The organism is Zarconia sp. (assembly GCF_057467645.1).
Genome location: NZ_JBRJXU010000059.1, coordinates 1 through 49,503, shown reverse-complemented (window position 1 = coordinate 49,503; position 49,503 = coordinate 1). Strand labels below are relative to the sequence as shown.

Genomic DNA, 49,503 nt, shown 5'->3' with positions numbered 1-49,503 from the left:
TCGGGCGGTTGGCAAGCCTCTTGATGAGCGAAGCGATCGCACTGGCTACATCTGGTTGCTGGGGAGCAAAGTACTTCATCCCTATTCCCCATTCCCCATTCCCCGCCCTCACCGGAAACAGTCTTATCCAAAACTGACGTTTCTTTAAATCTCTCCCGATGCGGACGTTGCTCTCGATGCCCTCCAACTTCACAACACTACGCCCAACCGCGCAGTTGATAGATGAAAATGCCAAGATACTCTTTTAACGCGCGGGTCGTTAGAGAGAGGCGATCGGCATCGGGCAGGATATTAAGGAGAATTTCTTGCCAACTTTCCCCTTTCGCCTGCAGGGCGCCATCGCCGATGAGAAAGTCCGTGGGGGCGGGAATAACGTCGATTCCCAATCGTCGAAACACCTTTAAAGAGCGGGGCATATGCAAGGCAGAGGTGACGAGCAAAACCCGATCGAGTTGTTTGTCTTCGAGAATCCGTTTGACGTTAACAGCGTTTTGACGGGTATTGAGGGACGCAGGATCTTGGAGAATGACCCTTGGGGGAGTGCCCATCACTTGCATCATCTCGGCCATATCTTCCGCTTCCGAACCGCTCGCGCCATTCCAACTCACCCGTCCTCCCGCCAGAACCACCCAAGGTGCTTTCCCTTCCCGGTAGAGTTTCGCGCCATAGAGTACGCGATCGCCCGCTTCATTGACTTCCACCCAAGGACGGGGCGTTTCCGGGGGACGGGTCGCACCACCCAGAACCACGATCGCCGACGCTTCGGGTAACTCGGTGGGCCGGTTCTGCTGTTCGAGCGATCGCACCAAACCGGCAGAAACCCATCCATTACCTGCAATTAGCAAAACTGCAAGTCCCAGAGAAATTGCCCCAGCCGCCCAGCGAGGGCGCTTCCACAGCAAAATCAACGCCGCGATCGCCAGCAAACAACTCAACCCCACAGGATACACGAATAGGGGAAGCAATTTGGATAGAAAGAAAAACATGGAAAACTATTCGAGCCGCGTGTCTTCGATTCCAGCTACACCCACGTCAGTTGAGTTTCCAGAGGAGACTGGGGAGTTTGAGAATTTTAGATTCTAGATTTTAGATTTTGGATTTTAGCCCTAGCTAGTGCAACGCGGTAGGAATAACGACTCAGCTCACTCGGTTCGCTAAAATTTATGGCACTTCAGATTTGGCTCGATATTTGACTGTCTAACTACTCCTGCCATCCTGCACTAGGATGAACGCGGACAGTCTAATACTCTAGCTATCTATCTTGCCCAGTTTCCCCAGCTCACGAACACTGTCCAGAACTCCGATGGCAATTGCTCTAAAATCTCCCATTCCGAACTTCGAACTCCGAACTCCAAATTCCGAATTCCGAACTCCGAATTCTACCTAACGACCGCCACCGGTTTCGAAAAACCAGCTAAAGATCGATCGATTTCGACGATTGCGATAGCGATTGCGAGAGGAGAGGTAGCGTTGCTGTTTGAGCTTGCGCATACTCGCTCTGGAAGCGTATGCCGTTCCGCCTAATTCATCATCGAGCAAGTTGGTTTCTTCTTCGAGTTGCTCGTCGGTATACCACCAGGCGGCAATCCAACCGCTTGCCGTTCCGCCGATCGTGCCCATGAGCGCACTTAAGATGACGGGATATCCAACCAGCGCAAAGCATAAAAAGAAGAACGCCGCAAATTGGAGTCCGGTCATCAACTGTTTGGAGTCGGATTTTGAATTGTTGGCGGCGCTATTACCTCCGTCTTGATTTTCAGTATTTTCCCCTTGGGTTTTTTCTTCAGCTTGCGTCATGATAACCCTCCAGATGTGTCGTGTCGATCGCGCAGCAGCTCGGTGACGATCGATTCTAATTGTGGCGCTAATTCAGTCGTTGTGTCTAGAGTTGTCACATATTTTTGCGCCGCGCTCGAGAAGGGTTCGGCGGCAGCTTGCTGGCTGGCGAGCAGGTCTGCCGTCGCATCGGTAATATCGCCGGTGCGACGGTTCATGCGATCGCACAGCACGTCGGAGGGAGCCGTGCACGATAGAATCTTCAGGGGGAGTTGATGCGATCGAGTCATGGCAATTGCCGCTTCCCGCCATCGGCACCGATCGAATTTGGCATCCAGAATGACGCGCCACCCCCGAGTTGCGAGCATTTCCCCAAGTTCGAGCAAGCGCTGGTACGTACGCTCGCTCATGGCTTCCGTGTAGACTGTCGCTCCCCCCCGTTGATGGAGGTCGATACCTGCAAGATGTTTGCGGGCGGCATCGGAGCGAATCTGAATTGCCCCCAGACGACGGGCTAACTGACGGGCAACAGTACTTTTTCCAGAACCGGACAAACCCGACATGAGAATTAACATTCCCTGACTCGGTTGGGTATATTTCCAAGCCAATTGGTAATATCGGGCCGCCATTGTTTCGGCTTGGGTTTTTTCTGCCTTGGAAATACTGCGATCGTCGAGCAGAAAGGAATTGACTTTAGCGCGAACGTATGCTTGCCTCACTCGATAGAGGGAAAGGACTTGTACCCCTTCCCAATCTCCGGTTTCTTCGAGGTAGGTATTGAGAAAAGCCGTGGCTAAATCTCGACGCTGCCTAACTTCTAAATCCATCACTGCAAACGCCACATCGTACATCACATCGACGAAGCGGAAGGGTTCGTTAAATTCAATGCAGTCGAACAGCAGAATTTTTTCTTGCCATCGAGCGATATTATTGAGGTGTAAATCGCCGTGACATTCGCGAATTTTGTGAGTTTCGATGCGCTTCTCAAATATCGATGGGAACTCTTGAAAAAAGCGATCGGTATACTGCTTCGTTTCCTCAAATTGCTGCTGCGTTTGCACCGAACCGAGATACTTTTGAGTTGCTCGGTAATTATTTTCAAGTGCGATGCGAATGCGATCGACTTTTCCAAAAGAACGAATATAATCGCTGGTTGCAGCATTCCTGTGAAATCGCGCCACCGTTCGACCGAGTTCTTCAAGATCTGCAACCGTTAAATTCCCCTGTTTCAATCGATTTAACCACAAAGCCTCTTGGGGAAACTGGCGCATTTTCAGGGCATATTCAATAATGTTCTCCCCAATGTCTTCCCCCATACTTTCTGGCGAGCTCACTTTGGAACCCAATACAAATCGATCGCCGTTTCGAAGAATGGGAACGACCGCTAAATAAAGCTCCGGTGCTCCCCGCTGATTCATCCGCAGTTCTTGCTCGCAAAAGTGCTTTCGTTTGGCAAGGGTGGAGTAATCTAAAAAGCCGAAGTCAACGGGTTTCTTGATTTTATAAACGTACTCTCCCGTCAGCAGAACAAAAGAGATATGAGTTTGTAGGAATTCGATCGGCTCGGTGACGGAGTGGGGATAAAACTCCGGTTTCAGCATCTGCTCGATAAATGTGGGGAGTGGAGCATTCGCCATTTTTCACCCTACCCTCTTTCGATCTAGCTACTTTAATGGTATCTCGATCGAGCTGAAGGGAGCTTGGGAGGCTTGGGAAGGCAACGAGCGCATGGGGAGAGGGGGAAGACAAGAGAGAGAAAGGAGACAGGGGAGAGAAGATGTGGGCGAACCACTCAAAATCTTCTGTTTTCTACACCCCATTCCCCATTCCCCATTCCCCTTGCGACTTCAACTCAAAAGCGCTTGGGTTTCTTCCGTCGTCAAACGCGGGCCGTATTGAGTCACGATGCGCGCGGAGGCGCGAGAAGCCAGACTTCCTGCTTCAGCAAAACTCATGCCGTGGCTGATGCCGTACAGAAAAGCTCCCGCGTACATATCTCCCGCACCCACAGTATCGATCGCCTTGACGGAAACCGGGTCGATATCAATGAGCTGTTCCCCATCAAAAATCACCGAACCTTCGGCACCGCGAGTAATGGAAAATCCTTTAGCAATCGTTTTGCAATACTCGATCGCCGTGGCTAAATCTTCAGTCTGGGCCATCTTCAAGGCTTCGCTTTCATTGGCAAACAGGAAATCGACCCCCGAACCGAGCATTTCGAGCAAACCTGCTTTAAAAAACTCCACCATATTGGGATCGGAAAGAGTGAGGGTGGTTTTCACACCGGCGGCTTCGGCAATTTCCCGCGCGCGGATAGCTGCTGCTTTTCCTGTAGGAGAAGAGACCAAATATCCTTCCATGTAGAGATATTCCGAATCGGCGATCGCATCGGGAACCAATTCGTCCGGGGAAAAGCTACCGGAAATCCCCAAGTAAGTATTCATACTTCGATCGGCATCGGGGGTAACAAACACCAAACATTTCCCGGTGACCCCTTCCGGTCGATTCTCTAACGTAAGATTGGTATCGACACCGCAGCCGATTAAATCTTCGAGATATCGCGCGCCGGTATCGTCGTTAGCGACTTTACACGAATAGAAGCATTGTCCCCCAAACTGACCGATGGCGATCGCCGTATTTGCCGCAGACCCCCCGCAACTTAGCTTCGAGGAGATATCCCCTAACTGCTGCAACAATTCGTGCTGACGATCGTCATCGATGAGAGTCATCACACCTTTATCGATATTCAGCGCTTGCAGGCGATCGGGGGTAATCTCAAATTCGATATCGGCCAGCGCGTTTCCCAGTCCGTATACGTTATATTTGTACATAATTTTCAGCTCAAAAACAGGCAATAAAAAACTAGAAAGAATCAAAGGAATCCCCCCTGATTCTTCCCCAAGTTGCCATCCGGTGCGGCAACCCATCATAATTCCCGATCGATTTAACCGGCTTCGACTTCTTCAGCTTCCTCTTCTGCCACGGCTTTACTACCGCGCAGTCCTTGAATCGAAGCGATCGTTTGTTTGGCATCGGCAGCCGCCTCGACCCCTTCTGGCAAGACCAATTCTCCGACGTGCAGGGAGTGACCGACGCGCATTTTGGAAATATCCACTTCAATGCTTTCGGGAATGCTATCCGGCGAGCATTTGACCGCAACAGAGGTCATCAACGTTTCGAGAACGCCACCCTCGGTTTTCACGCCGAAGGGTTCGCCGAACAAATGCACGGGAAGTTCGACTTCCACGCTATCTTGAGAGGCGATTGCAAAAAAGCTCAAGTGATAGGTAAAGCCTTTCCACGGGTGCTTCTGAACTTCCCGCAGGAGGGTTTTGCCTTTCCAACCGGAGTCAGAAATCGTTAGGTCGATTAAAGAGTTGTTGACGGCCGGTTCTTTGAGTAATCTCTTGGCATCTTTTTCATCAACGGTCAATGAAATCGATTCGGTGCCTTGATGACCGTACATGACTGCCGGAATCCGACCCGAACGGCGTAACGCTCTGGGATTGGTTCCGTCAGGTCGGGTTTGACATTCAATTGCAAGTTCCATACTGGTTGTTTAAATAACGTTCGAGTTGCGCGTGCCCCAACTGGGTATTCTCTCACGTCCCTATCGGTTTGTGAAGTCACGCTTTGAATTCGGAATGGGGAATGGGGAATAGGGAATGGGGTGTGGGGTGTGGGAGAAGCTCGTCGCTACTGACCCATTATCAATTGTCAATTTTCCATTCACTCTCCCTGTGCGCTCGTTGCCCTCCCTCCCAACTTTCCCATCTCATCCGGATTTGTGCTGACATTTGAAGTATTAAGTAGATAACCAGCCGATTGACAGATAACGTCTGTGGACTAGAGACTATGGGTATTCCAACTGTTGCTTTTCTTACACTCGCGACTCTGACGGCCCAAGAGGGAACCCCAAACATTCCTCAATCGCCGATTCGTCCAGACCTTGCGCCATCTTCTCAAAATACCGTGCAAGATCGGGCGACTCTTGCTGGCATCGATTCCGTTAGTCCCCCGGAGACAAATTCTCTGCTGTTGGCGAGTGCTTCGGGCGCGTCTGGGGTTTCAAATGTGGTATCAAATCCTGCCTTGCCCGGACTGGAAGAACCGGGTTTCTTCGGACAGGTGTTAAGCAATATCGGCGGACTGTCATCTGAGCCTCTGACGTGGATGAACGCGCTGCTGCTGAATCTTTCTCTATCTCCAGTGGCGGCGATCGCATTATTTGGCATCGTCAAGCGGCGCGTCGTTCGGCGCTTGGTGGCAGATGTCCGACAGCGACTGAAACAGTTGGGAGATTTGGAAACGCAGCTTGCGCAATCGAGTCAGACGGCGGAACAGCTTTTGAAGGAACTCGAAGCCAAGATTCATTTTGCCAAACAAGATGCGAAAGATGAAGTCGAGCGGCTCACCCGAGAATTAGAAGTGCAGGTTGCCGAAATCAAAGAGGTCGATCGCATCCGAACTCAATGCGTGACTCAGCTTCAAGAGTCGGTTTTAGATGTCGATCGTGCGAAAAATAAAGTGGTCGGCGAAATTACGAAAGTGACTCCTTCCCTGATTTTGGAATACGTCAAGCCCGAACTTCAAGAGCACGTGAAGTCCATTTCCCACCGCTTAGAAATGCTCAAGGAGCAGCAGGAGCAGCAATATCTGAGTGCGGACGATTATTTCCGTCAAGGAGAAAAATCTTTTCAAGCCGGACGTTACGAAGAGGCAATGTCTAGCTATCAAAAAACAGTTAAAGTTCAGCCGAGTTTCTTAGAAGCATGGCTGAAACTCGCTAAGATCTTTAACTTGCTAAATTACGCCGATCGAGCCGTCGATGCCTATCAAAAGGCGATCGAAATTTCTCCGGAGAACTACCATGGGTGGTACGGCTGCGGCAATGCATTACTCAAATTACGAAAATATTCCGAAGCCCTGGAAAAATACGATCGGGCGATCGCCCTCAAATCTGACTGTACCGAGGCTTGGTTCGGTCGCGGAAATGTCCTCGGCCGCCTCCAAGACTATCAGAATGCCCTGGATGCCTATCAGAAAGTATTGAGTGTCAATCCTAAGAAGTACGAAGCTTGGTATAACTGCGCCAATATTTTCGGCAAACAGCAAAAGTATCAAGAGGCGTTATCCTGTTACGATAAAGCGTTAGAAATCAAGCCCGACAACCACGAAGTTTGGCATAATCGTGGGGCAATTTTGAGTCGAATTGAATCCTACGAAGCGGCGATCGAGTCTTATCAAAAAGCCGTCGAACTCAATCCCCAGAAATACGAAGCTTGGTATAACCTCGGCAACGTCCTCGCTCGGGTCGAACGGCATAAAGAAGCTATTTCTGCCTACGATGAAGCCCTCAAGATTCAACCGAATAAGTACGAAATTTGGTATAATAAAGGCACAACTCTCGGAAAACTACAATGGTATCAAGCAGCGGTTTATGCTTACGATAAAGTGCTGCAACTAAAGCCCAATAGTTATGAAGCCTGGTACGGAAGAGGTTTGCTCCTCGAAAAATCACACCGCTATGAAGACGCATTGCATTCTTACGATTCGGCGATCGAAATCAAACCCAACTATTACGAAGCTTGGTACAGTTCGGGTAGTGCTCTAGAGAATTTAAACCAATACGATCGCGCCATTGTCGCTTACGATCGCGCCATCAAACTCAAGCCAGAAAAATACGAAGCCTGGTACAGTCGAGGACGATTGCAAGCTTCTTTAAATCAACACCAAGAAGCGATCGATTCTTTAGGAAAAGCCTTCCAAATTCAGCATAGTTTACTCCAGCCCGAAGCCAGTTAGTTAATAGACAATGGACAATGAAAAATTGACAATGGGAAGCGTGGCGCGCAAGTAATAAGTCAAGAATTAGGAGTTGTATAGCTTAAGCCCGAATTAAGACGAATGCGCGCCTCTTGATTCATCAATCAAAAATTTGACCCAATTCATTTGTTGAATCTTTTTCTTTGAAGTAGAGGTCAAACTTATCACTTATTACTTATAGCAATTCTCGCCTCTTATGAGGTACACCCAAATTCTATTTGGGATTCCCCGTTCCCTAAAACCAGAAACTCTGTACCTCATGAGGCGCGAGAAGCGCTATATTACCTATTACTAGCAATGGGAATAAGTAACTGACTCACCACCCGACCATCTTCAACGGTGTAAAAATTAAACGATCCCCCCATTTGACGCATGATGCGATCGTAAACCAGCAGATGCAAACCCGGCGGGCGATCGAGCAGCGAAGGCGCCAGCAAATCTAGACTGCGTCCGGTTTCATAGGCTCGAAACAAACGCGGATCGACCTGACCCGAATCAGAAATCGACAATTCCAGTAGGGGATATCCCCCGACGGTTTGCTCCCCCTCGATCGGACGATACCAAATATCGATTTGTCCCCCTTGTGGAGAGCGCTGACAGGCCCACAGCAACAATTCGGAGAAAATCGGTTCGAGCTTCGGGCGATCGGCTTGAATGCTAAAATGCCCTTGGCGATTGACCTTCAGCCAGAGCTGCCGTTGCTTGCGAGCCGGTTCCACCCGTTCCATGGCGCGATTTAAAAAACCGGCGATCGAAAACGTTTCCGGTACCATCGTCATTTGCCAGCGCTCTTTTTTGAGAAACTGTCCCAGAGAACCCAAGGTCTGAGATAACTGGTGTAGCGTTTGATGGTAGCGCTCTGGTTGAAGAGACTGCCCAGGGTTAGCAGAGCCTGCCAAGATTTGCTCGAATTGGCTTAATTGCTTGATACCAGTCCCCACAGCCCAGTAAAACTCTTCCATACGGCGATTTTTGTGCCAATTGAGGGCTTCCAAGCTTTCTCGCTTCATATTGAGTTTTTCCGACAGCAGTGCCATCCGCCGAGAGCGGGCCAACTGGGAAACGATCGCGTCGAGCAAGTCAATTTCTCGATCGGACCACTGACGCGCCTGGCGATCGGCTAAAATCAGCACCGCTGTGGGTTGGTGTTCCGGCGCGGTATGCAGCGCCATCGCTCGCACTTCCTTCATTTGGCTGGCCCCCAACCATTGCCGAGTCGCCGGTGCGAGATCTTCCACATCGATCGGACCGATCGCCCCTTGAGTCGCAATCGCTTGCCCAATGAGGGGATCGCGATCGATGGCAATCTTCACATCCCGAGGAAGCTGCCACGCCGAGTTCGAGGTCACGGCCCGCACGACCCGACCCTGACACTGACCGGCCGGCCAAGCCACCAAAGCCACCAGAGGCACTTGCAAGACCCCGGCAATCTGTTCGAGGGCCAGGGGTTCGAGTTCTTCCACCTGCTCGATTTGCAGCAGGCTAGTCAACCCCCACTGAAAGGTTTGCAGCATCTGCTGTTGGTGGTCGAAGTGACTCTGGATTTGCCATTGGTGAACTAAAGACCCAATTTGCCCGCTCACCGATCGAAAGAGTTCCTTCTCTCGGGCACTCCAGGCTCGGGGAGTACTGCCGGTCACCACCAGCACTCCTTCGAGGGGACTGCCCGGATTGGTACTGCACAGCAGCAGCGATCGCGCTCCGGTGGCGGTAAAAACATCTTGCCACGCACTCAAGCGCACGTCTGCTCGATCGTAAGCAGAAAGATTGCCCGATTCTTCCCCATGGCCCCAATCCTCAATCGCAATGGTTTCGCGACTCGCTTCGAGCAACTGGTAATCGACGTACGACAACACCGGCAGTAAGGTATCCATCGGTTTAGCCGTCGGTGGATAGCTTTGGTAAATAATCTCAAATTGGCTCAACTCGCTGTTATAGTACAAAACCAACGTCCGATCGACATTCATCCGCCGACCCAGTAGCGCGGCACATTCTTCTAAGACCCTCGTCCAATCCTCCTCCGTCGCGATCGTCCGGGCCAATCCTGCCGTTAGATGCCGATCGAGTTCCACCCGCTCGAGCTTTTGTACGATCTGAGTCAGAGGAAAAGCCAACGCCAGTAACTGCACGACCCCCTGAAGAAATTGCTTTTCCTCCTCCTGCCAAATGCGCGGTAGCTTTCCTTCCACAGACACGAACCCCAACAGCTCCCCCTCATCGATAATGGGAGCCGCCAGCAGAGATCGAGCTTCGAGGTGCTGCGTGAGCCGATTGGTCGCATCAGCTTTGAGGGAGGATCGAGACTCTCCCACTGTCACGATGCCATCGTCGAGTAAGGTGCGCTCGAATCCACCGAGTTCGTGCATGGAGATTTCGATGGTAGAGGACTTCCCATGACTCGAATGGGACATGGCCGAAGCCGAACTCGCCCGAGACCAAAAAACGTAACGTTCTCGATCGCACCAGTAGATATGGGTGCGAGAGGGATTTAAAAAACGCTGGGTTTCCTCAACAGCGACACTCAAACATCGATCCAAATCCGAGGGAGACTGAAGTTGGGAGAGAATTTTCAGTAGGGGTTTGTGGGGACCGATCGTTTGCTGTTGCTGCCTCTCTCGCTGGCGTTCTCCTAGGGTTGCCGCCAACTGGCCGAGTACGATCGACAGTCTCGATTTCTCCTCAGAGGAGAGAGTCATCCCCCATTGTGCCGAACCGAGCCAAACCACCCCCAAACAGGTATCCCGATATCGCAGCGGAAAAATCACCGAGCCTTGAATATTGTGTGCCAGAGCTATCTGACTCCATTCGCCGCCGCAACTTTCCTCCTGCCAAGCCGCGATCGCCAGGGGTTTTTGCGCCACGATCGCTTGGTCCATCGGGTCTCCCGGGGTTAAGTCAAACTGCCCCGTACAAAAGCGATTGTCGCCTTTGGTACTATAGCCCCCCTGCCCCCGCAGGCGACGAGTAGAGCCATCGGACAAACCCACCCAAACTAAATCCAAGCAACATTCGCGGTCCAAGTAATCGAGGGTAGTTTCTACCAGCTCGCGAACGCTGTCTCCTTCGCGAAGAACTTGGAGAGTTCGTCCCAAAACACTCAATTTTTGTTCTCGATCGGTTTGCTGTTTGTGCTGAAGCATAAAATTAGGGATTGATGAAGCGGTGTTGGGTTGTCTCGTCTGTGGAAAGATCGTGGGTTTCAACCGAGTCTCCAGTCCCAGATTTTGCTTCCCTGCCACCTGTTAACCATTACCGAGGTTACGAACTGACTGATGAATCTCGATCTGATGCCTTCCCTTCTCTCATCCCGACTGCCGGTCGATCCTGAATGGCTGCACCGGCGTACCATCGACGTTTTAGCCCGGTTGAACCAAACCCGCCAAAATGCGATCGTCCGATCGCTCCAAACCCAGTGGCAAGCCTCTTTGTGCTTGGAAGACGAGCGGCTCGCCCAAACCATTTGGGGTTTAAAGTTTCCCAATCCCGTAGGATTAGCTGCTGGATTTGATAAAGACGGTGCTGCTGCTGGCATTTGGGGAACCCTGGGTTTTGGTTTTGCCGAACTCGGTACCGTAACGCGACACGCGCAACCGGGCAATCCCCGTCCTCGATTATTTCGCCTGTGGCGAGATCGAGCGGCTCTCAATCGCATGGGATTTAATAATTGCGGTGCAGCTCAAATGGCACTCAATCTTGAAAGCGTCCCGCCGCACCTGCGCCAACTCGTCCCCATGGGAATTAATCTGGGTAAGTCGAAAGTAACTCCCCTAGAAGAGTCGGCCCGAGATTACTTCGAGAGCTTTCGCTGCTTAAAAGCGTTGGGAGACTATTTTGTTGTTAATGTTTCCTCACCCAACACGCCGGGTTTGCGATCGCTACAGGCTCCAACTCAGCTAGAGCCAATACTGAGTACTCTGCAAACAGAAAATCACACTACACTGCCTATTTTAGTCAAAATTTCCCCCGACTTAGCTTGGGAAGATATGGCTGCCGTGGTAAAACTCGCTCGCGAGTACAATTTAGCCGGGATTATTGCTACGAATACGACGATTCGGCGAGATGGTTTGCAAACTCAAGTGCTTCCCAAGACGGGTAAACCAATAACAGAAGAAGCCGGGGGAATTAGCGGTGCGCCGTTACGATCGCGATCGACTCAAGCCATTCGGTTTATCTGGCAGCAAACCCAGGGGCAAATCCCCATCATTGGGGTGGGCGGGATTTTTACCGCCCAGGATGCCTGGGATAAGATTACTGCTGGGGCAAGTCTGATACAAGTTTATACGGGATGGGTTTACCAGGGACCTTGGATGGTGAAAAATATCCTCGCCGGATTGTTAGAGAAACTGGATGAAAATGGATTAACTCATATTTCTCAAGCGATCGGGATCGAAAATGGGATAGAAGAGGCAGGAGAATCCGGGGGAGAGTGAATGGATAATTGACAACAAAAGTCGGTGACTCGTTATTCTCCCTTTCCGAATTCCGAATTCGGAATTCTCCCCTTACCGTTTGAATCCCTTGAAAAAAGCGATCGCCCGCTGCCAGGTATCGGGTTCGGTTAAAATGCCTTGACTGGGGCTAAACAACAGTGCCAGCACAAAAAAGCCGAACACCACCATCACGATCGCCGGACCGGAAGGTAAGTCAAAATAATAGCTTAAATACATCCCACTGACCGTAGAAATAATCCCGAAAATTGTCCCTCCAATCATCATTTGATCGAGTTCTTTGACGAGTAAATAGGCGGTGGCTGCCGGACCGGTGAGGAGAGCGATAACCAATAGAACGCCGACGGTTTGCATGCTGGCAACAATCGTGAGGGTAATTGCCACGATTAAACCGAAATACATCACCGTGACCGGTAATCCACTGGCTTTTGCCCCGAGGGGATCGAAGGTATAAAACTGTAATTCTTTATAAAATAATTTGGTAAAAAGGAGGACGAGTGCCGCCCCGATCGAGGTTTGCCAAACATCCGATCCTCGCACCCCTAAAATATCACCAAATAAAAGATGAGTGAGATCGATGCGATTAGTTCCAAGTAACGTAATCAGGATAATTCCCAATCCCATAAAACTAGCCAGAGTTAATGCCATTGCCGTATCGACTTTGACCGGCGATCTCGTTTGAATTAGACCCACGACGAGGGCACTCAAAATTCCGGCTAAAAATGCCCCAATCGATAAATTAATCTCTAGAAAAAAAGCGATCGAAATTCCCGGTAAAACAGCATGAGAAATTACCCCAGCCATCATTCCCATTTGCTGAACGATGGCGTAACTTCCAACAATCGCACACAAAAGTCCCAAGCCGACGCCAATTAAAATCGCATGGCGCATAAATTCAAATTGTAAGGGATCGACCAGCCAATTCAACAACACCATCCCCCTCAAACAAACAGATTCGAAATCGTCCGACCGTAGGCTTTTTTCAAGTTTTCTGAGGTCAAGACTTCTTTTTTATCTCCAGCGGCGATTAACTCTCGATCGAGCAGTAAAATGCGATCGTAATGCTCCAAGGTTTCTCCTAAATCGTGACTGACGACTAAGAGGGTTTTCTCTTCCAATTTCAGTTCGTCAAACACATCAAATAGAATCGTTTCGGTCTTTTTGTCAATTCCAGAAAAGGGCTCGTCAAAAAAGAATAATTGAGCTTCTTGTGCCAAGGCTCTGGCTAGAAAAACTCGCTGCTGCTGTCCGCCGGACAACTGGCGAATTTGACGCTGGCGATACTCCCACATTTCCACTCGCGTCAGGGCTTCGCGAACGATTTCCCGAGAGCGGCGACCCGGCGATCGCAACCAACCCGTTGCCCGCACCCGCCCCATCATCACCACGTTCTGGACGGTAATCGGGTAGTCCCAATCGACGGCATTGCGCTGGGGAATGTAAGCGACTCGTTTTAATTGTACCGGTAAGGGTCGAGCGTTGAAGCGAATCGTCCCGTTTGCGGCGGGAATCAGTCCCAGAATCGCTTTGAGAACGGTACTTTTCCCCGCACCGTTGGGACCGAGCAATCCTGTAAGCTGTCCCGGTTGTAGCGAAAACGAGAGGTCGCGAACTGCCCAAGTCTGACGATAGCGTACCGCCAGATTGCAGACTTCAAGCATAGTTAATGAGAATGAAGGTCGTATCTCATCATAGACCCAAAATGATTATGATTCTCACTGGTGAGATGCGTTAAAAACTCCAAAGATGGGCTTTATGGTTCTGCTCAATTCACTCACCAAATCAAGTCCAAACGTGTCTGAGCTTTCTCTAGCGCCTGCTTCGGCGGGGTGCCCAGCAGCGTCGATTCGATCGCCCGTCCCAAACTATCGGAGAGGCGGGAGTAATTCGGCAGCGTCGGACGCGATCGGGCCCATTTCATCTGGTCGAGAAACACTTCCAGTACCGGCTGTTGCGCAACGAATTCCCGATACTCCTGACTTTCTCGCGCCTTCAAGTTAATCGGTAAATATCCCGTTCCCAGAGACCATCCAATTTGAAACGCCTCGCCGGCCACGTACTCCAAAAACTCCAATGCCGCTCGTTCCCGTGCTGGGGTCGTTTTCATCACGAATAAATTTTCCCCCCCGACAACAGCGGCCCGATCGAGATTCGCCGGCATGGGAATCACACCGTAATCGATCCCCGTCGCTTCGAGTTGCGCCAGCGTCCAGGGACCGGTAATTTGCATCGCCACCCGTCCGGCGAGGAAGTCATCGAGTTCGTATCCCCGTTCCGGTTGGGATAAAACCACCGTCCCATCCGCGACCAAATCCGACCAAAATTGCAAGGCGGCGATCGCTCCAGAATTGGTCAAATCCGGCTTTCCATCGCGCACCAACTCACCACCGGCACTGTAGAGAAATGGTAGCCAAGTAAATACCACCCATTCTCCTTTCCCCAAAGACAGTAACATCCCGTAGCGATCGCTCCTCCCATCGCCATCCTCATCTCGGGTTAACTGGTTGGCGGCTTGGCGCAGTTCCTCCCAGTTTTGGGGTAACTGGGTAATTCCAGCGGCTTCAAACAAACTGGGACGGTAGAAAATCCCTGCATTATTGGTCGCCATAGGAATCGACCAAATGCGCTCGTCCAACGTCATTCCCCCCAAAAGTGCCGGATCGATTTCAGATTTGACGGGGGAGGAATCGAGCCAGTCTTCGATCGAGCGAATCGCCCCCAGTTGCACCAGTTGACCCGTCAGCATCGGGGTAAACCAAAGTAAATCTGGCGGTGCGTTGCCCACCACCGCCGTTAAAATTTTGGGCAGTTGCCCGTCAGGTTGTCCGATATAGGCTGGGGTAACGTGGATATTGGGATGAGTTTGGTTGAAGCGATCGACCAATTGGGCGAAGACATCGCGATTTGGAGGTGGATTGATGCCGTGCCAAAGGGTTAACTCGATAGTATCGCGTTCTGGCTGCGGGCTAATGCCGCAACTCGTTAGCAGCAAGCTGCCACTCAACAGACAAGCCAGGACTGGGGAAACCCGAGACCAAAATCTTGCTCGATCGAGATAGCGTAATCGGTTGAGGACTTCGTTAAAGAATGTGTCGAGTAATTTTAATGCCCCCAGGAGGGCTAACGCGAGAAAATACAAGGTCGATCGTTGAGTGAGGTGCTACTGGCAGTGTAGTACAACAGGAAGGTTGACGAAAAATAATGGCTAACAACTCTCCATGACGTGGAGGCTTTCAATCCTGGATTTTTGGTAAATTTTTAATTTTTAATTTGCGTGGAGCGATATAGTTAAGATTATGTCCGTGCTAGTAGAACTTCTGTGGGCCTTTATCGGTCTGGTGCTGACCATTTGCGGCACCTTAGTGGAAGCTTCGGTCGCGCTTCCCCCTTGGAATGGAGCCGAATCTGGAATTCCCACCTATTCTCTTGGGGTCACGTATCAAATTGGAGCTGTATTGCTGGTTGGATGCCTCGGTGGCAAGAATGCCGGAGCCATCTCTCAAACGGCGTATATTATTTTAGGATTAACCCCCTGGTTTCCAATTTTCGATCGAGGGGGAGGTCTTGACTATATCGGACAACCGGCTTTTGGATATATTCTTGGCTTTCTGCCAGGAGCTTGGGTGTGTGGCGCTTTAGCATTTCAGACTCGTCGTTGTGTAGAATCGCTGGGTTTGAGCTGCTTGGGCGGTTTGTTGACAGTACATATTACAGGACTGGCGTATCTCGCCGTGCTGACTTCCTCGAAGCAAGATTGGCTGGCTTTGGCAACCACTTATTCCTGGAATATGCTTCCCGGACAGCTTGCCATTGCCTGTGCCGTGACGGTTTTGGCGTTAGTCACCCGGCAGGTTTTGTTTTATTAGGAGTCAGAATTGGGAGTAAGGATGTCGAGATTTCGACGAGCGATGCCGTCGCGTCTGTCGGGGAAATCGCTATTGAGCGTCACATCGCACATTCTGTGGAATTCCTGTTTCGATCGCGCTTCTAGTATGCCCTCAAGGGGAGATTTTTCTGTCGATGGAGTGCCCGCGATCCGAAAAACTCCCCCGATCGCCCGTTGCAGTCCCAGAAGTCCGGTGCCAAGACCGATCGCTGTCATTCCTGACTCGCTATTACCATTTGCAAGTTATTCGATTTCGAACTCTCTATGGCAGGACATAGTAAGTGGGCAAACATCAAACGCCAGAAGGCGAGAGTGGATGCCGCCAAAAGCAAAGTATTTACCCGTCTCTCCCGAGAAATTATCGTGGCGGCCCGCAGTGGGGTTCCCGATCCCGAGGGCAATTTTCAACTGCGCAACGCGATCGCCAAGGCTAAGGCCGCTGGTATTCCCAACGATAATATCGATCGGGCGATCGCCAAAGGGGCGGGAACCCTCGGGGGAGGCAGCGATAATTTTGAGGCGATTCGCTATGAAGGCTACGGTCCCGGTGGCGTAGCGATTCTGGTGGAAGCCTTCACCGACAACCGCAACCGCACCGCTGCCGATTTGCGGGCGGCTTTTAGCAAAAATGGCGGTAATTTGGGAGAAACCGGGTGCGTGAGTTGGATGTTCGATCGCAAAGGTGTCGTGGAAATCTCCGGAACGGTGGATGAGGAGAAGTTGCTCGAAGTTTCCCTCGATGGCGGGGCCGAGTCCTATGAGTTACTCGAAGGAGACGACAGCGAGGGTGCGGAGGTCTTCTGCGAGACCAGCGATTTAGAAACCCTCTCCCAGACCCTGCAAGCTGGGGACTTTTCGGTGGTGCAGGCGGAGTTGCGCTGGATTCCCACGACAACGATGGAGGTAATGGAAACCGAACAAGCGCGATCGCTGCTTAAATTAATGGATGCCTTGGAAGAGTCGGACGACGTACAGAACGTCACGGCGAACTTTGAGATGGGAGACGAGTTGATGTCGCAAATGCTCGACTGACGCTTCCTGTGGATATGGCGCTCGCCATCCCATAAATAAAAGCTCCCGGGTCTAGCGCTGGGAGCTTAGTGGGAATAGGATGTATTATTTTTCCAGATTAGCAATCTAACGTGAGGTTTTCGGAAAGACAGCGATCGGGCGCGGAAACAATCGGATACACTCCTTTACATGGATTGGTGTGAGCGCGGGATTCGTCTTCGAAACCCAGCTCAAGTCCCCCAACTTACGTACGCAATAGACAGCACGATCGTTCCACCCCACTTAACAATGTCCCAGCCTAAAACCAATATTTCCCAGAAGCGCTATCTGATTGCTTCGGTTCTCTCTCCTGCGGTTAAACTGTGGTTGCGATCGCAAGTCCAACGGGTCGAAAAATTAGAGGTGGCGATCTCCGGACGGAATCAAGACATTCTCAAAGGGTATATTCCCAGTATTTCGATCTCCGCTCAGAAAGCAGTGTATCGGGGATTGCACTTGAGCCAAATCCTCGTTCGAGGTCAGAATATTCGGATTAACCTGGGACAAGTTCTCAAAGGTGAACCCTTACGCTTGTTGGAACCCATTGAGATCGAAGCAGAACTTCAGTTGAATGAAGCGGATTTTAATGCTTCTCTCAAAGCCAAAATTCTCCAAGAGGCGATCGCCTCTTTTTTTGACGCTCGACTGCCTCAACCCATTGACTGGCAAAATACTCAAGCAACTCTAGAGCCAGATCGACTGATTCTCGAGGCCGCGACTCCCGCAGCATCGGGGACACAACCCGCCCAACCCATAACTGTGCAGATGGATGTTCGATTGATGGGTGAGGACAAACTGCAACTTGACAACCTCCAAATCCACGGATCGTCCACAGCAAAAACGATTGCCACCCTAGAAAGCGTGACCTGGGAGTTAGGTTCGGATGTTCGTCTCAAAGAACTGAGCTTAGATCCCCAAACACTTCAGTGTCGCGGAACCGCGATCGTTAGAAGTGAATAGCGATCGATCGGACTTTTGAAGAAAGCTTTATATATCGAGTAAAATCTATACAAAAAACACACATTATCTGCGATCGCGATCGCAGCACATTCCGTTTTCGATCGCCTAGGATTGAGTTATATCGTGTTAATCCCATAGCACTCTTTCAGACTTAATTGTTACTCAATTCCTTAGGATAAAAATGCAAGCACAGCCTTACGCGGAAAACCTGCAGAAAACGGTCGAAAAAATTTTTTCATCTAATCGCATTTCGCGAACCGAGCATCAGCTTTTTATGACCAGCATACTGTCTCAAGGTTCTTTAAATTCCGACGAGGAAAACTTAATCAACAAAGTCTTAGATAAACTGAGCCGTGGTTTGATTCAAACGGTTGATTAATTATTTTCCAGTTCGATCGACTCTTTTTGCTTTCATATTTAAGACTATATTAAATTTTATACAGCAACTTTTATCGCGAAGTCTGCTGACAATTACTCCTGCGCTAGATCGGGAAATTTGCGAATCTATTTTCCATGCCCTATTCCTCTCCCTTACCTGAAAAAAACTTATACTAATTCTATGTGAAGCTGGCTCAAAAAAATGCGCTCAAAAGCTTACCGATCAAGAATAAATTTAGCGCAGCTTCATGGAGAAATGGTATTATCCAAAACTTACATAAATTTAAAATATTTACGCTCAAAAAAGATGATAAAACATTGAGATAGAATAAGTTTTAGAATAATCTATAAAAATAGATAGTGCTTCTCAGACTCATGAGGGACCGAGTTTCTAGTTTTAGGGAACGGGAAACCGGGAAGAGGAAATAGAATTTGGGTGTACCTCATAAGAGGCGAGAATTGCGATATATAAAATAATGTTTTTCAGAGATGGTGAAATCCGATCGCTGAATCTACAGCCTAAAATCGAGCGTCATCTAGCAAGTGTTAGCCGACTTTCGATCGAAATCGGCAACTCGGAAAGCAATATCAAGTCATCTATTCTGAAGTCATATGTAAAGTGCGCGATCGCCTTGGACTGCCCTATCCTAAATTTAAGGATAAATCTTCGCTAAAATGCTTGACTCGGCTTCCGCAGTCATTCGCGTCGTCATTAGAAGGAGCCATCGATAACGATGACCTGGAATCCAGACACCCCGATTCAAAGTGGAAAGTATATTATCGAACGACAATTAGGCGTAGGTGGCTTCGGCATTACCTATCTCGCAAAGCAAAAAAATGGCGATCGGGTTGCCATCAAAACCCTCAACGATAAAGTGCGCCAGAGACGGGACTTTGAGAAATGCCAGCAAGACTTTCTCAACGAAGCTCTGCGTTTGGCTCAATGTCGCCATCCCCATATTGTGAGCATTCACCAACTCGTCCAGCACGATTCTTTGTGGTGCATCGTCATGGACTACATCGACGGGACGAATCTCGGTAAATTGGTGGAACGGGATGGAGTCCTCTCCCAAACCCAAGCCCTTCAATACATCAGGCAAATTGGAGATGCTCTGGGCATCGTTCACGAACAAGGTTTTTTGCACCGAGATATCAAACCCTTGAATATTCTCGTTCGCAGCGATCGCGCCGAAGCCGTTCTGGTCGATTTCGGCATGGTGCGCAAATTTACCCCCAACCTCACCCAAGACCATACCGAATACGTGTCTAAAGGATTCGCCCCCATCGAGCAATACGATCGCCGATCGCAACGAGGCGCGTATACCGATGTCTATGGCTTAGCGGCAACCCTGTACGCCTTGGTAACCGGGGAAGTACCCGAGTCGGCAACCCTCAGAGATCGCCGCGTCGCTAGAGGTCAAGGCGATCCCTTAATTCCCCCCAAAGAACTCAACGATCGCCTGAGCGATCGCATCTGTAACGCCATCTCGGTGGGGATGGCGATCGAACCGGAACATCGCCCCCAGTCCGTTGCGGCTTGGTTAAGTTTGCTCGGAGTCGAACCCTTCTCGATGGATACGACGGATACTAGCGATCTGTCCGCTGCCCCCGCAGCCATTTCCCTCTGGAGTTCGGCGGTGGGAATGGACTATTCGAAATTGCGCGATTTATTAGCCGCCGGGAAATGGCAAGAAGCCGATCGAGAAACTGAGAGCATTTTGTTACAAGTACGCGATCGCCAAACCGATGGCAAAATGACCGTGGAAGACGCGCGCAAATTTCCCTGTCGCGACTTGCGCACCCTCGATCGATTGTGGGTGGAATACAGCGGCGGACGCTTCGGCTTTAGCGTCCAAAATCGTCTCTGGCGAAGTCTTGAGAAAGATTACGAACGATTTTGCGATCGAGTGGGATGGCGCAGTGACGGCACATGGCGACCCTACGCCCAACTGAATTTCGAGGCTACCGCACCGGAAGGACACCTACCCAGTTGGGGACGACGCGGGCGCTTGTGGTCGTTTTTCGGATCGCGCATTCGTAAGTGCGGCCTGTAGGGGGCTTTGGGAGCATCGGAGGCAGGGGAAGCAGGGGAGGCAGGGGAAGAAAATGCACTTAGCTATAAAAACTAAAAATTCACATTCTCCATCCCCACCTCTCCGCATCCCCACCTCTCCGCATCACCGCGTCTCCGCGTCTCCGTGTCCCCGTGTCTCCGTGTCTTCCCCACACCCCACACCCTACACCCTACACCCCATCCCCGCGTCCCCGCGTCCTCCTCTACCCCTCCATCGTTTCTTCCACTGCGTAGTCGGTTCGAGGGAACTGGTTTGTTGTTCGATTTGGCGGCGTTGGAGAATGCGATCGCCCGTATCGGTGAGGGTTGGATCGCGATAGGGAACGGCGGCGCGGGTTTCTAGGTGTTCCCACTCCCGTGTCGATAAAGGCGGTAATTCCAAAGGCTGCAAGCTGGCAACGGTTCCGGGGGTGCGCCGTCCTACTGGAGAGGTCGAACCCAGATACCACCCGGCTTCGAGAAGGGCCGATCGGACGATCGCCGAACAGGAATAGGTGGCTAAATAGGCGGATTGGTCCGCGCAGGTGGCCACTTGCGCTAGAAATTCCACCGTCCAGAGTTGGGGGCAAGTGGGGGGAGAAAAGGGATCGAGAAAAATGGAATCGGCTTGGAAGTCGGCATCTCGCACCTGTTGGATGGTTTGTCGCGCATCGCCGATGAGGAGTTGAGCGTGAAGTCGATCGCTTCTGAGGCTGCCGGAACTCGCAAGTTGGGCGAGCAATTGCTCAACCTCTTCGGGCCACTGGGATAGCAATCCAGACTCGATCGCCGCTTGGGGAACGCTTCGATCGCACTCTAACCCGATTAACTCCACCTGGCAGTTGGGATTTGCCTGCCAAATGGCACTCAGGGCAGCCGCACTGTTATACCCGAGTCCGTAACAAATATCGAGCAATCGCAACCGGGGTTTCTTTGCCCGTTCTACCAGTTGGGTGGGTTGAACGAATTTAGATTGGGCTTCGAGTTTTGCACCGTGGTGGCTGTGGAAGAGTTGGCCGAAGGTTTCGGAGAAAAAGGTGCAAGAACCGTCTTCGGTGAGTTGAGGCTTTAACAATTAATAATTAACAATTAACAATGAATCGAAAAACTGAGTTCATCATAGATGACGATCGCCCATGGGCAGAGGTGGCATCGGACAGTTTCATTATCCGATCGAGCCGGGGTAAAAACTCGAATCGTCATGACGATCGCCAACTTCCAACTGGGAATCCTAAAGGTATCGTCTCCACGGTGACTGCCATGAACGAACCTCGATCGTCCCCAACGACCTCGCGTCAACTTCCCCCGAGCATTCCTATCCTCACTGCCATCGCCACCACTACCTCAGTGACGTTCTCGATCGCCTTTTGGGTGGCCGCTTTATTTCTCGTTCCCCCGATGAGGACGATTTACAACCAGCTCGGAGCTGAATTACCCCTAGCGACTCAATGGATGTTCGTTCGTGGTGGCTGGGGTTTGATGTGGCTCGGTGCGATTTGGAGCGGCATCTTCTGTTATGGAGCGGACCGACGCTGGCTGTCGCAACGGCTGGCTCGGATTCTCCTGGTGGGAACCCTCGTGGTGATGTTGGTTTATGGGGCGATCGCGTTCTTGGCGCTGTATCAGCCTTTCGTGGCGGTGATGGGGTAGATCGGATAAACGATGGCTGCCAGCCATGAGCTGAATGCAAAAATCCCCTCATCTTCGGACGAGGGAATTAATGAGTACAACGGTTTCCAACTAATCCGATTTAACCCAATCGGTAGGGTCTGGGAAGCCGATGGCTCCCGGACCGAGTATACCTGTTTCCAACTAATCCGATTTAACCCAATCGGTAGGGTTTTCTTTTTCTGGCCCCATGTTCGATAAAAGTGGTATGAAGTTTCCAACTAATCCGATTTAACCCAATCGGTAGGGTGATCATTGAACGTGAGTCGTTCCAATTACTTCCTGTTTCCAACTAATCCGATTTAACCCAATCGGTAGGGCTATTATCAGTGGCCTGTAAAAGCAGACCAACTACAGGAGTTTCCAACTAATCCGATTTAACCCAATCGGTAGGGCAAAATCCTCTCTGCCGGTTCCATCGCCCTCTGCTGTTTCCAACTAATCCGATTTAACCCAATCGGTAGGGTGTTCGTCTGAGAGACCAGACGGAGTCAGGGTTTCAAGCGTCAAATCGACACACCCCCTGGAACGAGTATAAATCGACTCTGCAAAACGCGCAACGACAGCCCTCAAACCCTTACCCCATAAAGCATCGACACACCTCAACGAGAGAATGGGGGTTTTGGCGATTCCCCCAGGTGTGTCGATGGGAGTGATGCTAAAGAGTAAATTCATCCAAACGCTCACCAAATATTGGTTACAGCGACTCAAGTTAATTAGTACATTAATCATAAAGCCATCGACACACCTCCGACCGATCGAATGCAAAAAATTAGGAAATTGGCAGCGTCCCCAGATGAGACGGAGCGATCGCCCGAGAACGACAAAACTCTCAAGACAAGATAGTGCAACCGTTACAGCTATATTTTTTGCGATAAATTCGAGCGATCGAGGCTCCAAAAACGGCATAGACAAGGAGGTTTCCGCTTTTGCCCGTAGAAAAGGGGTTGTCTAGAGAAAACGTCAGATCTTCTCAGCTTATCGTTGTACCCGATTGTTATCAGTTGGTCATTGTCAATTGTCAATTGTCAATTGTTCCCGAATCGCCTCGATAATCCGAGTATTGGCTTTAGGGAAGGGATAATCATCCAACTCATCAACACTCACCCAGCGAATTTCATCGCATTCGATCGGGCGGGGTTCGCCGCTGACGTACTGGCAGTGGTGCACGTGGAGGGTGACGCGAAAATGGGTGTAAGCGTGTTCGACGGTGATGAGTCGATCGCCCACACTCACCTCAATTCCCAATTCTTCTTGAATTTCTCGCCGAACGCACCCTTCAACAGTTTCCCCCGGTTCGATTTTGCCACCGGGAAACTCCCACATCCCCCCCAATAAGCCTTCCTGGCGGCGGCGATCGATTAAAATTTGCCCTTCGTCGTTCCAAATAACGGCAACGCCAATTTGCTTGTGAGGGATGGGAGAACGGGTTTCGCGCATGGGTATCTCTGATTGCTTTTCCAAATTGTACGCCGCGCAGGACGTTCTCCAAGGACAAAGCAAACAGGCGGGATTTTTGGGGGTACACAGCGTTGCTCCCAAATCCATTAAAGCTTGATTAAAATTTCGCGGTTGTTGGGTATCGAGGAGGGTTTCCGATAGCTGCCACAAATCGTTTAAAGCCTTCGCGGGGGGGATGGGGAGGGCGACGAGTCGGGCGAGAACTCGTTTGACGTTACCATCTAAAATGGGGACGGGTTGGTTAAATGCGGCGCTGAGAATCCCGCCGGCGGTACTGCGTCCGATACCGGGCAGGGCGAGAACCTCCTCAAATCGATCGGGAAAAATACCGTTGTGCTGGCTGACGACTTCTCCGGCGGCTTTGTGGAGATTGCGGGCGCGGGCGTAGTATCCCAGACCCTGCCACGCTTTGAGAACGTCTTGCAAATCGGCAGCGGCGAGAGCTTGAACATCGCCAAATCGATCGAGCCAGCGGTGGTAGTAAGGAATAACCGTTTTAACCTGGGTTTGCTGGAGCATGATTTCCGAAACCCAGATCGCGTAAGGGGTGGCATGTCGCCGCCAGGGCAAATCTCGACCCGATCGCCCGTACCATTGAAGGAGCGATCGTCGCAGTCGAGCCATCGGTAGAGAATCCAGAACGCCCGAAAGATGGCTCGGAGGCTGCGCGCGTTTAGCCACCCGATGACCGATCCTCGTCCGAAACCGGAGTGGGCGATTGTTCCCAGGCTTTCTCGAAGGTCAGTCGTTGTTCTGCATTGCGCATGAAATAACCGCTCATCATCGCCGAAGCCAGCAAGCGTCCTAAATTTTCTCGACTGGTGGTGATACTCACGCCAAAATTATCGGGAGGCAAATTGCCCAACAGTCCGGTAATATTGCGCTCGATGACCTGAAACACTTCTTGAGAAGCGGGTTTCGAGAGCGCGGAAACCGTTTCCGGACTCAGGGATTGCATGTAATCCCACAGTAAATTGACTTGTTCGGAATTATCGTCCACAAATTCTTGAGACTGTTGAAATGGATGGTTCAATTTAACCTCCTCCGAGCAAAAAATTTTGCTTCGGGTTATACAATACTTCAATTCAATAAACTTCAGTCGATCTCTCTTTTTAAAGCTATCTCGAGTTGAAGCTCTTTCAACTTCAATGTAACAGGAGGCATCCTAGGCAGACAGTGGTCGGAACCGAACTCTAGACTGCGGGTTTTCACACTTTTTTGCCGTTCCGCGCAATCTAGGCTCGATAAAAAAAATTGTTTTTGACGCTGACATACACGATTATAGCTCAGTCTTCCGAACTCAAAAGTACCCGTTGGGGAGACTGGCAAATTGTGAAGCGCGCAACAAACTTGAGTCACCCATGGTGCCGATCTCTACGATCTGACCTCGAAAAATTACATTAAAATGACCTAATATGCCCGGTGTTAAACTAAAGAGCACAAAATTTAGATTCCAATTCGAGTTTAGTTTTTTTTATTTCTTTCCATTTCATCGATCGTTCCTCCAAATATATGATGATTGCCCGAGATCGAACCCGAAACTGGCAGCCTATTATCGAACAATTTGAAGCCGTTGTCGGTCCCCGTGGGGTTGTTCGCCGCAAAGAAGAGTTGCTCACCTACGAATGTGATGGCCTCACCAGCTACCGGCAGCGTCCGGCGGTTGTCGTCTTGCCCCGCACCACCGAACAAGTCGCCGAGGTGGTGAAAATTTGCGATCGCGCCAATATTCCCTGGGTTGCCCGAGGAGCCGGTACGGGACTCTCTGGGGGGGCGCTGCCAGTGGAAAATTGCGTGGCGATCGTCACGGCTTTGATGAAACGAATCCTCAAGGTGGATCTCGAAAATCGGCAAGTGGTGGTGCAGCCGGGGGTCATCAATAACTGGGTCACGCAAACCGTCAGCGGAGCGGGATTCTACTACGCCCCCGATCCCTCGAGCCAAATTATCTGCTCCATTGGCGGTAACATTGCCGAAAATTCCGGCGGCGTACACTGCCTCAAATACGGCGTTACCACCAATCACGTTCTGGGTTTGAAGCTGGTTCTCCCCAACGGCGATATCGTCGAGACGGGCGGGGCGGTTCCAGAAATGCCGGGGTACGATCTGACGGGCATTTTTGTCGGTAGCGAAGGGACGTTGGGTATCGCCACGGAAATTACCCTGAAAATTCTCAAAGTCCCAGAAGCCGTTTGCGTCCTGCTGGCGGATTTTGCCAGTATCGAGGAAGCCGGGGCGGCCGTTGCCGATATTACCGGGGCGGGCATCATCCCAGCGGGAATGGAGATGATGGACAATCTGAGCATCAACGCCGTGGAAGATGTGGTGGCACTGGGGTGCTATCCTCGCGATGCCGTGGCGATTTTGCTGGTGGAACTCGATGGTTCGACGGTGGAAGTGAGTCAAAATAAAGAGAAAGTGGCCCGGCTGTGCCGGAAGAATGGCGCCCGCAGCATCACCACGGCGAACGACCCCGAGACCCGCATGAAACTTTGGAAAGGTCGCAAAGCAGCTTTTGCCGCCGCCGGTCATATGAGTCCCGACTATTACGTGCAAGATGGGGTCATTCCCCGCTCTCAACTGGCTTACGTTCTCAAAGAAATCGAAGCCCTTTCCGAACGCAGCGGATACCGGATTGCGAACGTCTTTCATGCGGGGGATGGAAACCTGCATCCTCTAGTCCTTTACGATCGCACCCAAGAAGGAGCCCTCGAGGCGGTTGAAGAAGTGGGGGGCGAAATTCTCAAGCTGTGCGTCGAAGTTGGGGGAACGATTTCCGGAGAACACGGCATTGGGGCTGATAAAAGATGTTACATGCCGAATCTCTTTGCCGAAGCCGACTTAGAGACAATGCAATGGGTTCGCGATTGTTTTAATCCGAAGGGACTGGCCAATCCGGGAAAAATTTTCCCGACACCGCGCACCTGCGGCGAAGCTGCTCGGGCAAAGGTCGAACTCCAGCAGCAGGTTGAAGGGGTCGAGCTGTTCTGAGACGCGCTCTGAGGGTGAATGATGTCCGCTCTTCCCCGTTGGATGGATAGATACCATTCCGAGACTGAAGAAGACTAAAGAACGTGGGTGAAATCGTATGTTGCAACAATATCGAGTCTGAGGATCTCGAAGCGGAATCGCGATCTCGAAAATGGAGCTACCCCAAGCTCGACGATCCGAACTCGCGGCATATAGCAGTAGCCACTGTCGTTAACGTCACTTCGGGATAAAACTGTTACCGGCGAGGGTGAGGTGTAGGGTGTAGGGTATGGGGTGTGGGGAATTCGCAAAGCGCTATCCTCGATTCTAACTCACCCACCTCCAGTTAGGGAACTTCAGTCCCTCTGGGCCTTACCGCCTTCGGCTTAACCCGAACTGACGTTAGTTAGGACACTCAAGATCGTGGGCTGGGGGCTTCGGGGCTTGTGGGGGCAGGGGGAGGAACGATCGCGGGTTAATTGCGGTTAATTGCACAATTGTCCGGCGTTATCCGAACCGCTTTAGTGGTTGCTATAAATCGTTGAATTGCAGCAAAAATGAATCCGAATACGATCGTGGGTTATTCAGCGCGCTGTTTCTGTTGGGCGACAAAATATTGCAGATTGCGAGATGGTAGAGCGCGATGGTAGCACAATGGCAGGGATGGATTCGGTTTTGGCAGCGTCGATCGCGTGCGGGATGGGAACCTCGTCAGCTCTTGGTGTGGATTGCGGCTGGTGGGGCGATTGCTTGTATCGCGATCGTGGCATTTTCGAGTTATCAATTAGCCCGAGCATTAACCATCGAGGAGTTTCAAAACAAGATGGTCCTCGACGTTCAGTTAGGGGTCGATCGCCTGGATGGGTGGCTGGCCGCTCACCAGGCAACCCTACAAGCCATCGCCCGCACCCCCACCGCCCAAACCTTGGATCGCGATCGAGTATCGTCTTATTTCAACCGCGAAGTTGCTTCTTCAGAAGAATTGCTCGATTTGGCTTTAGGTAGTTTCCAAGACATCATTTACTCGACCCATACCATCAACCGATACTCACCGAGTTACCAAACCGTTCGCGACGCACTCCAAGGAGAAGTGGCGGTTTCCGATCCGAGATTTTCCTTTGCCTCGGGCATTCCTCAAGTGACGATCGCGGTTCCAGTGGGGTGTACGAGCGCACTCTGTCTGAATTCGCAGCCGATCGGATTTGTCGCTGGAACGTTTGAAATCCAGCCATTGATGGCAATGGTGGAAGCTTTAAAATTCAAATATGCTACCGGGAGTTATGCCTTCGTTCTCAATCGCGTCGGACAACCGATTGTCGATCCCCAGGAACGCTGGAACAAAACCACCTTACTCAAATCTCCCGATTCAAACCTCCAACACATCGCACGACAAGCAATTAACAAGAAAAATAGTATCGAACGACTGGAACTGAATGGGGAATCGGTTTACGTCGCCTACCAACCGCTTCAACAGGTTAATTGGTCCCTCGCTTTAGTGGTTCCTCTGGGCTACCTCGAATCTCAACTCGTGCGACTGAATATATTGGCCGTCGCGTTGGGTATCTTGTTGGTCTTGGCAGTGGGGTTTGCCTTAAGGCAGGCAGTCTCAGCCCAAAAAAACCGCTCTCTTGCGGCGCAAGAAGGATTGCTCGATCGCCTCACCAGCAGGATTCACGCTTCGTTAGAACTCGATCGCATCGTTGATACCACCGTTGAAGAACTCGTCGAACTCCTGAGCTTGGATCGGGCGGCTTTCGGTTGGTATTCTCCCGAAGAGCGGATACTCGATATTCAGTGGGAATGCGATCGACAAGGAAAATTCAGTAGTCTCGGGCAATTTGCCGTCCCGATGGATTTCGAGTTTCAATTACGGCAGGGTCATCGCATTATCCTCAAGTGTATCGATATTGACGTTCCCGCCCGAAATGTGGAACTCGAAGCTCATAGTTATACTGCACTGCCGATTCGACCGTCGTACCATCGGCTGGGATATCTCATCTGCATTCACGCCACGGGCTGGTTTTGGCGAAACAGCGAACAAGTTTTATTGCGATCGGTGGCCAACCAATTGGCGATCGCCATTACTCAATCTCATCTGTACGCCCAAACTCAAAGTCAAGTCGAACAGCTCAATCAAACATTATCGAAGCTCAAAACCACTCAGGCTCACCTGATTCAAACGGAAAAAATGTCGGGTCTGGGTCATCTGGTGGCGGGACTCGCCCACGAAATCAACAATCCCATCAATTTTATTTACGGAAACTTGACTTATGTTTCTGAATATGCGTCCGATCTTTTACAATTAATTGACCTGTACGATGGCACGATGACTCAGCAACCTGGGGAAATCGAGCACTTTAAAGAAGATATCGAACTCGATTATATTCGGGAGGATTTACCGGGTATTTTACTCTCGATGAAAGAGGGCGCCGATCGCATTCACAAAATCATTTTATCCCTACGAACTTTTTCCCGCCTCGATGAAGCTCAGAAAAAACCTGTTAATATCTATGAAGGTATCGATAGCACGTTACTTTTACTCAAGAATCGCCTCGAAGATAAGATTAAAATTATAAAAAACTATGCCTACATGCCGGAAGTAGAATGCTATGCCGGACATATGAATCAAGTTTTTCTCTATTTGCTCGATAATGCGATCGAAGCTCTCAAACAGTCTTCTAATCCCGATAAGCAAATCATCATTTCGACAGCCGCTATTCCCAATCCCGAACAACAATCCATTTATATTTCCATTGTCGATAACGGTCCGGGAATTCCACCGGACATTCAAGATAAAGTCTTCGATCCATTTTTTACCACCAAACCCGTCGGTCAAGGAACGGGCTTAGGATTATCAATTAGTTATCAAATTATTGTCGATCTCCATGGCGGTGCCATTTCAATAGACAGCGTTCCGGGGCGGACGGCAGTGATTCTGGAAATTCCCGTTCGCACTTATTAAAATTTTGAGGAAACAGGTTTAAGGCGAGTTTGGGTTAAGGATGTTGAACCCTCAATTTTCGACCCAAACGAGGCAAATTCGTTTTCTGCATCCGAAAATTGACAACGATCGAATGCGGATTTTATATCAGATCCGGGTAATGAACCATAATACGCCATGTGCAACTTAATTCTCCAAAATCCTCTCCCACGGGGGGAAGGGGGAATGGGAAAAGGGGGATTTTTCGACAGGGTAAAACTCGATGGCGTGTCGAGAGTGTCGCTGACATCGGAACTATCCTTCCCCTCATCCGCATCAATAACCATCACTCGTCCCCATGGATGAGAGACTTTCATCCGAAAAGGCGAAGCTTGCACCCGGTCGTCCCGCATACATTAGTAAGTAAGCAAGACAAGTCACGCACCCAAGTTACTTCCCCATTCATCATTGATGAGTGGGGATTTTTTATGTATCAGCACTCAGTTCTCGTGCAACGCGGCAGAAATAACTACCCAGCTCTCAATCAGTGAAAGCTATACACAGTAAGCATTTTTAATGCGCGAATTTTGCATTTTGAATTCTGCGTAGCAGCACTAGGCTGTCAGCATTCAGCCTTAGCTCCCCGATCGCTTTGCAAGATGTTTGCGTCCTATCTTTATCAATTGCGCTTGATTCTGACAGAGCAATTCTTCAAGTGTCACAGGAAATCGTGTTTGCACTCGTTGCTATTTTGGTTAGTTATAGCGGTTCTCATACTCATGAGGTAGAGAGTTTCTGGTTTTAGGGAATGGGGAATGGGGAATGGGGAATAGAATTGGGGTGTACCTCATAAGAGGCGAGAATTGCTATATCGTTAAATCGGCGAACTCGATAACTTTTCTGACTCGGCGATGCCAGCTCACCTCACCAGGAATTTTGAGTATTGACCCGAACTCACGTTACTGACCCACCACGATAAGAATTCAGGCGCGCTCCTTCTCGAAAGTGTTTCTCTTGAGAGAGTGGCATGGGGTCGCCGTTCAACTCGAGCAAATGCTCCTAGATTAGGACTATCGCAACCCCATGGATACAAGAGTGAAGATTCATGCCGCCTCAACCCCTACTCCCACCCACCTTAAAATGCCAGAATTCTGACTCGGATACCTCACCTCAGTTGTCCGTTGTCAACCGATCGATTTTCAACGGCAAGTTCTTATCATGCGCCACACCCCTGAATCGATCTCATGGCGATGGTGCGTCTACCCGACAACTAAACTCCCATCGTGGCAACATCAATTCTCTAGGGTTATCGATTGGATTGTACGAAATCCGATTCAGTGCGAGACATTCCATTGCATCGGTGGTTACAATTGTAAAGAGGATAACCAGTGCAGTGCGATGGAAAAAAATGTTCGTTCTCCTGGCGACCTGGGCAATTGCCGAAGTGATGCTCAACTGTGTCGGACTTGACGATTTAGCGGATTATGGGGAGTTCGTGTTCGATCGCGATCGAGCCGGTCCCCATCAACTAATTTAGGTGCATTCATATCGCTCGACCTCCATCAGATTAAGGCGATCGAAAAACCTAGAGCGAGCTATATCGGCAAGATGAAATGCGATCGCACCCTTGAGAAGCGATCGAACGTTTCCCTTAGATGCGATCGCGATCGCACGATGTATTGCGTGAGATCCAACTCATCAATGTGCAGCCTCACGTCTTTTGATGAGAAAGTTCACGGTTTTTCCGGACCTCGATCGCAGACACGATCTTCGATCGGGACGATACTGGTATACATCAGAGTTCAGGAGTCCAGTACGTGAAACTTCTCTATCGTTTTCAATCTTATCAAGTTCAGTCCAAAAATATCGAAACCCTCGATACCGAAATTACTCCTCACTTTCAAAATCTTCTTAATCGCTCCCGCTACGGGGTTTTAGCCCCGAATAGTAGACGCAATAACTTCGAGTCTTGTCCCGTAGCAGCTCGCGGAAAACCTCACTCTACATCCACGGGTAATCTGCTCGGGGCCTGGGGTTAATCCCTCTGTGACGATTGCAATTTTGTTTGAAACTTCTCAACTTCTCTGACCGAACTCTCTTCGTCACTCCCCTCACAGCCGTAACGGCGATTGAGTCCTAAGTTGCACTTCCATTGCGACCCCATCCGAATCTTTGACTCCGAATTGATGCGTACGGGCGATCGCGCTTGGGTTTGCCGGGGGTACGATCTTTTAAAATCCAGTCTTTAGTGACAACAGGCTTTTACATCCAGGTTTTTCAGTTACAGGCTTATGTCTTCGTTTAATATTCATACTCATGTCTCTTCTGATGGAGACGATCTCAAGTTGTTGCGTTGGAGTGCGGCGAGCGATCGCCCTTTGGAGTCTACCCTTCTCGATGCATGTTTTGGAGGGACGAAGCACTGCACCATCGACACGCCAAGAAGTTCCCCCGATCGATTTGCCGGATGGGGGATGCTGGGAATGCTGGTCGTTCTCGGTGCGGCACTATTGGGTCAACCCAACCAAATTTCTCAGTTTCCAGGGATGTCTCCCGAGATAGACTCGTCGATCGAAAAGAATCGAGGGAGCGATAATTAACCAATAATGCAGCTCAGAATATATTCCTGCAAGGGAACGGGGTTGCCATTTCGATACTTGACCAGGCTATCGACGTAGGCAAAATCCTGCGGTCGCGGACTGATGGGAAAGCGTTTGGGCCAGTAGCCGTATCGCCCTAGAATCGCCCAAACCACAAATCGTGCGGCGTGACCGTTACCGTTGGCATAGGGATGTATCCGAAGAATCTCTTCAAAAACGCGACATGCCACGGCGATCGTATCGAGCAAGTGCTTGACTTTGCGATTCTGCGGACCCGATTTCGGGTGAGTCATATCCAAAACTTCCAGTCCGAACTGAATCGTTTCGGAAAGCTGCTGCATTCGTTCCCCGACGATCTGCGGATGCGCACCAACGCGAGCATCGCCTTTGACGTCGATATTATAGTGTTTGAGACAGTGAAAATCCGAGCCGCGATAGTTGCCAGCAAAATACTCGCACTCGGGTGGGGTGAGTTCGGAGAATAGATGTCGATGCACCGAGCGAGAATCGATGGCGATCGAGGCAGAATCGATTTCCTGACGGCGAAGCTGAACGAGAAGGTCGATCGTTTTCCGTTTGAGGATTATCTCTCGATTGGGGAAATCGGCATATTCCCACTCCGGACAATCTGACGGATACATTCGGGTCAATCGATGGTTTCGACGACATCGCCAGCCAGTTGGGCGGCCCAGGTCTCGATATCTTCATCGGCGCGCGTTTGCAGAGCGGTGACCGCTTGGAAGGCGAGGCACTGTAAATGCATCGATTCGGGACGGGGTTGCAAAGATCGAACTCGAGCGATGAGGTCGAATAAGCTTTGTAAAGATGCGTTGGAGAACGAGGGTCGCGATCGATTCCCAGCAATATCTGCGGCACTCCAAGCGAAGGTTAAATTGGCTTCGGGGTTCGCTAAATTGACACTTTCCATCCTAGCGTTATCCTTTCTATGCAACTTGCAGCGATCGAGATCTCGATCGTGCTTCTATTTTGTCACATTGGTTAGATCGTCTTTGTGGCTGTCCGATCGTATCGGAGTCAATTGTCAATCTTCACCCCATGTATCGGTACGTATCGGTGGTGTCGCGATCGTCGATCTCAACTCGAACTTCGATATGCTAGGAAAGGCCATCGAACCAATTGGAATATCGATCGATGATTAAACTTTATGGTGGTGCGCGCAGCAGAGCAACGATCGTACGCTGGTATCTCGAAGAGCTTGGGGTTCCCTACGAGTTCGTGCTACTGGATATGCGATCGAGCGAGCACCTCAAACCCGAATTTCTTGCGATTAATCCCATCGGTAAAGTTCCCGCGATCGAAGATGGAGATTTAAAACTGTGGGAATCCGGGGCAATTTTGCTGTATCTGGCGCGAAAGTACGGTCAGATGCCGGAGTCGATCGCCGAGCAAGCGATCGTCGACCAGTGGGTGTTATTTGCCAATGCAACCCTCGGACCGGGCATTTTTGTCGAAGCCACCCGAGAACGGGAAAAAGACCGTTTGCTGGCTCCCCTAGATACAATTTTTGCATCCCAACCCTATATGCTCGGCGATCGCTTTGGGGTGGTGGATGTTGCCGTCGGCTCGATTCTGGCTTACATTCCCATGATGCTCCAACTGGACTTGAGCGATTATCCGGCAGTGGTAAAGTACATCGAAGGTATCCAAAATCGTCCGGCTTATCAGAAAGCCATGCAAGGTCGTTAGGGATTTGCCGGTATAGCCACTGCGCTCGTTCGCGATCGAGGGTGGAGGCGAGTGGGGGGAGCTGGGAGAGCGATCGTGAGCCGAACCCTTGAATTTTCGTTGAGCTCAATTGTAAAAAACCTAAACCCCACACCCCACACCCGAGTTAATCGATACGATAAAGAGCGTCGAGTTGTGCTCGAGATAAGTTAGAGCTGGGGACATCGAAGACGATGCGACCTCCGCGCAAACCGATCGTTCGATCGCAATGACTGCGGGCCAATTCGATATCGTGAAGGCTCATCACCAGAGTTTTTCCCATTTTTCGGCTCAAATCGACGAGTAAATCGAGCACTTCCCGACTATTTTCTCGATCGAGACTCGAAATCGGCTCGTCAGCCAGAATGACCGCAGGATTTTGCACCAGAACTCTAGCGATTGCCACGCGCTGCTGTTGCCCTCCCGAGAGTCGATCGATCCGCTCGTAGAGTTTATCGGGAATTCCCACTTGGGTCAGAGCGGCAGTCGCTGTCTCGACTCCCAACGGCCAAAATAAAGAAATTGCCGCTTCGAGCCAAGACCAGCGACCGAGCATACCGGCATTAACATTGTGAATCACCCAGAGTCGCTCGACTAAGTGAAATTGCTGATAGATCGTACCCACCTGTTGTTGCAGCGATCGTAATTGCTTCGGTGCGAGCTGCGACAAATTGCGACCGAGTACCTGAATTTGCCCCCCACTGGGCACTCGCGTTCCATTGAGTAAGCTCAGAAGGCTACTTTTTCCCGCTCCGCTCGACCCGACCAAGGCAACTCGCTCCCCGGCGTGAATTGTTAAGCTAATCTCCGTTAAAGCCGAGTGCCGTCCGAATTGTAAAGAAACTCGCTCGAGTCTGAAGATCTCACTTGGCTTGAGTTGTACCATGACCGAGATAGAATTGCCCAAATCGAAAAAACGATTCGATTGTATTGTACCGATCGACTCAAAGAAAAGCTCTGTGAGAGTCTCCGTATTTTTGCAGGTGAATGGGGGCAGTGTATTCCCATTTCATCAGCGATCGAGAAAACTTTGTCGAAACTTTAGTAAATTTTGGTGCACTTTCAATTTCTAATGGGGTATATTCTCAAAAATACCCACGGTTTTTCCCTTTCAACGAACTCACTCAATTAAGCCCCAGGCAAGGCAAAGAGGTTCTTGAGGGGCCAACCCGATCGCAAGATACCATTCGAGCGATTATATTCTCCCTCGCTCGTCGAGTCTCCCCTGCACGACTTATCCAATCCGATTGCCCCGCTCTCGCCTCTAACAGAACGAAGCCGGACCTTGACCAGAGATGCCGATCTCGAGCGTCAATCGGAAGAAAGATGCAATCAACCGCGCTTCCCGGTTAAAATGCCTCCAAGAAGTGGTTGGCAACAGCGAAAGAGTCTTGCGCGATCGCGCTTCACAATTGATATGGGGTAGACCCGTCCATCAGAATCATCGACTAAAATTTGCACTTTCGATCGCGCGCTATCCCCGGAGCTTTCACAAACACCTGCATAAACTTCGCTATGATGACCAATAGCAGCTCGGATTCCCGTGAGGGGAAACCCTATCAACTCAAAATTGATAATCGGATCGTTATAAGATCGTCAAGAATTAACGGGTGGAGCGAATATAGTGGTTAATGTTAAACAAAAGTCTAATAAAAGCCTGATTCAACAGTTAATCCTGCAAAAGCAAAATCAGTTTACAGGTCAAATGCTGATCCAGGCTCCCTCAGATATGCAGTGGACGCTTCACTTCCGAGCGGGATATCTGGTTTGGGCAACAGGAGGCAAGCATCTCGTTCGGCGATTGTACCGACACATTTCTAGACAATGCCCGCAAATTGAATTTGATATGCTGGCCATTCGAGATGATGACGAGCGTGAATGTGGATGGGATTACCAAGTTTTGACGATCTTGGTGTGCCGACAATCCATTTCTAAAGAAGATGCAAAAATTATTGTTTCTCGTCTCGTTTCTGAAGTTTTATTTGATATTTTACAATACCATCAGTTTATCGAATTTTTAACCTACGACTATCATACAATTCAAGATTTATCGGAAGCCGTCACGGGTGTTTTGACTTTGCTCGATGTTGAAGAAGTGACGGTCAAAACCTTAGGTCATTGGAAGGCATGGCAAAAAGCAAATTTAGGTTTTTTTCTACTACATCTGGCTCCAGTTTTAAGCGATGTGAAGGTGCTCAAGCGCAAAACATCCCCAAGAGCCTATAAAAATTTGGTCAAGCTCATTGATGGCAAACGAACGCTGCGGGGATTGGCAAAATTAATGAAAAAGGAGGAAATGGTGGTGGTTCGATCGCTCTTTCCTCTCATCCAGAAGGGATTGGTGCGTCTGGTGGAGCTTCCGGATCTTCCTCGTCCTCAACCACCGGTAAAATCTGTCCGAACTCGCTCTTCCGACTTGATCAAAAATCGACACTTAATTGCTTGTGTCGATGATAGTCGTCAAATCGGCTGGCAGCTTCAAAAAATTCTCAAAAAAGCCGGTCATCGGCTCATTAAAATTCAAGATCCCCTGCGTGCCTTATTTACAGTCGTTGAGAGCAAACCCAACCTAATTTTCTTGGATTTGATGATGCCAGTTGTGAATGGCTACGAACTCTGCACGCAACTGCGTCGGGTCTCAGAACTCCAGCAAACCCCAATTATTATCTTAACCAGTCAAGATGGAATTGTCGATCGCGTTCGCGCTAAATTAGTTGGAGCTTCGGGGTTTATGTCGAAACCCATTCGAGAAGATAAAGTATTATTGGCGATTGAAAAATATCTTTCTTCTCCCCCTTCAGAAACAGCCGGTTTGACAACGGCAATCAAAACGATGCCACCTTCACCATCCAATGAATTCAAATAATTTTGGATCGCGATCGATGGGATGGAAATCGAGGCATAATATTCGAGCCAGATAATTTTTCAACCGACGAGTAATGTTGGGACAAACACCGAGAAAAAAATAGACGTATAATATTTTTATATATTTATATCTTTTTAATAAAGAAAGCCTACTTAAATTTTATAACTTTATCTGGGATTTAACGGAACCATCGGTATCGCTTTAGATTTGCCATGGAAAAATTCAGCAAAATCACTGATGGCATTGATGACATATCAGTTTTACCATAGTTTTTATATAAGATAATGCCTAAAAGTTGGCAATCCTATATTTTTGCATCTATCTTGAAGATCTCCCAAGCCAAATGCTATGCCTAGCGGCAATCGTTTCGCAAAAGTGTAAGATGGAGTGCAAAAGTGTAAGATGGAGTGCAAAAGTACGAGATCGCAAATCTTGCTATTGTTGTTTATATAATTTTTTTTAATTGCTATAATTTTCATTTTTTATTCTAAAAATCGAAATATTTTTCCATTGAAAACTGTAGCAACGACCGAAGAATTATATCGATAAAATTTTAAAAATAAACTTAGGGCTTAGACAAGGAAGCTTATGGTTTCAGAACTCAAAAAAAGTAATCTTCAAAGTCTAGTTCATCAACTTGCCCTTAAAGAACAAAATCTCTTTACGGGTCAGCTCAAAATCTATATGCCCTCGGGAAAAAGTTGGACGCTACACCTGTGCGTAGGACGTTTGATTTGGGCAACCGGCGGTCATCATGTCGTGCGACGCTTGTATCGCCATCTATCTAAGCAATATCCGCGCCTCCGCTTAGAGATGATGACACTGCGAGAGCAAAGTGATTTTGAATACGGCTGGGACTATCAAGTTATTAACGTCTTACTTTTAAGAAAAAAAATAACTAAAGAACAGGCCAAAGATGTCATTTCTCAAATTGCGCTCGAAGTTCTGTTCGATATCGTTCAGTACGAAGCGCAGACTTCATTATCTTACAAAGAAGAATGTAGCGACTTAACGCAGTCAGCGATGGGAATCCTGACATTACTCAGTATTAAGCCGATTTTAAAACAACTATCCCAGAGGTGGGCAACTTGGCAAAACGCCAAACTCGGTTCTCTTTTACTGCAAGCGGCTCCCCAGTTACAAGATATCGATCGACTCCAGCAAAAAACCTCTCCCCAAGCCTACGCTCGTCTTGCAAAACTCATCAACGGCAAGCGGACATTTCGGGATATTGCCAGTGTTTTGAAGCAAGACGAAGTCACTGTCATCCGCTCGTTGAGCGGTTTAATTCGCAAAGGATTTATTCGTTTGGCATCCCTACCGGATTTTCCACGTCCGGGTCTGCTGCTGAATGCTAGTTCCAGCAGCCAGATAGCGATCGTGCGACAAAAACCCCTCGTGGCTTGTGTCGATGACAGTTACAAAATTTGCTGGGAAATGGAGCAAATTGTCACCAAAGCCGGTTACGATTTCCTTGCCATTCAAGATTCCGTACGAGCGTTAGGTTTGCTCATCGATCGCAAACCCGACCTCATTTTTATGGATTTAACAATGCCTGTGGTCAGCGGATACGAACTCTGCACTCAAATTCGTCGGGTGTCCGCACTTCAAGCGGTCGAAATTGCGATCTTAACGGGCAATCGGCTCGAGTCTCTGCGGGGTCGCTTGTTGGGCGCATCAGATTGTCTGAGCAAACCCATTCAGAAGAAAAAGATCGTGGCGACACTGCAAAAATATCTAGCCGTTGCTCCCATTGCGAGCCATCATTCGATCGAACATCGTCCCATCCAGCGTGCTGCCGTCCAGGTTTGAGAATCGTGAGAACGCGCAATGCTCGGGGTAAACAGAAATGGGAAGCAAATTCAAGAATGCTGAGAATTTCCCTACATTCTCAGCGTTCGAGAACTACTTCGAGATCGTAGATCGCTCCGATCGAACCACAGTCACAGCTACTGAATTTTCCCGATTTCCCGTCCGACCGCTTCGATCTCAGTGTAGTTCTCATTCTTCGTCGAGATAAACTTGTCGGCTCCAAAGAGTTCGAGAATCTCTTGATGTTCTGGGACGGTGGGATCTAGCTTAAATAGGGCCTGTTGCACTTTCTCAACAAAACCCTCCCCGTAGCGTTCTTCGATTTTTGGATTGACGACCCAGTGATAATCGTAGTAAGTGGGGGTTTGCCAAATCACTTGCACGCGATCGAGATCGACCTCTCCCGTTTCCACCCGATCTTGCCAAACTTGAGAATTGAGCGCTCCCACTTCGTAGGTTCCGGCTTCGACGAGGGTGATGGTCGCATCGTGAGAACCGGAAAAACCCACTTCCCCCTGAAAATCTGACAAACTGACCCCTGCCTTCCCTAAGAAATGCTGGGGCATCAATCGTCCTGAAGTAGACGACTCGCTGCCAAAGGTGAAGGTACGTCCTTCAAGCTGTTTGAGTTCTTCTATGGTGTCGAGCGGTTCGATGCCGCTCTCTCCATTGGCGATAAAGACGCTGGTAAATTTTTCGTCAATATCCCGTTGGGCGATCGCCTCTGCGTTGGGAACCTGTAGCCGAGCTTGCACCCCCGTCAGTCCGCCAAACCAAACTAAATCCAAATCCCCGACCTTAAAAGCGGTCACGGCAGCGGCGTAATCGGTCACGGGTTTGTATTCTACCGGAACCCCCAACTCTTGCTCTAAATAGACCGCTAACTTACTGTAGAGTCGCTGCAGCTTTTCGGGGTCGCGATCGGGAATTGCCCCAGCCATCAACGGTTGAACTTCTGCTTCTTTCTGAGATGCTGAGGGATTCGAGCATCCCATCACCGGTAGCATCAAGCAGAACAAACCCACCCAAAATACATTTTTCACGATCGTACTCCTCGATCTTGATGGATAATCGGCATTCGATCGAATCCTGGCGATACGATCGCTCGTACTGCTACGCAGAATTAAAAATGCGCGCATTAAAAATTAAAAATGCTTACTATGCATAGCTTTGTGCGGTTGAGAACTGGGTACTTATTTCTGCCGCGCTGCACTAGTCATTGTATGACACCCCTCGATGGCCTTCGCGGCTACCATAAAATCTTTAGATTTCGATCGCTCCCGAAGATCGCGTACTGACCGTTTTCGTTGGGCTGAGAATCAAGAGCTTCGGGGGGATGGGGAGCATCGGGAGAGAAATCAAGACGATGTGAAATTTCTCGCTCGTGAGAACGAATCATCTGAACTCGATCTCACCCCCAAACCTTTCAGATCGTGGAAACTTTTGCGGTGGGGGACTTCCGATGGCGCTACAGACAAGTCGGAGTCGAGGCAGAACTTAGCCGGGAGAAGCTTTGCTACGACGGCATTATCAGAATCTTCTCGCCCCGTCATTTTACTTGTAAAGTGGTATTACACGATTAACCATCGCGCGCTCCATCGTTGACGCAATTCAAAACGCAATTCAAGACGCAATTTAAAGAGTTATGAATCCCAGTCTCACTCGATTTGGCGAACAGATGTCCCACCTCACCGGGGTGCGGGCAATTATGAAAGATATTATCGAAACCCTAGAAGCCGATCGAGGTCGAGAATTTATTAACTTGAGTGCGGGGAACCCGGTGATTTTGCCGGAAGTCGAGCAATTGTGGCGCGACTGTACTGCTGATTTACTTTCGAGTTCGGAATATGGTGAAGTTGTCTGTCGCTACGGTTCGAGTCAGGGGTATCAACCCTTAATCGATGCAGTGATTGAGGATTTCAACGCTCGATACGGTCTCAACCTCAACAGTCGCAATATCTTAATTACCCCCGGTTCTCAGGCGATTTACTTTTTTGCGGCGAATGCCTTCGGTGGGTATACCTCTGACGGACAGCTCAAAAAAATTGTCTTGCCCCTCAGTCCAGACTATACGGGGTATGGCGGGGTGAGCTTAGTCCCCGAAGCTGTGGTTTCCTACAAACCGGCACTGGAAGTGGATGAAGCCGGGCATCAGTTTAAATACCGCCCGGATTTCAGTCAGTTAGAAATTGACGAAACCACCGGCTGCGTTATTTTCTCTCGTCCCTGCAACCCCACGGGGAACGTCCTCACTGATGAGGAAGTGAATAAAATTCAAGCCCTCGCCAATGCATTTGACGTTCCGGTGTTAATCGATTCGGCTTACGCCCCACCCTTTCCGGCATTGAACTTTACGGAAATGACCCCCGTGTTTGGCGGTAATGCGATCCACTGCATGAGTCTTTCGAAAGCTGGGTTGCCGGGGGAACGCATCGGCATTGCGATCGGCGAGGAACCGGTGATTCAGGCACTGCAATCGTTCCAGACGAATTTGTGCATTCACTCCTCCCGCTACGGACAAGCGATCGCGGCCCGGGCGATCGCATCGGGGGGGTTGAGCGATATTGCCACCCACGTCATTCGCCCCCACTACCAGCAGAAATTTGAGGTCCTTGAAGAAACCCTCAACCAAGCGATGCCCAAAGATGTTCCCTGGTTTTTACATCGGGGAGAGGGGGCAATTTTTGCTTGGTTGTGGTTCAAAGATTTACCGATTACCGATTGGGAACTCTACCAACAAATTAAAGAAGTGGGAGTGATTGTCGTTCCTGGCGAGTCTTTCTTCCCCGGACTTCAGGAAGATTGGCCTCACAAGAAACAGTGCCTGCGGGTGAGTTTGACGGCAACGAACTCGGAAATTGCGACGGGGATGCGGCGTTTGGCGGAAATTGTCGAGCGGGTATACCAGCGCGTCCCGGCCATTTAACCGTTTCTCATCGATATACCCTGGATGGGGAAAGCTTGGGGAAACCTCTGGGTTTTGAATGAGGCAGCACGGAATCCAGAACTCACACTGGGGAGATCCGATGGTGCAGCGACCCATGATGGGATAATTCGAGCGAGATGCTCGTCCGCTCTCTCCCGGCAATCCCTCAAGCTCTCCCGACTTTGACCCCAACCCAATACGTCGACCCGAATCGATCTCAAACTTATGTCTATTGCTCCTTGGAGATCGCTCCTGACGGCGGCACTTCATCGCAATCGAAACCTTTCCCACGCTCGTTACTTACAACTGGCGACGGTTCGATCGGACGGACGACCGGCAAACCGAACGGTCGTGTTTCGGGGATTTTGCCAGCACTCCGATCGACTCCAGTTTGTGACGGACGGTCGCTCTGAGAAGGTGGTACACATTCAAAGAAATGCTTGGGCAGAAGCCTGCTGGTATTTTCCAAAAACCCGCGAGCAGTTTCGCTTGTCGGGTCAATTGATATTGGTGAGTGCCGATTGCGACAACATACAATTGCAGCAGGCACGTCGCACAGCCTGGGAAAAGTTATCCGATCGCGCTCGAGAGGGGTTTGCCTGGCCGCCTCCGGGGGAACCTCGCACTCAAATCGAAGCTTTTGAGGGATTGCAAGTCGATTCGATCGAGCCATTGCCACAGTTTTGTCTGCTCCTGCTCGATGCTGAGTGGGTCGATCTCTTACAACTGCGATCGAGTCCTCACGATCGCGTGCTTTACCAACGTCAAGACGATGGAACTTGGAGCGATCGAGAACTAAATCCTTAAGATCGAGTTCGGTTGAATACTTATAGCAGGCCCGGCCGGTATCATTACAAATTTTCAGTCATGGGGAATGGAAAATACCTATTTCTTCGATTTGTGTAAATACACCAGCGCGAAGCGCTATAAAATGACAGTTGTGGTGAGAATCGGGGGCATCGGGAGCATGGGGAACGCCGACCGAGAGACTTAAAGAAGAGATGGATCGGGTTGCGCTTATTAGATCTCTCCAGAAATCAAAAATAAAATCAATTTAGATACCGAATTCATACATTTTTTATCCCTTTCCCCCTTAAACATTAACCCTTTTCCACCAGAAGTCTATTTGTCACGAATTATCCGAACTGGATATCACTCAAAGTCGATCGCTCGTTGCGTTATGACTTAACTCCATCACGCCCAAAACGTATTCTCCCTCATTCACGGCGTGGTTGGTGGAAACTTGAAATACTCGTCCCGAGGCTTCTGCAAAAACGTCGATAATCTCCGGTAAGCGACCAGTTTTGTTGAAACAGAGAATTTGGTAAAGAAGTTGTCCGGCTTGGATGTGAGTGCCGAGATCGACGCGAGATCGAATCATCCCCCCCCGTGAGGCGTAGTAGCCTTTTACCTGACTTTTGGGGGTAAATTCGAGTTTTTGAGATAGGCTTTGATAGAGGGGAAATCCAGGAATATCAAGGATTTTTTTGTAGGACAAATAATTCTTAATTCCCCGGACTCCGCGAAAGACGGAATCGGGGTTAATTTGCATCCCCGAACCCAATTCGACTGTCCAGGATTCGACATCGAGTTTTACCGATTTCCCGAGCTTTTCAAATTCAGCTTCTAGTGCCAACCAAGCTTTTAAAAAGGCTTCATCAAAAGCCTGACCGTCGTATTCGTTGAAGAGAATACTCGAATCGAGCAAGAAATACCGGGCGCTTTCTTCTTGCCCTTGAAAACAGTAAAGATAATCGATCGATTGGTTCGTACTGCTGTGGAGGTCGATGACGTAGTCGGCATCCAAACACAAGGCTTGCAGGCGATATCGATATCGATCGCTAAAAGAAACGCTACTGGGTTTTTCTTGTTTTGCAACCACTCGATCGAAGCAGTTTTTTATTTGTTTACGGTAATTTTCTCGGATTTGACTCGGTTCTAAATCAAGATTATTTTGGGCAAATTCTGAAATTTCTTCTCCTTCTTTTTCGTAGTCCCAAAAAATACGATTCCAATCCTTCCCATCATAGGGATTGTAGCGTCCGCTGGAAAAGTGATGCGATCGTTGATTTGTACCCAGGGGATTGCAGGTGGGAACCAGCCAAATCTCCCCATTTAACTGCGTCTCATCTAACGTACCGAGAAATTCGATGAGTTGAGAAATGACTGCATTGCCGACAATTTCCGCGCCGTGTAGGTTGGCTTGCAAATAAGCTTTTTTTCCCGGCTTTGCCCCCACAAACTTGTAGACTTGTATCGAAAGGATGTCGCCCGAGGCAAGTTCGGCGATCGGAATTGTTGAAATGGTTGGAATCATAGAACGATGTTAGGGTCGCTGACCCGATGGAGGCGGATCGTTTCTCCGGCACGTTTCATCAAAATCGAACTTTAAAGCGTAAATTCGACGCATCTGCAAGCACGTTTTTTTATCGATCGAATCCCTCGATCGGCCACCCTGAAACTCATTGTACCAACTTGATGGCAAATCGATCGGATTCATGGTTTCCATCTAAGGGGATTGGCGGGATTTGGAGAGGATCGTATCGACAAAGTTGGCTGCGGTAGCAATCGCTGCGGGATTCACCGCAATTCGATCGCCCCAACAGTTTAGAATGGCGATCGCCACTTCTTCTAGATCGGCATTCCCTTTTCGCGCCCCTAAACCCCGCAGGGAACATTCAATTTGGTGAACTCCCGCATCGATGGCGGCGATCGAGTTTTCGACTGCTATTTCCTTGTCATTGTGACAATGTACCGAAAGGATGGCGCGATCGATGTTTTCCACTTCTGTGATGATGCTGCGAATCAAACCAGAAAATTCCGGTGGCGCTGCCAATCCCATACTATCGGGAATATTGATAGTGGTGGCACCGCTGGCAATTGCAACTTCAATGGCGCGGTGCAAAAATTCGGGTTGAGCGCGGGTGGCATCGAACGCCGACCACTCTACATCGTCGCAGTATCGGCGCGCCAAGGCAATCTGAGTGGCGATCGTTTCTAAGACTTGCGTCCGATTTTGCTTCGGAGTCAGACGAACGTTGGTATAGAGGTGAATTCGGGCCTTTTGCGCTGGTTCTAAGGCTTTTGCCAGGGTGAGAATTTCAGCTTGTGTCCCCCCCGCCAATCCGCAAACGATCGCCCGTTGCAGGCGTTGGGAGACCTGGCGAATCGCCTCAAAATCGCGATCGAACCGTCCCGGATACCCCACTTCTACGATATCGACACCCACCCCTTCGAGGAATTGCGCCAGTTCGATTTTCTGCGCTAGCGTCATCTCCACCCCCGGCGCGAGTTCTCCATCTCGCAGGGTGGTATCGAGAATCCAAATTCGGTTGGTATCAGTTGACATCAGTTCGCCCGTTCGAGCAAATTTTCGGTTCGTGCAGCACCGGAAAAGCCACGGAATTGGCGATAAAACACTCTTCCCCAGCTTGATGGTGCAACTCGCGCGCGGCTTCTAAATTATCTGGAGATTCGATGGTAACTTGAGGGTGCAATATCACTTCTGTAAAGCGAATTTTGCCATCTTGACACACCATTTTCCCGATCGCTTCGTCGGTATAGGATACCACCCAAATTCCCGCCCGCGCGCACAGTGCCAGGTAGCTGAGCATGTGGCAAGAGGAGAGGGACATCACTAGCAATTCTTCCGGGTTGTAGAGGGAGGCATCGCCGCGAAAGGTGGGGTCTGCCGAACCCAGCAGAGGCTGTTTCCCTTCGACGGTGGATGTATATTCGCGGGAATAAGATTTGTAGTCGGAAGTTGCCCCCTGACTTGCTCCCGTCCAGCTCGTTTGTACGCGATAGATATGAATGTGTTCTTTGTTCATCGAAGTTTCCGCAGAATTAGAGATGCGATCGCCGTCATTGAATCATTTTCGACAGCTATTCTCCGATAGGTTAGAAAATCGTATTCTATGCACGGAATAGCACAGATCGAGTCTCCGTATCGATCGCCTAACCCCATTCCGATCGGGCGTCACTTATCAGTTGCTGCCAAACCCCTTCCGGCTGCCAAATTTGATTCATGGGATAAAGTGCTTCCGATTCGGGCAAGTTTAAAACGTATTTTTGCCACAAATAGATAAAACAAGAAACTCTCATATTTTTGGCACAATGGACCCAAACTTTTCGAGCGTCTAGGGACTGCATCAACCCGAAAAAAAGACGGACTTCTTCGAGTTTCGGTGCTTCCCAAACAACAGGAATCTGAAAGTACGCCATCCCCGCCCCGGTGACGATCGCTCCTTCATCGGCGATCGCGTTATCCGATGTCGGGAGTGCTAAATTGATGACGGCATCGTACCCGGCATCGGCAATCTCTTGAAATTGCGATCGACTCGGTTGTCCCGACGTGGCAAGTTGTGGGGAAACTTGATAGTAATTCTCTATGTCTTGCACGAGCATCTCTCCAATTGGGGCGATCGATTTGGGGACTCATGCAATTGTATTATCAGTGATTCGTGGATAAAACTGCAGTTTTTTTAGGTTTTTTACCGAGATGGCGCAGTGAGCAGATGGGGATAAGCGAGATGCCCGGTTTTCATCCACACTGTACAACCGGCTGAACCGGCGATCGCCTTCAGTTGCGATCGAACGGGCAAGCGCAGCCAAGCGTAACGTGGCAACCTCTCCCCCTGCATCTCCAAACTGCCATCGAGAACCAAGAGTTCTAAACCCCCACCAGCGTCGATTTCACAAACAGTATTCGGTTCCCAAATCTCCAAGCGCACCTGCTCTCGTTCGTCGGCAAACAGCGGTTTGACGCCGACACCCGATCGTCCTGCGGGATGAATTGCCGGGAGTTTGTGGGTATCGATGCGAGTGTGGGTGCGATCGCTACTATCGAACTGCCAGAGTTTGACGAAAATAACGCATCCCGGTGCGGAAGCGGGAGTATGTTTGGAGGTGGGCGGGTTGCGGACGTAGCTGCCTGCCTCGAAGTCGCCATGTTCGTCTTGGAACACTCCCTCCAAAACCAAAAACTCTTCACCTCCCCCGTGAACGTGTGGGGAAAACTCGCTACCGGGGGCGTAACGAACGATGGATGTGGCGCGGGCTTTTTCATCACCAATCCGATCGAGCATTCGCCGTTCGACTCCGGGCATTGGCGAGGGCTGCCAGTCGATATCGGCGCTGCGAACGATAACGCGCTGGGAAAAATCGGCATTGAGTTCCACGAGAACCTCCGGTATAGTACTCTGTCAACTTTGCAATGAGGGAGGATGGGGAGTATGAATTTTTAATTTTGCGGAAAGTGAGCGGTGTCGGTTTGAGTCCCGTTCAACTTTCCAAGACGCATTTTTAATTTTTCATTCTCTCCCCCTGCTTCTCCCTATCAAGCCTTCGCACTGGGACGGCTATTGACGCGATCGCGCCACGCTTTGAGGTGAGTCGCTTCTTCTGGAATTTCGATCTCGCAGAAGTCGGCGAAGGCAAACCCGGCCATGGCGGTGATATCGGCAACGGAAAAGTTCTCGCCAGCGATATACGGTTGCTCGGCCAAAGTTTCATTGAGGCGATGCATGGTTGCGATCGCCCGTTCTCGCTGCTTCTCACCCCATTCCTTGTTTTGATAGCCTTCAATTTCGGCTCCGAGTCCGGGGGTGGCGTGGTGGAAATAGGTGCCGACGGCATCGAGCAGATTGGCTTCGGTACGACGCTGGCTCATGTGAATGAGGGCGCGTTCTTTGGGCGATCGTCCTGTCAGTACCGGCTCTCCGGCGAGGTGGTCGAGATACTCGGTAATCGCGGTGCATTCGGCGATCGTCGTGCCATCGTCTAACTCCAGTACCGGAACGGTTCCGGCTGGATTCTTCGCCAAAAATTCCGGTTGCTTGTGTTCGCCACCGGGTACGTCCACCTGAACGAACTCGACGCGATCGGTTAACCCCTTTTCTGCCAGGGCAACGCGGACTCGGTAGGGATTGGGGAAGCCTTGATATTCGTAAACTTTCACTGTGAGTTTTGCGTAATAGTTATTTTGTCTATCTAACGTTCGTCAGACAAATCTATCCTCACTCAAAAAAAATAACTTGTCAACCTCTATCTAACGTTCGTTAGAATAAAGTGCAATTCATCCTCAAAACCCAACCCATAGAAGCTTTGCGTCAATCCTGGTTAGATAATCTAAGAACGAGTTGTGAAATGATGCCAAAGCCAAACTACTCCCAGAAAGCCAACGAAATCCTCGATGCTGCTGAAGTCCGGATGCGGCGCGGCGGCTTCGGTGCGGTGAGCTATCGAGATCTCGCTGCCGATGTGGGGATTAAGGGATCGAGCGTCCACTACCATTTCCCTCAGAAAGCGGATTTGGGACGCGCGGTGGTGGAACGCTATACCGATCGCCTGCTCGAATTTCTCGATGCACCCGATCGCCCTGAAGAGTCAGTTGAGGTGCGAATTGGGCGGCTCTGCTTGGGGTATCAAAATGCATTAAACCACGACAAAGTGCCCTGTCTCTGTTGCGTTTTGGGAGCCGCCAGTTTGGATTTACCCCCGGTGGTTTCCGAAGCGGTGAAACAGTTTTATCAGCAACTGATTGATTGGACAACGATTGCGCTCGGCGATCGCTCCGATGCTGCAACCCTCGCAAAGCACATTATCGGTACGCTACAAGGCACGATGATTACAGCGCTAGCATTGAATCAACCGGCACTCCTTGCAGATGCCACTCCCTATTTGCTGCGGTTGGTGATGGAAGAAAATGGGTAGTTTTGTTCGAGATTGGATCGATCTTTCGGAGTCAAGATAATATTACCCAGACTCGATTTCAAGCAAACTCTGTGAGTTTCCGTTTGTTGGGATGATGAAAGCCGAGAACGATATCTTTTGAGGGAATACCAGCAGCTAGGAGATCGTCAACCACACACAAATCTGTGGAGTCTTGTTCGACCCAAACTTTGCCGTTTTTAATGCTCAGATACATAATAATATACTGCACGAACTGTTGGTCATCCCAACCGAATCTAAACCAGAGATATTGACCTCGATTTTTATCTAAGGCGAGTCGATCGCTAACTTCAGACTGATTATGGAAATTCGCTTGCTCCGTTGCGAATTGATAATATCGGGTGAGGATACTCTCAATGATTTTGTGGTAGGAGCTTAAGCTATCCATAGTAGAATTGTTGCCTTTTAAATATTGAAAATCGTTAAAATTCGTTGATTTTGACGGGTCAAAACTTGTATAGATTCAATTTTTAATTGATAATTTTTCATGATTTTGACTCACCCACGCCGTCACTTCCTGCCATTGTGCTAAGGTTACCAACCCCTCAGCATCCAAAACTTTGCCGATATTTTTCGAGAACGCCGCGAAACTCTCCACCCAATTGATAATTGCTTCTAAAGGAAGATAGGGAGAATATCGCCACGCCTGCTGCAACGCTTGCACCATCTCCAGCAGATGCCCGGTATTGTAGAGATACCAACCGATCCAGACCCAGGTACTGTAGCGAATATCTGGCTCCAGCAGCCGAATATGGGGCGGTACGTCCGGCTGGGCGAAGAAATAGTCTAAAACGGTCGCGAGCGATCGCGCTTGGGGAAGCCCCTTGTACATGGCGCTATCTGCATGCTGGCGGTATAACACGGTAATCTGTCGCAACCACGCCGCCTCGCATCCCCGCAGCGCCAACCGCAACACCAACTCCGTATCCTCCGCCGGGGGAAACCGGGAATCGAACCCTCCCACCTCTACCAACCACTGACGACGAAACATCATCGCGCTGGGGAGAACCGGTTTCCAGCGCAACCAGGATTCTAAATCCAGGGTGGGAATCTCCTGCCATGGTTCCACATCCAGCAGGGGGTTCCCTGCCGCGTCGACGCGCCGCCAGCCGCTATGCACCATGCCTAACTGGGGTTGTTCGGCGAATACCGCTATCTGCGCGGCGAGTTTGTCGGGAAGGAAGATATCATCGGCATCGAGAAAGGCAACGAACTCCCCTGTTGCGGCTTCAATCCCCCGATTGCGCGCGGCGGATACCCCCTGATTGGTTTGGTAGATGTAGTGCAGGCGATCGCCATATTGCTCTACGATCGGCTGTAAGATTTGCTGCGTCTCGTCTTGAGAACCGTCATCGATGACGAGAATTTCCCAGTGGGGGTAGGTTTGCGCCAACACGCTGCGGATGGCGGCAACGATGTAGCGATCGCTATTGTAGGTGGGAATGA

44 protein-coding genes and 1 CRISPR repeat array are annotated in these 49,503 nt (G+C 49.9%); of the genes, 18 read left to right on the top strand and 26 right to left on the bottom strand.

All coding sequences use genetic code 11. From position 1 onward, the window contains the following. From AC2215_RS08675 to AC2215_RS08650, 6 genes are all read right to left on the bottom strand, one after another. Positions 1-193: hypothetical protein (locus tag AC2215_RS08675; protein WP_486809577.1), on the bottom strand; the 193-nt coding region annotated here is incomplete at its 3' end. Between the two features lie 4 nt (positions 194-197). After that, a complete protein-coding gene (locus tag AC2215_RS08670; protein WP_486809576.1) occupies positions 198-986 on the bottom strand; it encodes a YdcF family protein in 789 nt (262 codons plus the stop codon). Between the two features lie 397 nt (positions 987-1,383). Then, the gene (locus tag AC2215_RS08665; protein WP_486809575.1) at positions 1,384-1,797 is read right to left on the bottom strand and encodes a hypothetical protein; all 414 of its coding nucleotides are present in this window, start codon (positions 1,795-1,797) and stop codon (positions 1,384-1,386) included. Beyond that, the gene (locus tag AC2215_RS08660) at positions 1,794-3,413 is read right to left on the bottom strand and encodes a bifunctional aminoglycoside phosphotransferase/ATP-binding protein (RefSeq protein WP_486809574.1); all 1,620 of its coding nucleotides are present in this window, start codon (positions 3,411-3,413) and stop codon (positions 1,794-1,796) included. The genes AC2215_RS08665 and AC2215_RS08660 overlap by 4 nt, the downstream gene beginning before the upstream one ends. 210 nt (positions 3,414-3,623) lie before the next feature. Further along, positions 3,624-4,607 (bottom strand): adenosine kinase, encoded by a 984-nt coding sequence (locus tag AC2215_RS08655; RefSeq protein ID WP_486809573.1) that lies wholly within the window; start codon positions 4,605-4,607, stop codon positions 3,624-3,626. A gap of 113 nt (positions 4,608-4,720) precedes the next feature. Then, positions 4,721-5,326, bottom strand: a complete 606-nt coding sequence (locus AC2215_RS08650; RefSeq protein ID WP_486809572.1) for a 50S ribosomal protein L25/general stress protein Ctc — start codon at positions 5,324-5,326, stop codon at positions 4,721-4,723. 305 nt (positions 5,327-5,631) lie between these two features. Here AC2215_RS08650 and AC2215_RS08645 point away from each other — a divergent pair, with 305 nt between their 5' ends. Then, on the top strand, positions 5,632-7,581 hold the full coding sequence (locus AC2215_RS08645) for a tetratricopeptide repeat protein (RefSeq protein ID WP_486809571.1): 1,950 nt from the start codon (positions 5,632-5,634) through the stop codon (positions 7,579-7,581). A 302-nt stretch (positions 7,582-7,883) separates the two neighbouring features. Here the strand turns inward: AC2215_RS08645 and AC2215_RS08640 are convergent, their stop codons facing one another. Next, entirely contained in the window at positions 7,884-10,742 is a 2,859-nt protein-coding gene (locus AC2215_RS08640) for a GAF domain-containing sensor histidine kinase (protein WP_486809570.1), read from the bottom strand. A 132-nt stretch (positions 10,743-10,874) separates the two neighbouring features. On the opposite strand from AC2215_RS08640, the gene AC2215_RS08635 reads away from it, so the two are divergent. Continuing rightward, positions 10,875-12,032, top strand: coding sequence for a quinone-dependent dihydroorotate dehydrogenase (locus AC2215_RS08635; RefSeq protein WP_486809569.1), 1,158 nt, complete (start codon positions 10,875-10,877; stop codon positions 12,030-12,032). 72 nt (positions 12,033-12,104) lie between these two features. Here the strand turns inward: AC2215_RS08635 and AC2215_RS08630 are convergent, their stop codons facing one another. From AC2215_RS08630 to AC2215_RS08620, 3 genes are all read right to left on the bottom strand, one after another. Next, positions 12,105-12,980: a metal ABC transporter permease gene (locus tag AC2215_RS08630; RefSeq protein ID WP_486809579.1), complete on the bottom strand. Its 876-nt coding sequence runs from the start codon at positions 12,978-12,980 to the stop codon at positions 12,105-12,107. An 11-nt stretch (positions 12,981-12,991) separates the two neighbouring features. After that, the gene (locus AC2215_RS08625; RefSeq protein ID WP_486809568.1) at positions 12,992-13,711 is read right to left on the bottom strand and encodes a metal ABC transporter ATP-binding protein; all 720 of its coding nucleotides are present in this window, start codon (positions 13,709-13,711) and stop codon (positions 12,992-12,994) included. A gap of 113 nt (positions 13,712-13,824) precedes the next feature. Beyond that, positions 13,825-15,189 carry an ABC transporter substrate-binding protein gene (locus tag AC2215_RS08620; RefSeq protein ID WP_486809567.1) on the bottom strand — a complete coding sequence of 455 codons (1,365 nt, stop codon included), beginning with the start codon at positions 15,187-15,189 and terminating at the stop codon, positions 13,825-13,827. Between the two features lie 157 nt (positions 15,190-15,346). On the opposite strand from AC2215_RS08620, the gene AC2215_RS08615 reads away from it, so the two are divergent. Further along, positions 15,347-15,916: a biotin transporter BioY gene (locus AC2215_RS08615; RefSeq protein WP_486809566.1), complete on the top strand. Its 570-nt coding sequence runs from the start codon at positions 15,347-15,349 to the stop codon at positions 15,914-15,916. Here the strand turns inward: AC2215_RS08615 and AC2215_RS08610 are convergent. Further along, positions 15,913-16,152 (bottom strand): hypothetical protein, encoded by a 240-nt coding sequence (locus AC2215_RS08610; RefSeq protein WP_486809565.1) that lies wholly within the window; start codon positions 16,150-16,152, stop codon positions 15,913-15,915. The two genes, AC2215_RS08615 and AC2215_RS08610, sit on opposite strands and share 4 nt — an antisense overlap. Before the next feature lie 48 nt (positions 16,153-16,200). Between AC2215_RS08610 and AC2215_RS08605 the strand changes: the two genes are divergently transcribed. From AC2215_RS08605 to AC2215_RS08590, 4 genes are all read left to right on the top strand, one after another. Further along, positions 16,201-16,968 carry a YebC/PmpR family DNA-binding transcriptional regulator gene (locus tag AC2215_RS08605; RefSeq protein WP_486809564.1) on the top strand — a complete coding sequence of 256 codons (768 nt, stop codon included), beginning with the start codon at positions 16,201-16,203 and terminating at the stop codon, positions 16,966-16,968. Between the two features lie 267 nt (positions 16,969-17,235). Further along, the gene (locus tag AC2215_RS08600) at positions 17,236-17,946 is read left to right on the top strand and encodes an LmeA family phospholipid-binding protein (RefSeq protein WP_486809563.1); all 711 of its coding nucleotides are present in this window, start codon (positions 17,236-17,238) and stop codon (positions 17,944-17,946) included. Between the two features lie 181 nt (positions 17,947-18,127). Then, a complete protein-coding gene (locus tag AC2215_RS08595) occupies positions 18,128-18,325 on the top strand; it encodes a hypothetical protein (protein WP_486809562.1) in 198 nt (65 codons plus the stop codon). Positions 18,326-19,058: 733 nt separating this feature from the next. Further along, positions 19,059-20,378 (top strand): GUN4 domain-containing protein, encoded by a 1,320-nt coding sequence (locus AC2215_RS08590; RefSeq protein ID WP_486809561.1) that lies wholly within the window; start codon positions 19,059-19,061, stop codon positions 20,376-20,378. A 183-nt stretch (positions 20,379-20,561) separates the two neighbouring features. Here AC2215_RS08590 and AC2215_RS08585 read toward each other — a convergent pair whose 3' ends face one another. Then, positions 20,562-21,452 carry a tRNA (5-methylaminomethyl-2-thiouridine)(34)-methyltransferase MnmD gene (locus tag AC2215_RS08585; RefSeq protein ID WP_486809560.1) on the bottom strand — a complete coding sequence of 297 codons (891 nt, stop codon included), beginning with the start codon at positions 21,450-21,452 and terminating at the stop codon, positions 20,562-20,564. Positions 21,453-21,472: 20 nt separating this feature from the next. On the opposite strand from AC2215_RS08585, the gene AC2215_RS08580 reads away from it, so the two are divergent. Then, complete coding sequence (locus AC2215_RS08580) at positions 21,473-22,027, top strand: hypothetical protein (protein WP_486809559.1); 555 nt, start codon at positions 21,473-21,475, stop codon at positions 22,025-22,027. An 82-nt stretch (positions 22,028-22,109) separates the two neighbouring features. Beyond that, positions 22,110-22,511: a CRISPR direct-repeat array (repeat unit 36 nt; unit sequence GTTTCCAACTAATCCGATTTAACCCAATCGGTAGGG). A 548-nt stretch (positions 22,512-23,059) separates the two neighbouring features. On the opposite strand, the gene mutY is transcribed toward AC2215_RS08580, so the two are convergent. Both mutY and AC2215_RS08570 read right to left on the bottom strand, forming a co-directional pair. After that, a complete protein-coding gene (mutY, locus tag AC2215_RS08575) occupies positions 23,060-24,187 on the bottom strand; it encodes an A/G-specific adenine glycosylase (protein WP_486809558.1) in 1,128 nt (375 codons plus the stop codon). Then, complete coding sequence (locus AC2215_RS08570) at positions 24,180-24,539, bottom strand: DUF760 domain-containing protein (RefSeq protein WP_486809557.1); 360 nt, start codon at positions 24,537-24,539, stop codon at positions 24,180-24,182. Before AC2215_RS08570 ends, mutY begins: the two co-directional genes overlap by 8 nt. 482 nt (positions 24,540-25,021) lie before the next feature. Between AC2215_RS08570 and glcD the strand changes: the two genes are divergently transcribed. From glcD to AC2215_RS08550, 4 genes are all read left to right on the top strand, one after another. Next, positions 25,022-26,497 (top strand): glycolate oxidase subunit GlcD, encoded by a 1,476-nt coding sequence (glcD, locus tag AC2215_RS08565; RefSeq protein ID WP_486809578.1) that lies wholly within the window; start codon positions 25,022-25,024, stop codon positions 26,495-26,497. 622 nt (positions 26,498-27,119) lie between these two features. Then, the gene (locus AC2215_RS08560; RefSeq protein WP_486809556.1) at positions 27,120-29,438 is read left to right on the top strand and encodes an ATP-binding protein; all 2,319 of its coding nucleotides are present in this window, start codon (positions 27,120-27,122) and stop codon (positions 29,436-29,438) included. Between the two features lie 1,063 nt (positions 29,439-30,501). After that, entirely contained in the window at positions 30,502-30,933 is a 432-nt protein-coding gene (locus tag AC2215_RS08555) for a hypothetical protein (RefSeq protein ID WP_486809555.1), read from the top strand. Positions 30,934-31,687: 754 nt separating this feature from the next. Next, complete coding sequence (locus AC2215_RS08550; RefSeq protein ID WP_486809554.1) at positions 31,688-31,996, top strand: hypothetical protein; 309 nt, start codon at positions 31,688-31,690, stop codon at positions 31,994-31,996. On the opposite strand, the gene AC2215_RS08545 is transcribed toward AC2215_RS08550, so the two are convergent. Both AC2215_RS08545 and AC2215_RS08540 read right to left on the bottom strand, forming a co-directional pair. Beyond that, positions 31,993-32,637: a Fic family protein gene (locus AC2215_RS08545; protein ID WP_486809553.1), complete on the bottom strand. Its 645-nt coding sequence runs from the start codon at positions 32,635-32,637 to the stop codon at positions 31,993-31,995. The two genes, AC2215_RS08550 and AC2215_RS08545, sit on opposite strands and share 4 nt — an antisense overlap. 5 nt (positions 32,638-32,642) lie before the next feature. After that, the gene (locus tag AC2215_RS08540) at positions 32,643-32,924 is read right to left on the bottom strand and encodes a hypothetical protein (protein WP_486809552.1); all 282 of its coding nucleotides are present in this window, start codon (positions 32,922-32,924) and stop codon (positions 32,643-32,645) included. 224 nt (positions 32,925-33,148) lie between these two features. Between AC2215_RS08540 and AC2215_RS08535 the strand changes: the two genes are divergently transcribed. Beyond that, entirely contained in the window at positions 33,149-33,703 is a 555-nt protein-coding gene (locus AC2215_RS08535) for a glutathione S-transferase family protein (protein WP_486809551.1), read from the top strand. Positions 33,704-33,848: 145 nt separating this feature from the next. Here the strand turns inward: AC2215_RS08535 and AC2215_RS08530 are convergent, their stop codons facing one another. Next, positions 33,849-34,607: a phosphonate ABC transporter ATP-binding protein gene (locus AC2215_RS08530; protein ID WP_486809550.1), complete on the bottom strand. Its 759-nt coding sequence runs from the start codon at positions 34,605-34,607 to the stop codon at positions 33,849-33,851. A gap of 738 nt (positions 34,608-35,345) precedes the next feature. Here AC2215_RS08530 and AC2215_RS08525 point away from each other — a divergent pair. Both AC2215_RS08525 and AC2215_RS08520 read left to right on the top strand, forming a co-directional pair. Next, positions 35,346-36,587 (top strand): response regulator, encoded by a 1,242-nt coding sequence (locus AC2215_RS08525; RefSeq protein WP_486809549.1) that lies wholly within the window; start codon positions 35,346-35,348, stop codon positions 36,585-36,587. Positions 36,588-37,175: 588 nt separating this feature from the next. Continuing rightward, positions 37,176-38,399: a response regulator gene (locus tag AC2215_RS08520; RefSeq protein WP_486809548.1), complete on the top strand. Its 1,224-nt coding sequence runs from the start codon at positions 37,176-37,178 to the stop codon at positions 38,397-38,399. Positions 38,400-38,536: 137 nt separating this feature from the next. Here AC2215_RS08520 and AC2215_RS08515 read toward each other — a convergent pair whose 3' ends face one another. Next, on the bottom strand, positions 38,537-39,442 hold the full coding sequence (locus AC2215_RS08515; protein WP_486809547.1) for a putative selenate ABC transporter substrate-binding protein: 906 nt from the start codon (positions 39,440-39,442) through the stop codon (positions 38,537-38,539). 602 nt (positions 39,443-40,044) lie between these two features. Here AC2215_RS08515 and AC2215_RS08510 point away from each other — a divergent pair. Both AC2215_RS08510 and AC2215_RS08505 read left to right on the top strand, forming a co-directional pair. Continuing rightward, positions 40,045-41,325 (top strand): valine--pyruvate transaminase, encoded by a 1,281-nt coding sequence (locus AC2215_RS08510; protein WP_486809546.1) that lies wholly within the window; start codon positions 40,045-40,047, stop codon positions 41,323-41,325. Positions 41,326-41,550: 225 nt separating this feature from the next. Further along, complete coding sequence (locus AC2215_RS08505) at positions 41,551-42,132, top strand: Npun_F5749 family FMN-dependent PPOX-type flavoprotein (protein ID WP_486809545.1); 582 nt, start codon at positions 41,551-41,553, stop codon at positions 42,130-42,132. Positions 42,133-42,481: 349 nt separating this feature from the next. Here AC2215_RS08505 and AC2215_RS08500 read toward each other — a convergent pair whose 3' ends face one another. From AC2215_RS08500 to AC2215_RS08475, 6 genes are all read right to left on the bottom strand, one after another. Continuing rightward, positions 42,482-43,642, bottom strand: coding sequence for a succinylglutamate desuccinylase/aspartoacylase family protein (locus AC2215_RS08500; RefSeq protein ID WP_486809544.1), 1,161 nt, complete (start codon positions 43,640-43,642; stop codon positions 42,482-42,484). Between the two features lie 192 nt (positions 43,643-43,834). Continuing rightward, positions 43,835-44,674, bottom strand: a complete 840-nt coding sequence (locus tag AC2215_RS08495) for a beta/alpha barrel domain-containing protein (protein ID WP_486809543.1) — start codon at positions 44,672-44,674, stop codon at positions 43,835-43,837. Further along, complete coding sequence (locus AC2215_RS08490; protein WP_486809542.1) at positions 44,664-45,155, bottom strand: OsmC family protein; 492 nt, start codon at positions 45,153-45,155, stop codon at positions 44,664-44,666. The genes AC2215_RS08495 and AC2215_RS08490 overlap by 11 nt, the downstream gene beginning before the upstream one ends. A gap of 127 nt (positions 45,156-45,282) precedes the next feature. Continuing rightward, positions 45,283-45,726: a protein tyrosine phosphatase family protein gene (locus AC2215_RS08485; protein ID WP_486809541.1), complete on the bottom strand. Its 444-nt coding sequence runs from the start codon at positions 45,724-45,726 to the stop codon at positions 45,283-45,285. Between the two features lie 92 nt (positions 45,727-45,818). Then, positions 45,819-46,505, bottom strand: a complete 687-nt coding sequence (locus tag AC2215_RS08480) for a cupin domain-containing protein (protein ID WP_486809540.1) — start codon at positions 46,503-46,505, stop codon at positions 45,819-45,821. Positions 46,506-46,663: 158 nt separating this feature from the next. Then, positions 46,664-47,284, bottom strand: a complete 621-nt coding sequence (locus AC2215_RS08475) for a glutathione S-transferase family protein (RefSeq protein WP_486809539.1) — start codon at positions 47,282-47,284, stop codon at positions 46,664-46,666. Positions 47,285-47,472: 188 nt separating this feature from the next. Here AC2215_RS08475 and AC2215_RS08470 point away from each other — a divergent pair, with 188 nt between their 5' ends. Then, entirely contained in the window at positions 47,473-48,039 is a 567-nt protein-coding gene (locus tag AC2215_RS08470) for a TetR/AcrR family transcriptional regulator (RefSeq protein WP_486809538.1), read from the top strand. A gap of 58 nt (positions 48,040-48,097) precedes the next feature. Here AC2215_RS08470 and AC2215_RS08465 read toward each other — a convergent pair whose 3' ends face one another. Further along, entirely contained in the window at positions 48,098-48,445 is a 348-nt protein-coding gene (locus AC2215_RS08465) for a XisI protein (RefSeq protein ID WP_486809537.1), read from the bottom strand. A 75-nt stretch (positions 48,446-48,520) separates the two neighbouring features. Further along, positions 48,521-49,501, bottom strand: coding sequence for a glycosyltransferase (locus AC2215_RS08460; protein ID WP_486809536.1), 981 nt, complete (start codon positions 49,499-49,501; stop codon positions 48,521-48,523). Between the last annotated feature and the right edge of the window lie 2 nt (positions 49,502-49,503).

Bases quoted from the DNA above. Each gene is read 5' to 3' on its own strand.
- AC2215_RS08610 (WP_486809565.1), bottom strand. From the start codon at position 16,152: ATGACAGCGATCGGTCTTGGCACCGGACTTCTGGGACTGCAACGGGCG.
- AC2215_RS08535 (WP_486809551.1), top strand. From the start codon at position 33,149: ATGATTAAACTTTATGGTGGTGCGCGCAGCAGAGCAACGATCGTACGC.
- AC2215_RS08640 (WP_486809570.1), bottom strand. From the start codon at position 10,742: ATGCTTCAGCACAAACAGCAAACCGATCGAGAACAAAAATTGAGTGTT.
- AC2215_RS08505 (WP_486809545.1), top strand. From the start codon at position 41,551: ATGTCTATTGCTCCTTGGAGATCGCTCCTGACGGCGGCACTTCATCGC.
- AC2215_RS08470 (WP_486809538.1), top strand. From the start codon at position 47,473: ATGATGCCAAAGCCAAACTACTCCCAGAAAGCCAACGAAATCCTCGAT.
- AC2215_RS08670 (WP_486809576.1), bottom strand. From the start codon at position 986: ATGTTTTTCTTTCTATCCAAATTGCTTCCCCTATTCGTGTATCCTGTG.
- AC2215_RS08625 (WP_486809568.1), bottom strand. From the start codon at position 13,711: ATGCTTGAAGTCTGCAATCTGGCGGTACGCTATCGTCAGACTTGGGCA.
- AC2215_RS08490 (WP_486809542.1), bottom strand. From the start codon at position 45,155: ATGAACAAAGAACACATTCATATCTATCGCGTACAAACGAGCTGGACG.
- AC2215_RS08615 (WP_486809566.1), top strand. From the start codon at position 15,347: ATGTCCGTGCTAGTAGAACTTCTGTGGGCCTTTATCGGTCTGGTGCTG.
- AC2215_RS08665 (WP_486809575.1), bottom strand. From the start codon at position 1,797: ATGACGCAAGCTGAAGAAAAAACCCAAGGGGAAAATACTGAAAATCAA.
- AC2215_RS08655 (WP_486809573.1), bottom strand. From the start codon at position 4,607: ATGTACAAATATAACGTATACGGACTGGGAAACGCGCTGGCCGATATC.
- AC2215_RS08600 (WP_486809563.1), top strand. From the start codon at position 17,236: ATGTCCCAGCCTAAAACCAATATTTCCCAGAAGCGCTATCTGATTGCT.
- AC2215_RS08500 (WP_486809544.1), bottom strand. From the start codon at position 43,642: ATGATTCCAACCATTTCAACAATTCCGATCGCCGAACTTGCCTCGGGC.
- AC2215_RS08555 (WP_486809555.1), top strand. From the start codon at position 30,502: ATGCCGCCTCAACCCCTACTCCCACCCACCTTAAAATGCCAGAATTCT.
- AC2215_RS08605 (WP_486809564.1), top strand. From the start codon at position 16,201: ATGGCAGGACATAGTAAGTGGGCAAACATCAAACGCCAGAAGGCGAGA.
- AC2215_RS08660 (WP_486809574.1), bottom strand. From the start codon at position 3,413: ATGGCGAATGCTCCACTCCCCACATTTATCGAGCAGATGCTGAAACCG.
- AC2215_RS08520 (WP_486809548.1), top strand. From the start codon at position 37,176: ATGGTTTCAGAACTCAAAAAAAGTAATCTTCAAAGTCTAGTTCATCAA.
- AC2215_RS08645 (WP_486809571.1), top strand. From the start codon at position 5,632: ATGGGTATTCCAACTGTTGCTTTTCTTACACTCGCGACTCTGACGGCC.
- AC2215_RS08510 (WP_486809546.1), top strand. From the start codon at position 40,045: ATGAATCCCAGTCTCACTCGATTTGGCGAACAGATGTCCCACCTCACC.
- AC2215_RS08465 (WP_486809537.1), bottom strand. From the start codon at position 48,445: ATGGATAGCTTAAGCTCCTACCACAAAATCATTGAGAGTATCCTCACC.
- AC2215_RS08545 (WP_486809553.1), bottom strand. From the start codon at position 32,637: ATGTATCCGTCAGATTGTCCGGAGTGGGAATATGCCGATTTCCCCAAT.
- glcD (WP_486809578.1), top strand. From the start codon at position 25,022: ATGATTGCCCGAGATCGAACCCGAAACTGGCAGCCTATTATCGAACAA.
- AC2215_RS08590 (WP_486809561.1), top strand. From the start codon at position 19,059: ATGACCTGGAATCCAGACACCCCGATTCAAAGTGGAAAGTATATTATC.
- AC2215_RS08550 (WP_486809554.1), top strand. From the start codon at position 31,688: ATGTCTTCGTTTAATATTCATACTCATGTCTCTTCTGATGGAGACGAT.
- AC2215_RS08580 (WP_486809559.1), top strand. From the start codon at position 21,473: ATGAATCGAAAAACTGAGTTCATCATAGATGACGATCGCCCATGGGCA.
- AC2215_RS08540 (WP_486809552.1), bottom strand. From the start codon at position 32,924: ATGGAAAGTGTCAATTTAGCGAACCCCGAAGCCAATTTAACCTTCGCT.
- AC2215_RS08530 (WP_486809550.1), bottom strand. From the start codon at position 34,607: ATGGTACAACTCAAGCCAAGTGAGATCTTCAGACTCGAGCGAGTTTCT.
- AC2215_RS08595 (WP_486809562.1), top strand. From the start codon at position 18,128: ATGCAAGCACAGCCTTACGCGGAAAACCTGCAGAAAACGGTCGAAAAA.
- AC2215_RS08650 (WP_486809572.1), bottom strand. From the start codon at position 5,326: ATGGAACTTGCAATTGAATGTCAAACCCGACCTGACGGAACCAATCCC.
- AC2215_RS08635 (WP_486809569.1), top strand. From the start codon at position 10,875: ATGAATCTCGATCTGATGCCTTCCCTTCTCTCATCCCGACTGCCGGTC.
- AC2215_RS08495 (WP_486809543.1), bottom strand. From the start codon at position 44,674: ATGTCAACTGATACCAACCGAATTTGGATTCTCGATACCACCCTGCGA.
- AC2215_RS08560 (WP_486809556.1), top strand. From the start codon at position 27,120: ATGGTAGCACAATGGCAGGGATGGATTCGGTTTTGGCAGCGTCGATCG.